The 56,422-nt window shown below is 71.9% G+C and carries 49 protein-coding genes (1 of these 49 running past the window's edge); 27 read left to right on the top strand and 22 right to left on the bottom strand.

Annotated elements, in window-relative coordinates; translation table 11 throughout:
• The 3 genes in view from IE239_RS26650 to IE239_RS26660 are tightly spaced (at most 53 nt apart) and all read right to left on the bottom strand, a layout consistent with a single transcriptional unit that may run on beyond the window.
• Nucleotides 1–1,132 carry the 5' portion of a hypothetical protein gene (locus IE239_RS26650; RefSeq protein WP_190151931.1) on the bottom strand. Its footprint begins 335 nt before the window's first position, so only the first 1,132 of its 1,467 coding nucleotides appear in the window; its start codon is at nucleotides 1,130–1,132; its stop codon lies off the left edge, out of view.
• Nucleotide 1,133: 1 nt separating this feature from the next.
• On the bottom strand, nucleotides 1,134–1,388 hold the full coding sequence (locus IE239_RS26655; RefSeq protein WP_190151983.1) for a MoaD/ThiS family protein: 255 nt from the start codon (nucleotides 1,386–1,388) through the stop codon (nucleotides 1,134–1,136).
• 53 nt (nucleotides 1,389–1,441) lie between these two features.
• Nucleotides 1,442–2,281 (bottom strand): alpha/beta hydrolase family protein, encoded by an 840-nt coding sequence (locus tag IE239_RS26660; protein WP_190151932.1) that lies wholly within the window; start codon nucleotides 2,279–2,281, stop codon nucleotides 1,442–1,444.
• 216 nt (nucleotides 2,282–2,497) lie between these two features.
• On the opposite strand from IE239_RS26660, the gene IE239_RS26665 reads away from it, so the two are divergent.
• From IE239_RS26665 to IE239_RS26695, 7 genes are all read left to right on the top strand, one after another.
• The gene (locus tag IE239_RS26665) at nucleotides 2,498–3,286 is read left to right on the top strand and encodes a winged helix-turn-helix transcriptional regulator (protein WP_190151933.1); all 789 of its coding nucleotides are present in this window, start codon (nucleotides 2,498–2,500) and stop codon (nucleotides 3,284–3,286) included.
• 105 nt (nucleotides 3,287–3,391) lie between these two features.
• Nucleotides 3,392–4,414, top strand: coding sequence for a LacI family DNA-binding transcriptional regulator (locus IE239_RS26670; protein WP_190151934.1), 1,023 nt, complete (start codon nucleotides 3,392–3,394; stop codon nucleotides 4,412–4,414).
• Nucleotides 4,415–4,578: 164 nt separating this feature from the next.
• A complete protein-coding gene (locus IE239_RS26675) occupies nucleotides 4,579–5,754 on the top strand; it encodes a S1C family serine protease (protein ID WP_190151935.1) in 1,176 nt (391 codons plus the stop codon).
• A gap of 30 nt (nucleotides 5,755–5,784) precedes the next feature.
• On the top strand, nucleotides 5,785–5,994 hold the full coding sequence (locus tag IE239_RS26680) for a hypothetical protein (protein WP_190151936.1): 210 nt from the start codon (nucleotides 5,785–5,787) through the stop codon (nucleotides 5,992–5,994).
• Between the two features lie 120 nt (nucleotides 5,995–6,114).
• Nucleotides 6,115–6,852, top strand: a complete 738-nt coding sequence (locus IE239_RS26685) for a response regulator transcription factor (RefSeq protein WP_190151937.1) — start codon at nucleotides 6,115–6,117, stop codon at nucleotides 6,850–6,852.
• Entirely contained in the window at nucleotides 6,849–8,306 is a 1,458-nt protein-coding gene (locus IE239_RS26690; RefSeq protein WP_190151938.1) for a HAMP domain-containing sensor histidine kinase, read from the top strand. The genes IE239_RS26685 and IE239_RS26690 overlap by 4 nt, the downstream gene beginning before the upstream one ends.
• 84 nt (nucleotides 8,307–8,390) lie before the next feature.
• On the top strand, nucleotides 8,391–10,550 hold the full coding sequence (locus tag IE239_RS26695) for a pectinesterase family protein (RefSeq protein WP_190151939.1): 2,160 nt from the start codon (nucleotides 8,391–8,393) through the stop codon (nucleotides 10,548–10,550).
• A gap of 15 nt (nucleotides 10,551–10,565) precedes the next feature.
• Here IE239_RS26695 and IE239_RS26700 read toward each other — a convergent pair whose 3' ends face one another.
• Together IE239_RS26700 and IE239_RS43015 are read right to left on the bottom strand one after the other, a co-directional pair.
• A complete protein-coding gene (locus IE239_RS26700; protein ID WP_190151940.1) occupies nucleotides 10,566–10,949 on the bottom strand; it encodes a hypothetical protein in 384 nt (127 codons plus the stop codon).
• 7 nt (nucleotides 10,950–10,956) lie between these two features.
• Nucleotides 10,957–14,403, bottom strand: a complete 3,447-nt coding sequence (locus tag IE239_RS43015; protein WP_190151941.1) for an ALF repeat-containing protein — start codon at nucleotides 14,401–14,403, stop codon at nucleotides 10,957–10,959.
• Between the two features lie 454 nt (nucleotides 14,404–14,857).
• On the opposite strand from IE239_RS43015, the gene IE239_RS26710 reads away from it, so the two are divergent.
• Complete coding sequence (locus IE239_RS26710; protein ID WP_190151942.1) at nucleotides 14,858–15,385, top strand: hypothetical protein; 528 nt, start codon at nucleotides 14,858–14,860, stop codon at nucleotides 15,383–15,385.
• A 28-nt stretch (nucleotides 15,386–15,413) separates the two neighbouring features.
• Nucleotides 15,414–17,597 carry a trypsin-like serine protease gene (locus IE239_RS26715; protein WP_190151943.1) on the top strand — a complete coding sequence of 728 codons (2,184 nt, stop codon included), beginning with the start codon at nucleotides 15,414–15,416 and terminating at the stop codon, nucleotides 17,595–17,597.
• A 117-nt stretch (nucleotides 17,598–17,714) separates the two neighbouring features.
• On the opposite strand, the gene IE239_RS26720 is transcribed toward IE239_RS26715, so the two are convergent.
• Entirely contained in the window at nucleotides 17,715–19,526 is a 1,812-nt protein-coding gene (locus IE239_RS26720; protein ID WP_190151944.1) for a bifunctional metallophosphatase/5'-nucleotidase, read from the bottom strand.
• Between the two features lie 158 nt (nucleotides 19,527–19,684).
• Here IE239_RS26720 and mshD point away from each other — a divergent pair, with 158 nt between their 5' ends.
• Nucleotides 19,685–20,611, top strand: coding sequence for a mycothiol synthase (gene mshD, locus IE239_RS26725; RefSeq protein WP_190151945.1), 927 nt, complete (start codon nucleotides 19,685–19,687; stop codon nucleotides 20,609–20,611).
• Between the two features lie 323 nt (nucleotides 20,612–20,934).
• On the opposite strand, the gene IE239_RS26730 is transcribed toward mshD, so the two are convergent.
• The 6 genes from IE239_RS26730 to IE239_RS26755 all read right to left on the bottom strand — a co-directional run bounded on the left by IE239_RS26730 (nucleotide 20,935) and on the right by IE239_RS26755 (nucleotide 27,424).
• Entirely contained in the window at nucleotides 20,935–21,627 is a 693-nt protein-coding gene (locus tag IE239_RS26730) for a hypothetical protein (protein ID WP_190151946.1), read from the bottom strand.
• A complete protein-coding gene (locus IE239_RS26735) occupies nucleotides 21,624–23,255 on the bottom strand; it encodes a hypothetical protein (protein ID WP_190151947.1) in 1,632 nt (543 codons plus the stop codon). The genes IE239_RS26730 and IE239_RS26735 overlap by 4 nt, the downstream gene beginning before the upstream one ends.
• 154 nt (nucleotides 23,256–23,409) lie before the next feature.
• Entirely contained in the window at nucleotides 23,410–24,963 is a 1,554-nt protein-coding gene (locus IE239_RS26740) for an ABC transporter permease (protein WP_190151948.1), read from the bottom strand.
• Nucleotides 24,960–25,883 (bottom strand): ABC transporter ATP-binding protein, encoded by a 924-nt coding sequence (locus IE239_RS26745; RefSeq protein ID WP_190151949.1) that lies wholly within the window; start codon nucleotides 25,881–25,883, stop codon nucleotides 24,960–24,962. The genes IE239_RS26740 and IE239_RS26745 overlap by 4 nt, the downstream gene beginning before the upstream one ends.
• An 82-nt stretch (nucleotides 25,884–25,965) precedes the next feature.
• Nucleotides 25,966–26,808, bottom strand: coding sequence for a cupin domain-containing protein (locus IE239_RS26750; protein ID WP_190151950.1), 843 nt, complete (start codon nucleotides 26,806–26,808; stop codon nucleotides 25,966–25,968).
• Between the two features lie 67 nt (nucleotides 26,809–26,875).
• The gene (locus IE239_RS26755) at nucleotides 26,876–27,424 is read right to left on the bottom strand and encodes an RNA polymerase sigma factor (protein WP_190151951.1); all 549 of its coding nucleotides are present in this window, start codon (nucleotides 27,422–27,424) and stop codon (nucleotides 26,876–26,878) included.
• Between the two features lie 600 nt (nucleotides 27,425–28,024).
• On the opposite strand from IE239_RS26755, the gene IE239_RS26760 reads away from it, so the two are divergent.
• From IE239_RS26760 to pstB, 7 genes are all read left to right on the top strand, one after another.
• Nucleotides 28,025–30,256: an RNA degradosome polyphosphate kinase gene (locus tag IE239_RS26760; protein WP_190151952.1), complete on the top strand. Its 2,232-nt coding sequence runs from the start codon at nucleotides 28,025–28,027 to the stop codon at nucleotides 30,254–30,256.
• Nucleotides 30,237–31,574, top strand: coding sequence for a CHAD domain-containing protein (locus IE239_RS26765; RefSeq protein ID WP_229878325.1), 1,338 nt, complete (start codon nucleotides 30,237–30,239; stop codon nucleotides 31,572–31,574). Before IE239_RS26760 ends, IE239_RS26765 begins: the two co-directional genes overlap by 20 nt.
• 7 nt (nucleotides 31,575–31,581) lie before the next feature.
• The gene (locus tag IE239_RS26770) at nucleotides 31,582–32,013 is read left to right on the top strand and encodes an NUDIX hydrolase (protein WP_190151953.1); all 432 of its coding nucleotides are present in this window, start codon (nucleotides 31,582–31,584) and stop codon (nucleotides 32,011–32,013) included.
• A gap of 386 nt (nucleotides 32,014–32,399) precedes the next feature.
• The gene (gene pstS, locus IE239_RS26775) at nucleotides 32,400–33,533 is read left to right on the top strand and encodes a phosphate ABC transporter substrate-binding protein PstS (protein ID WP_190151954.1); all 1,134 of its coding nucleotides are present in this window, start codon (nucleotides 32,400–32,402) and stop codon (nucleotides 33,531–33,533) included.
• A gap of 137 nt (nucleotides 33,534–33,670) precedes the next feature.
• Nucleotides 33,671–34,690, top strand: coding sequence for a phosphate ABC transporter permease subunit PstC (gene pstC, locus IE239_RS26780; protein WP_190151955.1), 1,020 nt, complete (start codon nucleotides 33,671–33,673; stop codon nucleotides 34,688–34,690).
• A complete protein-coding gene (pstA, locus tag IE239_RS26785) occupies nucleotides 34,687–35,742 on the top strand; it encodes a phosphate ABC transporter permease PstA (RefSeq protein ID WP_190151956.1) in 1,056 nt (351 codons plus the stop codon). The genes pstC and pstA overlap by 4 nt, the downstream gene beginning before the upstream one ends.
• 84 nt (nucleotides 35,743–35,826) lie before the next feature.
• Complete coding sequence (pstB, locus tag IE239_RS26790) at nucleotides 35,827–36,603, top strand: phosphate ABC transporter ATP-binding protein PstB (RefSeq protein WP_190151957.1); 777 nt, start codon at nucleotides 35,827–35,829, stop codon at nucleotides 36,601–36,603.
• A gap of 378 nt (nucleotides 36,604–36,981) precedes the next feature.
• On the opposite strand, the gene IE239_RS26795 is transcribed toward pstB, so the two are convergent.
• Nucleotides 36,982–37,980 (bottom strand): inorganic phosphate transporter, encoded by a 999-nt coding sequence (locus IE239_RS26795; protein ID WP_190151958.1) that lies wholly within the window; start codon nucleotides 37,978–37,980, stop codon nucleotides 36,982–36,984.
• 7 nt (nucleotides 37,981–37,987) lie between these two features.
• Complete coding sequence (locus IE239_RS26800) at nucleotides 37,988–38,608, bottom strand: DUF47 domain-containing protein (protein WP_069770624.1); 621 nt, start codon at nucleotides 38,606–38,608, stop codon at nucleotides 37,988–37,990.
• A 215-nt stretch (nucleotides 38,609–38,823) separates the two neighbouring features.
• Here IE239_RS26800 and IE239_RS26805 point away from each other — a divergent pair, with 215 nt between their 5' ends.
• On the top strand, nucleotides 38,824–39,210 hold the full coding sequence (locus tag IE239_RS26805; protein WP_190151959.1) for a metal-sensitive transcriptional regulator: 387 nt from the start codon (nucleotides 38,824–38,826) through the stop codon (nucleotides 39,208–39,210).
• On the opposite strand, the gene IE239_RS26810 is transcribed toward IE239_RS26805, so the two are convergent.
• Complete coding sequence (locus IE239_RS26810; RefSeq protein ID WP_190151960.1) at nucleotides 39,196–39,384, bottom strand: hypothetical protein; 189 nt, start codon at nucleotides 39,382–39,384, stop codon at nucleotides 39,196–39,198. The genes IE239_RS26805 and IE239_RS26810 overlap by 15 nt on opposite strands.
• 218 nt (nucleotides 39,385–39,602) lie before the next feature.
• Nucleotides 39,603–40,511, bottom strand: a complete 909-nt coding sequence (locus IE239_RS26815) for an SCO4651 family lipoprotein (RefSeq protein WP_190151961.1) — start codon at nucleotides 40,509–40,511, stop codon at nucleotides 39,603–39,605.
• A gap of 145 nt (nucleotides 40,512–40,656) precedes the next feature.
• On the opposite strand from IE239_RS26815, the gene IE239_RS26820 reads away from it, so the two are divergent.
• The gene (locus tag IE239_RS26820; protein ID WP_190151962.1) at nucleotides 40,657–40,827 is read left to right on the top strand and encodes a hypothetical protein; all 171 of its coding nucleotides are present in this window, start codon (nucleotides 40,657–40,659) and stop codon (nucleotides 40,825–40,827) included.
• 98 nt (nucleotides 40,828–40,925) lie between these two features.
• The gene (locus IE239_RS26825; RefSeq protein ID WP_190151963.1) at nucleotides 40,926–42,497 is read left to right on the top strand and encodes an FAD-binding oxidoreductase; all 1,572 of its coding nucleotides are present in this window, start codon (nucleotides 40,926–40,928) and stop codon (nucleotides 42,495–42,497) included.
• Nucleotides 42,498–42,644: 147 nt separating this feature from the next.
• Here IE239_RS26825 and IE239_RS26830 read toward each other — a convergent pair whose 3' ends face one another.
• The 3 genes from IE239_RS26830 to IE239_RS26840 all read right to left on the bottom strand — a co-directional run bounded on the left by IE239_RS26830 (nucleotide 42,645) and on the right by IE239_RS26840 (nucleotide 45,546).
• Nucleotides 42,645–43,355 (bottom strand): phosphatase PAP2 family protein, encoded by a 711-nt coding sequence (locus IE239_RS26830; RefSeq protein WP_190151964.1) that lies wholly within the window; start codon nucleotides 43,353–43,355, stop codon nucleotides 42,645–42,647.
• Nucleotides 43,356–43,523: 168 nt separating this feature from the next.
• Entirely contained in the window at nucleotides 43,524–44,531 is a 1,008-nt protein-coding gene (locus IE239_RS26835; RefSeq protein WP_190151965.1) for a C40 family peptidase, read from the bottom strand.
• Between the two features lie 268 nt (nucleotides 44,532–44,799).
• Nucleotides 44,800–45,546, bottom strand: coding sequence for a trypsin-like serine peptidase (locus IE239_RS26840; RefSeq protein WP_190151966.1), 747 nt, complete (start codon nucleotides 45,544–45,546; stop codon nucleotides 44,800–44,802).
• 326 nt (nucleotides 45,547–45,872) lie between these two features.
• On the opposite strand from IE239_RS26840, the gene IE239_RS26845 reads away from it, so the two are divergent.
• Nucleotides 45,873–46,127: a DUF397 domain-containing protein gene (locus tag IE239_RS26845; RefSeq protein ID WP_190151967.1), complete on the top strand. Its 255-nt coding sequence runs from the start codon at nucleotides 45,873–45,875 to the stop codon at nucleotides 46,125–46,127.
• 64 nt (nucleotides 46,128–46,191) lie between these two features.
• On the opposite strand, the gene IE239_RS26850 is transcribed toward IE239_RS26845, so the two are convergent.
• Entirely contained in the window at nucleotides 46,192–46,362 is a 171-nt protein-coding gene (locus tag IE239_RS26850) for a hypothetical protein (RefSeq protein ID WP_057600913.1), read from the bottom strand.
• Nucleotides 46,363–46,525: 163 nt separating this feature from the next.
• The gene (locus IE239_RS26855) at nucleotides 46,526–47,767 is read right to left on the bottom strand and encodes a phospholipase D-like domain-containing protein (RefSeq protein ID WP_229878326.1); all 1,242 of its coding nucleotides are present in this window, start codon (nucleotides 47,765–47,767) and stop codon (nucleotides 46,526–46,528) included.
• Nucleotides 47,768–48,354: 587 nt separating this feature from the next.
• Between IE239_RS26855 and IE239_RS26860 the strand changes: the two genes are divergently transcribed.
• The 6 genes from IE239_RS26860 to IE239_RS26885 all read left to right on the top strand — a co-directional run bounded on the left by IE239_RS26860 (nucleotide 48,355) and on the right by IE239_RS26885 (nucleotide 55,660).
• Nucleotides 48,355–48,663 carry a DUF8827 family protein gene (locus tag IE239_RS26860; RefSeq protein WP_190151986.1) on the top strand — a complete coding sequence of 103 codons (309 nt, stop codon included), beginning with the start codon at nucleotides 48,355–48,357 and terminating at the stop codon, nucleotides 48,661–48,663.
• A gap of 201 nt (nucleotides 48,664–48,864) precedes the next feature.
• Nucleotides 48,865–49,713, top strand: coding sequence for a DUF8175 domain-containg protein (locus IE239_RS26865; RefSeq protein ID WP_190151968.1), 849 nt, complete (start codon nucleotides 48,865–48,867; stop codon nucleotides 49,711–49,713).
• Nucleotides 49,703–51,055, top strand: coding sequence for a hypothetical protein (locus IE239_RS26870; protein WP_190151969.1), 1,353 nt, complete (start codon nucleotides 49,703–49,705; stop codon nucleotides 51,053–51,055). The genes IE239_RS26865 and IE239_RS26870 overlap by 11 nt, the downstream gene beginning before the upstream one ends.
• The gene (locus IE239_RS26875) at nucleotides 51,052–52,611 is read left to right on the top strand and encodes an SCO6880 family protein (protein WP_190151970.1); all 1,560 of its coding nucleotides are present in this window, start codon (nucleotides 51,052–51,054) and stop codon (nucleotides 52,609–52,611) included. The genes IE239_RS26870 and IE239_RS26875 overlap by 4 nt, the downstream gene beginning before the upstream one ends.
• Nucleotides 52,612–52,620: 9 nt before the next feature.
• Nucleotides 52,621–54,051 carry an ATP-binding protein gene (locus IE239_RS26880; RefSeq protein ID WP_190151971.1) on the top strand — a complete coding sequence of 477 codons (1,431 nt, stop codon included), beginning with the start codon at nucleotides 52,621–52,623 and terminating at the stop codon, nucleotides 54,049–54,051.
• Between the two features lie 16 nt (nucleotides 54,052–54,067).
• Nucleotides 54,068–55,660, top strand: coding sequence for a TraM recognition domain-containing protein (locus tag IE239_RS26885; RefSeq protein ID WP_190151972.1), 1,593 nt, complete (start codon nucleotides 54,068–54,070; stop codon nucleotides 55,658–55,660).
• 26 nt (nucleotides 55,661–55,686) lie between these two features.
• On the opposite strand, the gene IE239_RS26890 is transcribed toward IE239_RS26885, so the two are convergent.
• Nucleotides 55,687–56,265 carry a GNAT family N-acetyltransferase gene (locus tag IE239_RS26890; RefSeq protein ID WP_190151973.1) on the bottom strand — a complete coding sequence of 193 codons (579 nt, stop codon included), beginning with the start codon at nucleotides 56,263–56,265 and terminating at the stop codon, nucleotides 55,687–55,689.
• Nucleotides 56,266–56,422 lie beyond the last annotated feature (157 nt).

Genomic DNA, 56,422 nt, shown 5'->3' on the forward strand with positions numbered 1-56,422 from the left:
TGGCCAGCACGGCCAGGGCGGAGGAGGCGACGGTCGCCATCAGCCCGTACATGCGCTCGTCGGGGTCGGCGTGCGAACGCAGCTGCAGGACGAGGCAGAGCAGGACCCAGGCGCCGAGGGTGCCCAGGATCGCGGCGGGCGCGTGTTCCCGGCCTGCCGCGAGGAGGACGGCGTCCGAGACCAGCGCGCCGAGGAAGGCGAGCGCGATGCCCTGCCGGGCCGGCCACATGCCGTTCAGCCGGAACCAGCCCGCCGCCGTGACGGCCTGGAGCGCCACGAGCGGGACGAGGAGGGCGTACGAGCCGATCGCCGCCGTGCCGGACAGCAGCAGGCCGAGGAGCGCGGTGAGCGCGGCGGGCTGCATGCCCGGCTCGATGATCGGCGAGCGCCCCTCCAGACGGGCCCGCTGGGCGTCCGTGACGCGGGCGTTGCCGGCGAGGGTGGCGGGGCCGTAGGTCGGGCCGGCGCCGCCCTGGCCGGAGGCGAGGCCCGGAGCGCCTGTCGAAGCGGCGGCCGTCGCGGGAGCGGCGGGCGCGCGGACCTCCTGGCGCGGGGCCGGGGTCTGCCGGTCGCCGCCCGGGGCCGGGGCCGGGGCGCCGTACGCGGCGTGACCGTGGCCGGGTGCGCCGCCGTGGGCCGGGGTCCCGCCGTACGCGGAGGATCCGCTGTACGCGGCGGAGTCGCCCTGGGGGGGAGTGGCCCCGTACGCGGCGGAGTCGCCGTACGCGAGGTACGGGTTCCCGTACGCGGGGCCGTCGCCGCTCTGAGGCGGCAGGTAGGCGGTCCGGGCCGGGTCGGCCGCGGCGACCGGCCGCTGCACGCCGGTCTCCCAGGTCTGGCCCTGCCACTGCTGGGTGTTCTGCAGGTGGGCGTGCGGGTCGTCGTACCCCTGCTGCTGTCCGGGCCATGCCTGCCGGGCCTGCGGCTCCTGGGCCTGCTGCGGCTGCTGCCGGGCGTGGGGGTCGTACCCCTCGTCCCGGTACCGGTACCCCTCGGCTGCCTGGTAGCCCTCGTGGCCCGGGTTGCCCTCGTGGCCGGGGTAGCCCTCGTGGCCGGGGTAGCCCTGATGGCCGGGGTAGCCCTGATGGGGGCGGTCCCCCTGATAAGAGGCGTCGTACGGCTGGTCGGTCATCTCACCCTCCTGCGAACGGCGGGAGCACCTCGACCGTGCCGCCGTCGGCCAGCCGTACCGTCTCATGTGCGCGGGTGCCCACGGGGTCACCGTCGACGAGGAACGAACATCGCTGCAGGACACGCGCGAGTTCGCCGGGGTGCCGCGCCCGTGCGGCCTCGAGCGCCCCGGCCAGCGTGGCCGCGTCGTGCGGCTCCTCGGCGACTCCGGCCGCGGCCTTCGCGGCCGCCCAGTAGCGCACCGTGACCTTCGCCATCTCGTCCCTCAAGTCAGATCGTCACATCGGATCTCGGTGTCGACAGGGCCAGGCTAGCCCGCCCGTGCGACCGCCCAGTCCCCGATGCGGGCCAGCAGGCCGTCGTCGGCGGCGTGTTCGGCATGGCCCATGCCGTGCTCAAGCCAGAGTTCGCCGTGGCCGGCGGCGGCCTCGGCCAGCATGCGGGGGTGGTCGAGGGGGAAGTAGCCGTCCCGGTCGCCGTGCACGATCAGCAGCGGGGTGGGCGCGATCTTCGGCGCCGACTCGGCCGGGGACGGCGGCACCGGGTCCCAGTCCCGGTGATGGATGCGGGTGCCGAACCCGTAGCGGCCGACCAGCCGGCCCTCCGGGCGGGTGACCATCCAGTGCAGCCGGCGCATGGGAGCGGTGCCGCGGTAGTACCAGCGGGCGGGCGCGCTCACGGAGACCACGGCGTCCACGCTCCGCCCGGGCAGGGCCGCGTGCCGCAGAACCACCGAGCCGCCCATGGAGAACCCGACGGTCACCACGCGCGGGTGCCCGAGCGAGCGCGCCCACTCGACGGCGGCGGCGAGGTCCAGCACCTCGCGGTCGCCGACCGTGGAGCGCCCGCCGGAGCGGCCGTGCCCCCGGAAGGAGAACGTGACCACGGCTCCGTGCCGGGCGAAGGCGGCCGCCACCCGACGCAGATGCGGACGGTCCACGTGCCCCGTGAACCCGTGCGCGATCACGAACATCGGGCGACGCACGGGCGAACCGGAGGCGTCGTATACGACGTGACCCGGTTCGTATACGGAATCGATGGAAATCCCGTCGGCGGTGGTCAGAAACGTCCGCAATGGTGCACACCTGCCCGTCTCGGAATTCGGACGAACGACGGAACGTGCCCCATGACCTGCCGGACCCCTGCTCATGTGGGCTATTCTGCTGGACAGAGGACTCGGGCAGCGCAGCCCCCGGGTCCTTTCGTGCTTTCGGAAGCGTTGTATACGACATGGCGGCCGGGTGGGAAACACCAGGTGACCGTGGGTGTACGGCACCCGGGAACGCGAGCAGTGCCGCACGACTCCCCCACTGCCCCCGAGGCGCGGGAGGGGCCCCCACGCAGGGACCGAGGAGGAACCAGACATATGAGTTCTCTGCTGCTCCTGACCAACGCTCTCCAGCCGTCGACGGAAGTGCTGCCGGCCCTCGGCCTGCTGCTCCACAACGTGCGGGTGGCCCCGGCGGAAGGCCCCGCCCTCGTCGACACCCCCGGCGCCGACGTCATCCTCGTCGACGGCCGCCGCGACCTGCCCCAGGTCCGCAGCCTGTGCCAGCTGCTGCGCTCCACCGGGCCGGGCTGTCCGCTCGTCCTGGTGGTGACCGAGGGCGGTCTCGCGGCCGTCACCGCCGACTGGGGCATCGACGACGTCCTGCTGGACACCGCCGGCCCGGCCGAGGTCGAGGCGCGCCTGCGGCTGGCCATGGGCCGCCAGCAGATCGTGGCCGACGACTCCCCGATGGAGATCCGCAACGGCGATCTGTCGGTGGACGAGGCGACCTACAGCGCGAAGCTGAAGGGACGGGTCCTGGACCTCACCTTCAAGGAGTTCGAGCTCCTGAAATACCTCGCCCAGCACCCGGGCCGGGTGTTCACGCGCGCACAGTTGCTCCAGGAGGTCTGGGGCTACGACTACTTCGGCGGCACCCGCACGGTCGACGTCCACGTACGGCGGCTGCGCGCCAAACTCGGCCCCGAGCACGAGTCGCTGATCGGAACGGTCCGCAACGTCGGTTATCGATTCGTTACCCCCGAGAAGGGGGAGCGCGCCACCGACGAGGCGAAGGCCAGGACGGACCGGTCCGAGCGGGCGAATGCGGAGAATGCGGACAACCCGGCCGCCCGTGACGCCGCCGAGGTCCCGGCGGAGGCGTAGTACCCGCCGGTAGGCCTGCCACCTGCCCGGACAAGGCGTTGCTCGCGCACAGAGAAGGTTCCGTCCGCCCTGCCCAGAGCGGGTCCATCCGCGTAGACTCCGCGCGTGGCAAAGGTGACTCGGGATGATGTGGCGCGGCTGGCGGGAACTTCCACCGCCGTCGTCAGTTACGTCATCAACAACGGACCCCGGCCGGTCGCCCCGGCCACGCGCGAGCGTGTCCTCGCCGCCATCAAGGAGCTGGGGTACCGGCCCGACCGGGTCGCCCAGGCGATGGCGTCCCGGCGCACCGACCTCATAGGCCTGATCATCCCGGACGCACGTCAGCCCTTCTTCGGCGAGATGGCGCACGCGGTCGAGCAGGCCGCCTCCGAGCGCGGAAAGATGGTGCTGGTCGGCAACACCGACTACGTCGCCGAGCGCGAGGTCCACTATCTGCGGGCGTTCCTCGGGATGCGGGTCTCGGGTCTCATCCTCGTCAGCCACGCGCTCAACGACCAGGCGGCCGCCGAGATCGACGCCTGGGACGCCCGGGTGGTCCTGCTGCACGAACGCCCCGAGGCCATCGACGACGTCGCCGTCGTCACCGACGACCTCGGCGGCGCGCAGCTCGCCGTGCGCCACCTCCTGGAGCACGGTCACGCCTACGTGGCCTGTGTCGGCGGCACCGCCGAGACGCCCTCCGTCGGCGACCCCGTCTCCGACCACGTCGAGGGCTGGCGGCGCGCCATGGACGAGGCGGGCATCAGCACCCAGGGCCGTCTCTTCGAAGCGCCCTACAACCGCTACGACGCCTACCGCGTCTCCCTGGGCCTGCTGTCGGGCCCCGACCGGCCGCCGGCCGTGTTCTGCTCCACCGACGACCAGGCGATCGGTCTGCTGCGCGCGGCGCGCGAGCTGCGCATCGACGTGCCCGGCGAGCTGGCCGTCATCGGCTTCGACGACATCAAGGAAGCGGCCCTCGCCGACCCGCCCATGACCACGGTCGCGTCGGACCGCTCGGCGATGGCCCGCGCCGCGGTCGATCTCGTCCTGGACGACGGCGTGCGGGTGGCCGGGTCGCGGCGCGAGCGGCTGAAGGTGTTCCCGTCCCGTCTGGTCGCCCGCCGCTCCTGCGGCTGCGAGTAGCCCCTTCCGCCCACCCCGCGGCGGTCTCCGGCAGCCTTCGTGAGACTTTCCTGAGAGCGGCCGCCCGTCATACGGCCCTGTCCTCATGTCGGGCATACCGGGTTCTGGCGACGTTCTCAGGGAGCACTCAGGGAGCTCTCATGGACGAGCGCCAAGCTTCTCTCATGACCGAGAGCTTCCGCCGCAGCGGCGAGTACGAGAACCCGTACCAGGCCCCGTACGAGGGCGCCCGGCAGCACGCCTCATCCCCCGCGTCCGCCTCTCCCGAGGCCTCCTCCCCGGTCAGCCCGGTGAACCCGGAGTGGCCGCCCCCGCCGGCCCACCGGCCGGCCGCGCAGGCTCCGGTCGGGCCCGCCGCCGTGTGGCAGACCCAGGCCGTCGGCGGCGCGGGCGACGGTGACGGCGGCGGCGGAACCGCTCCGCTCCCCCCGGTGGCCGCCGAGCCCACTCCGCCCGCGCGGAGGAAGCGCGCCCGCGGTCCGTTCGCGCTGCTCGCCGCCGTGGCGGTGGTGGCGGCCGCGATAGGCGGCGGCACGGCCTACGGCATCCAGGAGCTGACCGGCACGAACACGGTGGTCTCCTCGTCCACCACGACCAGCGTGGTGCCGACCGGCAAGACGGGGGACGTGGCCACCATCGCGGCGACGGTCAGCCCGAGCGTCGTCGAGGTCAGCGCCACGCTCAGCAACGGGACGTCCACCGGCTCCGGCGTGATCATCACCGGTGACGGCGAGATCGTCACCAACAACCACGTCGTCTCGGGCGCGAACTCGATCAAGGTGACGACCAGCGACGGCACGTCGTACACCGCGAAGGTCGTCGGCACCGACAGCAAGAAGGACCTCGCGCTGATCAAGGCGGTGAACGCCTCCGGGCTCAAGCCGGCGACCCTGGGCAACTCCGACGGCGTCAAGGTCGGCGACACGGTCGTCGCGATCGGCTCCCCCGAGGGCCTGACCGGCACCGTCACCAGCGGCATAGTCTCCGCCCTGCACCGGGACGTGACCGTCTCCACGGGCGAGAACCAGGGCCAGCAGCAGGGCGGCGGAGGCGGCGACTGGCCGTTCCAGTTCGGCGGCCGGCAGTTCAACGGCGACACCGGCTCGTCCACCACGACCTACAAGGCCCTGCAGACGGACGCCTCCCTGAACCCCGGCAACTCCGGCGGCGCGCTCATCGACGCCGGCGGGAACATCATCGGCATCAACTCCGCGATGTACTCGGCCGCCGCGAACTCGTCCTCCGCCGACGCCGGCAGCGTCGGCCTCGGCTTCGCCATCCCGATCAACACCGTCAAGGCCGACCTCGCCGCGCTGCGGGCCGGCGGCTCCACCGGCTGAACCCGCCACCGACCGAGCAGGGAGTTCGTCATGATCCAGCAGGTTTCGCATCCGGTGACCGGTGCCGGCGCGGCCGGCCTCGCCCTGGCCCTCGACGTGGCGTACGAGCTGCACCGCCCGACCGAGCCGGCCCGCGCGCCCGAGGTCCCGGCCCCGCAGCTGATGGGCCTGCGCACCACGACGGCCCGCCCGCACCGGCGCAAGGTGCCGCTGAACCGGCTCGCGGCGATGCGCGGCTGATCCCGCCGCCCAGTCCCGCCCTGCACGCGGACCACGGGAACCGTGCGACGCTGAACGCACCGGCCGGTTCCGCACGCCCGGCCCCTCCCGTCGTCCCACCACACCCGAGGATCCACGCCCATGAGCCCCGCCGAAGGCGACCGCGAGACCCAGCGCATCCTGATCGTCGACGACGAGCCGGCCGTGCGTGAAGCACTCCGGCGCAGCCTCGCCTTCGAGGGCTACGGCACGGAGGTCGCCGTGGACGGCGCGGACGCGCTCGAGAAGGCCACGGCCTACCGCCCCGACCTGGTGGTGCTGGACATCCAGATGCCGCGCATGGACGGCCTGACGGCGGCCCGCCGCATCCGGGGCGCCGGCGACACCACCCCCATCCTGATGCTCACGGCCCGCGACACGGTCGGCGACCGGGTGACGGGACTGGACGCGGGCGCCGACGACTACCTCGTCAAGCCGTTCGAACTCGACGAGCTCTTCGCCCGGGTGCGGGCCCTGCTGCGGCGCAGCTCCTACGCGGCGGCCGCCGGCGCCGGGGCCCTGGCCGACGACGAGGCCCTGACCTTCGCCGACCTGCGCATGAACCTCGCGACACGGGAGGTGACACGGGGCGGCCGCCCGGTCGAGCTGACCCGCACGGAGTTCACGCTGCTGGAGATGTTCATGGCGCACCCGCGCCAGGTCCTCACCCGCGAGCAGATCCTCAAGGCGGTCTGGGGCTTCGACTTCGAGCCCTCCTCCAACTCGCTGGACGTGTACGTGATGTACCTGCGCCGCAAGACGGAGGCGGGCGGCGAGCCGCGCCTCGTGCACACCGTGCGGGGCGTGGGGTACGTGCTGCGGCAGGGCGGGGCCGAGTGAACAGGGTCCTACGGCGGTTCCGAGCCCTCCCGATCCGGGCCCGGCTGTCGATGCTGGTCGCCGCCGCGGTGGCCTTCGCGGTGGCGGCGGTGTCGGTGACCTGCTGGTTCATCGTGCAGGGGAAGCTGTACGACCAGGTCAACGATGACCTGGAGGAGATGGCGCAGAGGCCCAGCACGGTCAACGCGCTCCTGCAGAGGTGCACGCAGACCCCTCAGGAGACCCCCCAGCCCTTCCCCGGCCGGAACAACTACGTCCAGGCGATCAAGGAGCAGGGCGCTCCCTGCGTCGACCCGACCTCCCCGGGCACGGTCGAGGTCACCGGCTCCGACCACAGCGTGATCAGGAACGCGAAGAGGGGCGAGGCCCTCTTCCGCAACGGCACCGACGAGGACGGCAACGCCGTACGCGTGCTGACCATGTACCTGGGCGTCGACCAGAACGACTCGCAGGGGGTCGCACTGCAGCTCGCGGTCTCCCTCAAGGGGACCCGGTCGACCCTCAACGACCTCGCACTCATCCTGCTCCTGGTGTCCGGTATCGGAGTCGTCGGCGCCGGAGCCGCGGGGCTTGCTGTCGCCCGCGCCGGGCTGCGGCCGCTCGACAAGCTCACCGAGGCCGTCGAGCACGTGGCCCGGACCGAGGACCTGAACGTGCGGATCCCCGTCGAGGAGGACTCCGAGGACGAGGTGGCCCGGCTCTCCCGCTCCTTCAACTCCATGACCGCCTCCCTGGCCAGCTCCCACGAGCTCCAGCAGCAGCTGATCGCGGACGCCGGGCACGAGCTGCGCACCCCGCTGACCTCCCTGCGCACCAACATCGAGCTGCTCACCCGCAGCGAGGAGACGGGACGTCCGATCCCCGCCGCCGACCGCAAGGCGCTGCTCGACTCCGTCAAGGCGCAGATGACCGAACTCGCCTCGCTCATCGGCGACCTCCAGGAACTGTCCCGCTCCGCGGGCCAGCGCGGCGAGCGCGTGCAGGTGGTCTCGCTGGAGGAGGCGGTCGAGTCGGCGCTGCGCCGGGCCAGGCTGCGCGGCCCCGAACTGACCATCACCGCCTCGCTGGAGCCCTGGTACACCCGGGCGGAGCCGGCCGCGCTGGAGCGTGCGGTGGTCAACGTCCTGGACAACGCGGTGAAGTTCAGCCCTGTGGGCGGCACGGTCGACGTGCGGCTCGCGGACGGGACGCTGACCGTCCGCGACCACGGCCCCGGCATCCCCGCCGAGGAACTCCCTTACGTCTTCGACCGGTTCTGGCGTTCCCCCAGCGCACGCGCGCTGCCCGGCTCGGGCCTCGGTCTGTCGATCGTCGCCCGCACCGTGGAACAGGCCGGAGGCCAGGTGGCCCTGGCCCGCGCGGACGGCGGCGGCACGGTGGCGACGATCCGGCTGCCGGGAGCACCCACCCCTCCGCCGGAGGATCCCCCCGTCGGCTCGCCGCAACTCTCCTGAAACTCCTCGGAGTCGGCAACCTTCCCGCGCCGGGCGGCGACCCACCCGCAGTCAAGCCCCCCACCGCACGGAAGGGTTCGCCATATGAGCGAGCATCTCCGCACATCGCCCGAGTCGGAGCGAACGGCCGGGACGGTCAGGCCGGTCAGGCAGACGGCCGGGTCCCCCCACCGTGGAGGAGGGAGGGCGCTGCGGGCCGGCGTCCCCCTCGCCCTGATCGCCGCCTGCGCCCTCGCCCAAGGCTCCCTCGCCCACGGCGCCGACTTCGGCCTCGCCGCCGCGGCGGGACAGGCGCAGGCCGCCGCCGCGACCTCGCCCGCCTGGGCCACCGCCTCCGCCGACGGTTTCGCGTCCGTCGACGCGCTCGGGCAGAACGGCACCTACGGCGGCCGGGACGGCAGGACCGTCACCGTGCGAACCCTCGCCGACCTGGAGAAGTACGCGACGGCCGCCGAGCCGTACGTCATCGTGGTCGCCTCGACGATCACCATGGACCCGGTCGGCAAGGAGATCAAGGTCCGGTCGGACAAGACGATCGTCGGCTCCGGGACCGCCGGGCAGATCGTCGGCGGCGGCTTCTTCCTCGGCCAGGGCGTCCACAACGTGATCATCCGCAACCTGACGATCCGGGACGCGTACCAAGGGGTCTGGAACGACAAGGAACACGACTTCGACGGCATCCAGATGGACGGCGCGCACCACGTCTGGATCGACCACAACGACATCCGGAACATGGCCGACGGGCTCATCGACAGCCGCAAGGACACCACGTACCTGACCGTCTCCTGGAACAAGCTCAGCCAGGACAACAAGGCGTTCGGCATCGGCTGGACCGACAACGTCACCGCCGACCTCACGATCCACCACAACTGGATCCGCGAGACCGAGCAGCGCAACCCCTCCACGGACAACGTCGCCCACGCGCACCTGTACAACAACTTCCTGGAGGACGTGGCGGGGACGTCCATCAAATCGTCCTACGGCGACTACGCGCGCGGCAGGACCAACATGGTCCTGGAGAACTCCTGCTTCCAGGGCATGACCAACCCCGTGATCCGGGACGCCACCGCGACCCTCGTCCAGCGCGGCAACGTCTTCTCCGGCACGAGCGGCAGGAACGAGAGCGGCGGCACGGGCGCGGCCTGGGACCCGAGGACGTACTACGCGTACGCCCTCGACAAGGCGGCTGACGTGCCCGCGCTGCTCAAGTCGGGTGCGGGACCGCGCGGTTCGATCGGCACGACCTCGACGGCAGCCGCGAGGACGACGACCACGGCGCGGGCCGCCGCCGCGACCACGCTCACCGTCGCCAAGGACGGCAGCGGGCAGTACACGACCGTGCAGGCCGCCGTGAACGCCGTCCCGGCGAACAACCCCTCGCGCGTCGTGATCGCCGTCAAGCCCGGCACGTACCGCGAGCTGGTCAAGGTGCCGTCCAACAAGCCGCACGTCACCATCCGGGGCACCGGCGGCAGCCGCAAGGACACCACGATCGTCTACAACAACGCGTCGGGCACCCCCAAGCCCGGCGGCGGCACGTACGGCACCGGCGGCAGCGCCACCGTCGCCGTCGAGGCGGACGACTTCCAGGCCCGCAACCTGACCATCTCCAACGACTTCGACGAGGGGGCCCACCAGGACATCGCCGGCCAGGCGGTCGCCCTGCGGACCGCCTCCGACAAGGTGTTCCTGGACGGCGTCATCGTCAGCGGCGACCAGGACACCCTGCTGGTGGACACCGCGTCCAAGGACAGGCTGGGCCGCGTCTACATGGCCGACTCCCAAGTCATCGGCAACGTCGACTTCATCTTCGGCCGCGCCACCGCGGTGATCGACAGGTCGGTCATCACGCTGAAGAAGCGCTGGAACGGCACCTCGGCCGGGTATGTCACCGCCCCCAGCACCGCCGCCGGCCGCAAGGGCATCCTGATCGCCAACTCCACGGTGAACGGCGACGTGTCCGACCGCAGCTTCTACCTCGGCCGCCCCTGGCACGCCGGCGGCGACGCGAGCCTCGACCCGCAGGCCACGGTCCGCGACACCACCCTGAGCGCCGCGATCAGGACCGCGCCCTGGACCGACATGAGCGGCTTCTCCTGGAAGGACGACCGGTTCGCCGAGTACCGGAACAGGGGCGCGGGGGCCGGCGCCGCGAGCACCGACCGCCCTCAGCTCACCGACGCGCAGGCCGCCGGCCAGGAGGTCGCGGACTGGCTGGGGGACTGGACCCCCAGCGCGTCCTGACGTGATCGGCGTCGGCTACACGCCCGCCGCGTAGCCGACGCCGACCGCGGTCACCATGACCATCGCCGAGCCGATGATCCAGGCCATCGCGCCCTTGCTGGCCTTCGTCGTCGGGTCCTCGACCCACCGGTAGTGGTCCCGGGTGATCGTGGAGCGGACCGGGCCCAGCATGAGGGGCATCATGACCATGACCGCGGCGTAGAGATACAGGGTCGCGGGCAGTGCGTTGTGCTGCACCAGAGCCCGCAGGCCCAGGGTCGCGATGCCGATGACCGGCATCCACACCTGTTTTTTCTTGTACTTCGGTATCTGGATGATCCACTGCATCGCGACGAGGTTGACGACGGTCGCGCCCGCCGCGATGAGGATCCAGACGCTGGTGGACAGCGACAGAAACATGGGCGTCCTAGAAGAGTGAGTCCCAGCCGTCGGATATGGCGTCTCCGATGCCGGACACGGAGTCACCGGCCGCGTCCCAGGCCGTGGTCGCGTAGGTGACGGCGGGGCCCACCATCTCATGACCGATCCGCGTGGCCGTCACGGTGGCGCTCTTCAGGCCCTCCGCACCCCACTCGATCATGTGGGACATGCCCGGCACCTTGATCTTGCCGAGGACGAAGCCGCCGGTGAGGGCGCCTACCGCCAGGCCCGCGACGGAGCCGTAGAACGCGTCGGACGTCCAGCCGTCGGTGAAGCCGGTGATGACGGCCGAGCCGATGCCGGTGACCCAGGAGATGGTGCCGAACACGCCGGCGGCCGCGTCGAAGGGCGGCGGAAGGAGCAGGCAGAGCGCCGCCGCGGTCCCGGAGACGGCACTGACCCCGTTCAGCAGCTGCGCGAACTCCTGCCAGTCCTTCTTGCTGCCCCAGCCGTCGGGGCTGTCGACCTTGTCGCTGTCGCTGCCGGCGGAGGGGTCGACGCCGTTCTGCTTGTTCTGCCTCGCCACCTCCGCCGCCTTGCGCGCGGCCTCGGCGAGCTCCTGCTTGCGCTTGGCGACCGCCGTGGCGCGGGCCTCGCTGGCGGCCTTGGCGGCGGCCGCGGCGTCCTTGCCCGCCGCGTCGGCGGAGGCGCGGGCCGCGTTCGCCGACGCCTGCGCCCGGCTGGCGGACGCGGCGGCCGCGGCGGCGGAGGCCACGGCCTGGTTCGCCGAGTAGTTCGCCTGCCGGGCCGCGGTGCGGGCGGACGCGGCCGCGGTCTTCGCCTTGTCCGCGGAGGCCTGCGCGTCCTTCGCGGACTGCTCGGCGGCGTCGGCGTTCGCGTCGGCCTGGGTGGCGTACTCGCGGGCCTTGTCGGCGGACGCGTTGGCCTTGTCCGCCCACTTCGCCGCCTCCGCGGACGCCTTGCGCGCGTCGGCCGCGGCCTTGGACGCCTGGCAGGCGTCCTTCTGCGCGTCCTGGGCGATCTTCGCGGCGCGCGCGATGGAGGCCCGGACGGCCGCGACGTGCGTGGCGGCGTCGTAGTCGAGCTGCGCCGTGCGGTGGCAGACCGAGTTGACGAAGTCGCGGCGCATCCACGTCGGGCCTTCGAGGGCCACCTGGGCGGCCGCCTTGGTGTAGGGGCCGGCCGTGTTCAGGATGGCGAAGACGGCGACCTCGTCGTCCTGCCTGATGTTCTCGGCGTACGTGCTGAAGAACCCGTGCAGGGCCTGGGGCGAGCCGTCGTCCAGCGCGGCCCGCGCCGCCGCCGAGACCGCCTTGCCGGGCTTGCCGTCGAGGATCCTCAGCACGCGGACGCGGTTGTCCTCGGCGGCGGCCGCCATGATCCCCGTGGTCAGGAACGCGCCCACGGCGGACGTGTCCGCGGCGTCCAGCGCCGTCGCGGCGGCGTCGGCGACGTTCTCGGTGGACACCTTCACCACGGCCAGGAGCGTTTCGCGGTCGTCCTGGTTCTGCGCGATCTGCCGGTCGGCGGCGACCCACGCGAGGACGTCCTCGTCGGCTCCGGCGAGGGCGTGCTCGGCCGCGTCCCGGCTCCAGGTGCCGATCGTGGTGGAGATCAGGTTCAACGCGGCCAGACGGCCGGCGGAGAGGGCCTGCGCCGTGTCCCCGGCCGCATCCGCCTTCTCGGCCTTGGCGATGAGGTCCTTGGTCGCGGTGTCGAGGGCGTCGGACTGGGTGGCGGCCGTGCGGGCCTTCTCCCGGTCCTCCGCCTCCGCGCGGGCCATCTCCCGGGCCTCGGCGAGGGACTGTTCGAGGTCCTGGGCCAGTTTCTGCGCCTCGGAGTCGCGGGCGGCCTTCTCGACGGCCTCGGCGTCCTGGACGGCCTTCACCGCGGCCTCGGCCGCCTTGACCGACTCGGCGGCCCACTTGGTGGCCGTGGCGGCGTACTCGGCCGCCTTGACGGCTCCGTCCGCCGCGGCCTTGGCGGCCTTCGCCGCGTTCTCGGCGTGCGTGGCGGCGGAGTTGGCCGCGTCGCGGGCGGCGGCGGCCGCCTGCGCGGCGATGCCGGCCAGCGACTGCGCGGTGTTCGCGGCGGCGGTGGCGCGGGCCGCCTGCGCGTTGGCCTCGGCGGCGGCCGCCTTGGCGGCGGCGGCCTCGCTCTGAGCGGCGCCCGAAGCGGCGGCGGCGGTGGCGGCGGCCTGGGCCGCGGCGGCGGAGTTGCGGGCCGCGCCGGCGGCGGCGGAACCGGCGGCCGCGGCCTGGTTGGAGGCGGTCGCCGCCGCGTCGGCCGCCTTGGCTGCCGTGCGGGCCTGGCTCGCCGCCTTGTTCGCCCCGTCGGCGGCCAGCCGGGCGGCCTTGGCCTTGGTGGCGTCGTTCGCCGCGGCGACGGCGGCGGAGTAGGCGGCGGACGCGGCCCGTCCGGCCGTCGCCGCCGCCTGGGCCGCCGCGGTGGCCGCGTACGAGGCCCGGCGGGCCGCGGAGTGCGCGGCCGCGGACGCCTGGACCGCGGTGCGGGACGCGGCGGCGGCGCCCTGCGCGGCGGACGCGGCCTTGCGGGCCGCCTTGCCGGACTTGAGGACGTCGTCGCGGGCCGCGTCGGCTTCCGCTGCGGCCTCCTCGGCGGCCTTCCTGGCCTGGGCGGCGGCCTCCTTCGCCTTGGCGGAGGCGGCGACGGCCCGGTCCGAGGTGAGCTGGGCCCGCCTGCCCTCGCGTTCCACGATCGCCACCAGCTGCTCGATGGTGGCGGCCTCCTGGTCCCGGGCGCGCGCGATGTACTGACCGGTGTTCAGGAACCAGTGGATCGCGGACGGGCTGCCGTCGTTCAGAGCGCGCTCGGCGTACTTCTTCACCTCCGGGGAGGCGGTGGCCAGGATCTTGAAGACCTCGGCCTGCTCGTCCTCGCGGCGGGCGGTGATCTGGGTGTTCAGCAGGAAGTCGGTCAGGGCGTCGCCGGTGCCGGTGTCGAGGGCCTTCTGCGCCTCGCGCTGCACGCCGGTGCCGCCGCTGTTCAGAATGGTCAGCGTGGTGACGCGCAGGTCCTCCAGCTCGGCCGTTCTGAAGCCGCCGGACAGGAAGGCGGCGACGGAGTCGTCGCCCGCGGTGAGCGCGGCGGCGGCGTCGCGGGCGATGCCCTTGCCGGAGGCGGGCAGCGCCTTGAGGAGGGCGAAACGGTTGTCCTCGGCGGTGGCGCCCGGCAGATCCGTGGTCAGGAAGCGGTCGACGTCGGCGGCGGAGCCGGTCAGCGCCGCGGCCGCGGCGCTCTTGACGGACCGTCCGCCGATCTTCCACGCGGTGACGACCCTCGCGCGGTCCGTGTCCGGGAGGTGCGAGAGCCTCGGCAGGTCCGCGGAGCCCGTTGAGCCCGCGGCGGCGGCCAGCGCCCGGGAGGGCGCCGCGAGAGAGACCGCGGTGGCCGCGGTGGCGGCTCCGGCGACGGTGAGAAGCCGGCGCCTGCTCCAGTACGTGGTTTCCAAGAATCCCCCATGGATATGCACCCGGGCCTGCGCCCGGGTCAGGGGCGGGCCGCCGGGTGTCGTCGGCTGAAGCTGTGCGAAGCCTGCCGGCGCGGCGCGGGCCGGTCGGCCCGGGCTCACACGGCGGCTGCTGCCGCACCTGGCTGCTGCCGTACCTGGCTGTTGCAGGGGCGAACTTATGTGATTGCCACACAAGTTGACCAGGCATCAGTTACAACGAGAAGGAATGACAAAGACCACACCGCGATATGTCCGTCTTGGCATGGAATTCCGCGATCAAATCAGTGGCGCTCCCCCCGCACGGCTGTTTGAATGCACCGGCTTCCAGGGCCGCCTGACCCGCGGTCAGCTCTCGGGCGTCCCGCGCGCCCTCAGGCGGTACACGGAATCGCTCCACCGTTCCCCGAAGGGAACGCAAAGAGCACGCAAGGTAACTCTCATCAGGGGGACAACCATGAAACACGCACGGCGGATCATCGCCACCGGTGCGGTCGCCGCGGCCTGCGCCGGCGCGGTCGTCTTCGCGTCGGCTTCCGGCGCCTCCCACCACCCGGCTGCCGGCCCCGCCTCCGCCGGCCACGCGGCCCCGGTCGTCGACGGCGCACCCGGATACGCGGTCGAGGACTTCGCCTACCCGGGCGCCGACGCCATCAAGGCGCAGCGGGGCATCACGCTCAAGCGCGGCGACGGCCACATCACGCTCGCCGACTGCGCCTCGGGCACCGGCCTGATGGAGGTGTACTCGCGCAAGAGCGAGAAGATCTGCTTCCGCGCCACCGGCCTCTCCGGCTACCTCAGCCTGGAGATCCCCTCCGTCTACGGCGTCAAGGGCGAAGCCGACCACGAGGCCGCCGTTCAGCTCACCACCGACGGAGCCACGCAGAACCTCGACGTCGGCAAGGGCGAGTGGAAGGCGGCCGGCGAGGCCGCCGATCCGGACGGACGGGACTTCGTCCTGGTCGAGATACGTACCAGCAAGTAACACCGAGACGGGGAAGACGACCACCATCATGACCACAACCGGCAAGCGATCCACCGCGCTCGCAGCCCTCGTGACCGCCGCCGTCATCGGCGCTCCGCTCCTCTCCGCGCATGCCGTCTCCGGCAAGCCCGAGACCGACACCAGCCACGCCTACACCGCCCGCCTCGACATCGGCGACGGCGCCAAGGCGTGCTCCGCGGTCCTGATCGCCCCCCAGTGGCTCGCCACCGCCGCGTCCTGCTTCGCGGACAAGCCGGCCGAATCGGTCAGGATTCCCGCCGGGGCGCCGAAGCTGAAGACCACGGCGACCGTCGGACGCACCGACCTGACCACCGCCGCGGGCGTCGTCCGCGAAGTGGTGCAGCTCGTCCCGCGCGACGACCGCGACCTGGTCCTGGCCCGGCTGTCCGCGCCCGTCGCCGGCATCGCCCTGCCGGGCATCGCCACCGCCGCGCCGGCCAAGGACTCCGCCGTGTCGGTCAGCGGCTACGGACGCACCAAGGACGAGTGGGCCCCGCTCAAGCTCCACGGCGACAGCTTCCAGGTCGACCAGGTCGGCGCCACCGACCTCACCGTCCACGGCGCCTCCGGCGCGGCGATCTGCGCCGGCGACTCGGGCGCGCCCGTGGTCTCCTCCGCCGGCCTGCTCGGCGTCGCGTCCCGCTCCGACCAGGGCGGCTGCTTCGGCACCGACGCGGCGCAGACCTCCACCAGCGGTGTCGTCAGCCGGACCGACGACATCGCCGCCTGGATCAGGTCCACCACCGAGTCGGCCCCGTTCGCCGACTTCAACGGCGACGGCGTCGAGGACACGGCCGTCGGCGACCCCAAGGCCGTCATCGGCGGCGACGCCGAGGCCGGGGCGGTCCACGTCGTCTACGGCGGCGGCAAGGGCGCCGCCGAACTGGACCAGGACCAGGCCGTCGTGCCCGGCGGCGCGGAGGCCGGCGACCGCTTCGGCTACGCCCTGGCCACCGTCGACTACGACAAGGACGGCTACACCGACCTCGCCGTCTCCACCCCGTACGAGGACGGGGGCACCGTCGCCGACGTCGGCATGGTCTCCGTGATCTACGGCTCCCCCGACGGCCTGGGCAAGGGGCGCGCCTCCGACAACTACGCCCAGGGCGAGGGCAACGGCGGTCTGAAGGGGGCGTCCGCGGAGAAGGGCGACACGCTCGGCTACTCCCTGGCCGCCGGCATCACCCGCGACGACGAGCCCTACATCGTGATCGGCGACCCGGGCGAGGACGTCGGCTCCGTCGCCGACGCGGGCTCCGTGGTGTACGTGCACGGCGGCACCAACGTGTACCTCTCCCAGGACGGCGGGCTGCCGGGCTCCCCCGAGGCCGGCGACCGGGTGGGCACCGCCGTCGCGGCCGACATGACCAACATCGTGGTCGGCATACCGGGCGAGGACATCGGCGACAAGGAAGACGCGGGCGGCCTCGCCGTGCTGACCCACAACCTGGGCCTGAACGGCAAGCCGATCGTGCGCGCGGGCATCGACCAGGACCTCGACAAGATCTCCGGCGGTGCGGAGAAGGGCGACCAGATGGGCAACTCCGTCGCCATCGTCCCCAAGGGCACGAGCGACGACTCGATCATCGCCGTGGGCGCCCCGGGCGAGTCGATCGTCCCGTCCGGCACCACCACGAACGTGGCGAACGCCGGCACCGTCTTCGTCCTCGACTTCCCCGCCAAGAGCGACTGGAAGCAGCAGACGGTGATCAACCAGGACCAGGCGAACGTGGCCGGCGGCGTCGAGACCGGCGACCGCTTCGGCGAGAGCCTCGCCGCCGTCAACCTCGCCCCCGGCAAGGCCGCACCGGGCTGGGCCGACCTGCAGCTCGCGGTGGGCGTTCCCGGCGAGTCCCAGGGCACGGTGGCCGGCGCGGGCTCCGTGCAGACCTTCTCCCTGGTGGGCGCGCCCGGCGACCACGACGACGTGCTCTACGCCGGCTACAACAAGGTGCCGGGCACGCCGGGCGCCAACCAGCACATGGGCCAGTACCTCGCCGCGTCCCCGGACCATGTCTCCCTCGGCATGCCGAACGGCCCGCAGGCCGGCGGATCGGTCTACCAGGTGTCGTGGAACAACGTGGTCTCGCACGCGAGCAGCGCCGACGCGGACGAGAACGTCACGGTGCTGCGGCCGGGCGCGGGCGGCATCCCCGCGGGCGGCAAGGCGTTCGGCTGGGTCATCCGGTGACCCGCTGACCCGCACGGCCCGGCGTGCGGCTCCCGCGGGACCCGCCCGCCGGGCGGGTGGTGACACGACAGGCGGCCGCGTCGGTGACGCGGCCGCCTCGTCGCCCCCCAGGGGGTGTCACTGCGTGATCGTGATCCGGTTCGCCGTCGGCGGGGCCAGCGGGCCCGAAGCCGAGGAGTTGGCCGTCAGGTACTGCTCCAGGGCGGTCAGGTCGTCGTCGCCGACCAGGTCGTTCGTGCCCAGGCCCAGCGTGGGGAAGCCGTCGCCGCCGCCCGCGAGGAAGCTGTTGGTCGAGACGCGGTAGGTGGCGGCCGGGTCGATCGCCGCGCCGTCGAGCCTGATGGAGTCCGTGACGACGCGGTCGGCGCCGCTCTTCGTCAGGTCCAGCGTGTACGTCAGGTTGGCGGACGGCTGCAGGATCTTCGGCGCGCTCGTGTTCGTCCCGCTCACCTGCTCCTTGAGGACCTGGATCAGCTGGGCGCCGGTGAAGTCCTGGAGGTTCACGGTGTTGGAGAAGGGCTGGACGGTGAAGCCCTCGGCGTAGGTGACCACGCCGTCGCCCTCGGCGCCCTTGGCCGCGTAGGTGAGGCCGGCCCGTACGCCGCCCGGGTTCATCAGCGCGAGGTCCGTCTGCGGGTCGAGCTTCCTGCCGTACCAGAGCTGGGCGTCCGCGATCAGGTCGCCCATCGGGGACTCGGTGCCCGTGTTGGGGACGTCCGCGGAGACGTAGCCGATCGCCCGGTTGCCGACCGGGGCCGCCAGGGTGTTCCACCTGCCGATCAGCTCGGTCATGTCGGGCGCCTTGGCGACGGTCCGGGTGACCACGTGGTTCGCCGCCTTGACCGCCGTGCGCGCGATGTCGCCGGTGTAGCGGTCGTACGTCAGCGTGGTGTCCGTGTAGAGACGGCCGAAGGACGCGGCCGAGGTGACCGTGCGCGGCTTGCCCGACGGGTCCGGGATCGTGCACGCGTACGCGGCGTGCGTGTGGCCCGTCACCAGCGCGTCCACCGCGGGCGTGACGTTCTTCGCGATGTCGACGATCGGGCCGGAGATGCCGGCGCCCGCGCCCGGGGAGTCACAGTTGTAGTTGTACGCCCCCGAGGCCGGCAGACCGCCCTCGTGGATCAGCGCCACGATCGACTTCACGCCCTGCTTCTGGAGCACCTTGGCGTACTTGTTGATCGTCTCGACCTCGTCCTTGAACTTCAGGCCCTTGACGCCCTCGGCGGAGACGACGCCCGGGGTGTTCTCCAGCGTCACGCCGATGAAGCCGATGCGGACGTCCCTCTTCTTCCAGACCCAGTACGGCTTCAGGATCGGCCGGTCGGTCTTCTCGTTCAGGACGTTCGCCGCCAGGTACGGGAAGTCGGCGCCCTGGAACTTCTTGTCCGTGTAGCAGCCGGCCGTCGGATGGCAGCCGCCGTTCTGCAGCCGGCCCAGTTCCTTCGCGCCCTCGTCGAACTCGTGGTTGCCGACCGAGGTGACGTCCAGGTCGAGCTTGTTCAGCGCCTCGATGGTGGGCTCGTCGTGGAACAGGCCCGAGATCAGCGGAGAGGCGCCGACCATGTCGCCGCCGGCCGCGGTGATGGAGTACTTGTTGCCCTTGCGGGCCTCACGCAGGTGCGTGGCAAGGTACTCCACACCGCCCGCGTCGATCGTCTTCGTCGTGCCGTCCGGCTGGAGTTCCGTGACGCGGCCCGAGGAACCCGACGGCGGTTCGAGGTTGCCGTGCAGGTCGTTGAAGGACAGCAGCTGCACGTCCTGGTAGCGGCTCGGCAACGGCTTGCCGTGCCCGCCCTCGTGGGCGTCCGCCGGAAGCGCGGCGGCCAGGGCGCCGGCGGTGGCGAGAACCGCGGAGGCCGCGACGAGACGGTACGAACGGCGTCTGCCGCGTCCGTCGGTCCGGTGCGGCTGGGAAGTGGCTGGCATGCGCCCCCCTGTTTGTCGGCTGGGACCGGTGGCTCCGGTCGGGCGCAGCCTAGAGTCAACGCGCGTAGCGCGACAGGGGGTTCGTGGTTACATCCTGGTTTACCTTTGCCATCCTCCTTGCCCCCTCTTTGCCGCGTCCGCCCCTTACCCTCGTACGCATGACCAGCGACGACATCGCACGGATCCCCGGCTCCCGATCCATCGAGACCTACGCCGAACTCACCCCCGCCCAGGCCGAGGCCGTCCTCGCACTGCTCGCGGAGGCCGCCCGGACGGACGGCCAGCAGGCGGTCTCCGAACAAGGCCGGCTGCAGCTGCGCGGAGGCCCCCGCGACGGCGTCTGTCATCTGGTCCTCACCCTCGACGGTGAACTCGTCGGATACGCCCAGCTGGAGGACACCGACCCGGTCGAGGCGCCGGCCGCCGAACTGGTCGTCCACCCCTCCCACCGCGGACACGGACACGGCCGGGCGCTCGGCTCGGCGCTGCTCGCCGCCTCCGGCAAGCGGCTCCGCGTGTGGGCCCACGGCGGCCACTCCGCCGCCCGGCACCTCGCCCAGGTCCTCGGGCTGACCCTGTTCCGCGAACTGCGCCAGATGCGACGCCCGTTGACCGGCCTCGAACTGCCCGAGCCGGTGCTGCCCGCGGGCGTCAGCGTGCGTACCTTCGTACCCGGCCGGGACGATTCCGCGTGGCTCTCCGTCAACGCGGCCTCCTTCGCCCACCACCCCGAACAGGGCTCCCTCACCCAGCGCGACCTGGACGACCGTATGGCCCAGCCCTGGTTCGACCCGGCCGGCTTCTTCCTCGCCCACCGCGGCGAGCAGCTCGTCGGCTTCCACTGGACGAAGGTCCACGCCGAGGAGCAGCTCGGCGAGGTGTACGTGCTCGGCGTGGCCCCCGGCGCCCAGGGGGGCGGCCTCGGCAAGGCCCTCACCACGATCGGCCTGCGCCATCTCGCGGCACAGGAACTGCCCACGGCGATGCTGTACGTCGACGCCGACAACAAGGCGGCGGTGTCGGTGTACGAACGGCTGGGCTTCACCACGCACGAAACGGACCTGATGTACCGCTCGGAGACGTGACCAGAGAGCCGCGCGTGACCAGAGTGCCGTGCGTGACCCGGGAGCGGGGCACGACCCGGGACCGGGACACGACCCGAGAACGGGACACGACCCGGGAGCCGGCCGAGCCGTCCCGGAGAGGGCTCGGCCCCACTCGCCCGGACGAGCCTCACGCCGGCGTCGCCATGGCACCGCCCCGCCCGAGGGCGGGCGAGGCGGCGCCGGTCGCCCTCCCGTCTCCGCTCGAGCCCCCGCTCGCATCGCCGCCCACCGCGAAGAGCAGGCAGCCGACGACGCGAGGGCCGCGAGAACGCACCCGGCGATGACGGCCTTCCTGCCCACGGTCATCGACCTTCTCCTGCGGTTCGGAGGTCGCGTGCGCCGGTCGCGGCGGCCGACGGTTCCCTGATCAGGACGACCACCGCCGAGGCGGCCACTCCCAGCAGTACGGCCCACACCGCGCGCGAGGAGCCCCAGGCCCTCGACAGGGGCGGCGCGAACGGCTGCAGCCCCTCGGGCAGCGGAGCCAGCGCGGCGAGGACGACGAGGAGAAGGGCGCCCGGCGTCGCCAGGGCCCCGCCGCCGCTGCCTGCGGTGAGGCGCAGCCCCAGCGCGGCGAGGGCCAGCACGACGGCGAGCAGCCCCGCCGCCTCCAGCGTCAGACCGGCCCACGGCAGCAGCCCGCGTTCCTCCGGCCCGACCGCCCGAGCGCCCAGGACCAGCACACCGAGCCAGCCCGCACCCGCCGACACCACGGCGACGCCGGTGCGCAGAGCGCGCGGCAGCCAGCGCGGCACCGGCGTCACCTCGGTCGTGGCGGCCGCGGAGTCGTCCAGCACGAACGCCGCGCCCACGGCGAGCAGCACCGCTCCCGCACGGATCAGCAGGACCGCGTCGGAGAGCCGCAGACCGCCCGAGACGGCGGTTGCAGCGCCCACCAGCAGCCACCCCGCCACCGCCGCCGCCAGCAGTGGCGTCATACGGCAGGAACGCAGCACGTACGGCACGAGCAGCGGCCACAGCCGTCCGGGCCTCATCGGCACGCGCTTTCGGCGGAGGCGTCACGGGCCGGGGCGCGCACCCCGAGCAGCCGCGCGGCACGGGCTGTCGTGGTGCCCGGTGCGCTCAGCTCGGCCCAGGACGCCTTCACCCTGGCGCCGATCCGGTCGGCGGGCTGCGCGAGCAGATCCCGTGAGAGCCGCACTTCCGCCGCGTCGAAGTCGACCCCGGTGGCGGACATCAGCACCAGCACGGTCAGCCCGCTGGTGGTGCGGGACTCCAGATCGCGCAGCGCGGCGCCCGATCCCGCGGTCGCCTGGCCGGCGAGCCACAGCGTCAGGACGGCCCGGGAACCGCAGACGGTGTCCACCCGGGGCGAGTCCGGCACCGACCCGGTCACGGCCCGGTAGGCGAACAGCACCGAGAACTCGGCCACCGCGTCGCTCTCGGTGTCCTGGCCGGCGCTGCCCGCACTCCAGGCCGTGCCGACGGGCACCGCCGCGGGCGTGCCCGCTCTGCGGTCGTCGGCGTCCCACGCCGCGTACGGCAGCGGCACGGAACCGCCCGTCTCCACACCGGCCCGGAAGATCCGCTGCCGGACCGCGTACGGCGCCCGCGCGACGTCGTCCGGGGCCCGGGCGAGGACGCCCCGCACCACGGCGTCCCACTGCTCGGCGCGGCGGGTGAACTCGGGGAACGCGCAGTACGTCACGTTCAGCCGCCTCTCGCACTTCTGCCGCGCGGCGGGATGCTCGGTGGCGGCGGCGCGGGCGCGCTCGACCGCGCCGGACGCCGGCCGCGTCTGCAGCGTCCCGCCGAGCAGCGCGAGCGCGGCGGCAGCGACGGACGCCCCTCGCAGTGCCCCCGTGCCGCGGCACGGCCCCTCCGGCACGCTGTCCGCCCTGCCGCACAGCAGGGCGCCGCAGGCGCCGGCCGCGGCCAGCGCCGTGAGCCACAGCAGATGCGCGCCGGCCGGCCGGCCGAGCAGCTCCGACGGCAGGGGCTGCGCGGACTCGTTCTCGGTGGCGACGACGCCGAGCCAGCGCCAGCGGGCGGTGTTCTGCACGGCGGCGAGGAACGTGAACACCGCCGGCAGCGCAAGCACCAGGGAGGCGGCGGCGGGCGACGAGCTCAGCCGCGCGGTCAGCACGCCGAGGATCCCGGCGAGCAGCACCACCGCGGGGCCCGTCGCCACCTCCGCCCACCGCACGGCGCCCACCGCGTCCGGCTCGACCGCGAGGCAGCCGATCCGCGCGCACACCAGCAGCGCCGACACGACGACGGCGGGCGCCACGGCCAGCAGATGAGCTGCGGTGCGGGCCCGGAAGCCCAGGCCCTCGACCGCGAACAGCGGCTCCACACCGTGCCGACGGCTGCGCAGCGCGCCGGAGTTCGCGGCGAGCAGCACTCCCGCGGCCGGCAGCAGCAGCGGGATCTGGACGAGGCGGGAGCTGTCCTGCAGCACCGGGTAGCGATGGGCGTCGTGCCCGCCTGTCTGGGCGTAACCCCACAACAGGAGGTAGGCGGCGAACCCGCCGAGCACGGCCGGGTGGCGCAGCAGCCGCACGGCCTCGGCGCGGGCCAGGGCCAGCACCCCGGCGCGCACCGGGCCTCGGGCGAGGGACCCTGCTGCGGGGCCGCTGCGGATGTCGTCGAGGGCGGTCACATGGCCTCCCGACCGGCCGTCGGCTCGTCCGGGAGGAGCAGTTCGAGGCCGGCGACGAGCGCGGCGGCCGGCTCCGCCCGCTGCCCCATGTCTCCCGACGGCTGCTCGATCTCTCTGAGCGGTCCCCCCGGGCTCCTCCTCGGCTCCGCTTCCCCTACTCCTCGCACTTCACCGCCTCCTCGGGCGCCTTGACACCCAGGAGTGCCGCGGCCTGTGCGGTCGTCGTGCTCGCGGACGTCAGCTGCGCCCAGTGAGCCTTGACACGGGCCGTCATCACGGCACGAGGACGCTCCAGAAGCTCACGGATCACCGTCGTCTGCGGGCCCGTCAGGCTCAGTCCGTTCGTCGGGGCCAGCACCTCGTCCGGGCCGCTGACGCTGTCCCCCAGCCGCATGTTCCGGAAGGTGGCCATCGGGGTGGGGTCCGTGCTCAGGACCAGCCACATGACGGTCACCGGGCGTGCGTCGTCGCACGTCTCCTGCGTCGTCATGTCCTCCGAGCCCCCGACCAGGACCGTGGCGGCTCCCACCGCGAACTCGGGGACGCGGTTGCCGCCCCAGCGCGTGCCGACGGTGACCTCGCCCGGCGTGGTCGAGGGGTCGAGAGCACCGTCGACCTCCACTTGGTCGCCGATGTAGATCCTCTGGCGGACCGTCAGACCTGCCTGGGCCGCGGTACCGCCGGCGGCGGACTGGACACGGTCGACGACCTCGGCCCAGTCGGACCGCACACCGCTCCACTCGTCGAACGAGCAGTACGTCGAGCGGCCGTGCCGCGCGCACGACTGGACCTTCTGCGGAGTGTCGAACGCCGTCCTGCGGGCTGCTTCCAGCCCCTTCGTGTCACACGAGAGCTGGCCGGCCGCGCCGGCCGCGGTGACCGCGAGGCCGAGGACGGCAGCCGCCTTGACGGCCCGGGTACGGCCCCCGGACCGCAGCAGCGCCACGCAGACCAGCACCGCGCACACGCCCGCCGCGTACACGGCGTGCCAGCCGGCGGGGCGGCCGAGCAGATCGCTGGGGACCGGGTCGCCGCCGCTCCGGGCGACGAAGAGGACCGGCGAGAGCCAGCCCTGCCGGCTGCCCTCGTCCTCCGCCGCGGAGGCGACGACGAAAAGGAGGTAGAGGGGGATCGTGGCCAGTATGGGAACGAAGGAGGAGGGCAGCAGAGTGGCCAGCAGCACCCCCATGACACCGGCCAGCAGCACGGTCAGGGGGCCGACGGCCAGCTCTCCCACGGAACCGTGGCCGATCGCCCCCGGCTTCAGCGCCTCCAGGCCGAACTCGCCCGCGACGACGAGCGCGGTGAGCGCCGCGTACGGGATCACGGACAGCACATGGGCGAGGATGCGCCGCCACGGCTCCATCGCCAGGACGTCGAACTGCCGCACCGTGTTGCTCTTCCGGGAACGCAGCGCGGCCGCGTTGCAGCAGATGAACACCGCGACGGCGAACAGCAGAGGTTCCGTCTGGGTCTGCCGGTCGACCGTGTTGAGGACGGGGTAGTCGTCCATGCCGTCCCGTCCCATGAGCCGCAGGGCGACGTAGCCGAGGTAGAGGGCGAAGGTGAGCAGGACCGGGACCTGCAGAAGCAGCTCGCGGGCCTCGAAGCGGGCGAGGGCGAGGACGGCTCGAGCGCGGTGGCGCTCGCGCGGGGGCTCGGCGAGCGCGGGCGTCGGCTCGGTGATCGTCGAAGTCGCCGTGCTCATGCCCCCACCGCCGCGTCGTCGCCGTCGAGGACGAGCAGATAGCCGTCCTCCAGGGTGGGTTCGACGAGATCGGCCCCCTTCGGCGGGTCGCCGACGTTGCGGAAGGCGCCCATGCCGGTGCGCCAGCCGGCCAGCGCGTTCGGATCGCGTTCGGCGCTGCTCCAGACCCGGCCCGCCGCGCGGGCGGTCAGCTCGGCAGGGGCGCCCTCGAAGCGGACACGGCCGCGGGCCAGCACCACGACACGGTGGCAGAGCATCGCCACGTCCTCCGTCTGGTGGGTGGACAGCAGCACCGTGCGGCCTTCGCCCGCCTGGGCGATCAACTCACGGAAGCGCATGCGCTGTTCGGGGTCGAGGCCGACGGTCGGCTCGTCCAGCACGAGGAAGCCGGGGTCACCGACGAGGGCGGCGGCCAGGGCGACGCGCTGGCGCATGCCGCCGGACAGCCGCTTGAGACGCTTGCCGCGCACTTCGGAAAGGTCGACGGCCTCCAGCACGCGCCGCACCTCACCCAGCCGGGCGGTGCGGTCGGTCAGCTCCTTCAGGATCGCCACGTAGTCGACGAAGTCGAAGGCCGTGAAGTCCGGATGGAACCCGGGGTTCTGCGGCAGATAGCCGAGGGTGCGGCGCAGCGCGAGGCGCCCGGAGGGGGTGCCGGGATCATGGCCGAGGGCCGTGAACCGCCCGCCGTCGGGCGGGACGGCGGTGGCCAGCACCCGCAGCAGGGTCGTCTTCCCCGCGCCGTTGGGACCGAGCAGGCCGGTGACGCCGTGGCTCAGCCTCAGTGAGACCCCGTCCAGGGCCCTGGTCCCGCCGAAGCGCAGGGACAGGTCGGTGGCCGTCACGGTGGCGGGGCCCGAGGCCCCCCGCCCGCCGTGGCCGGGGACGGGTCCGGAAGCGGATGCGGATGCGGTGGTCATGTGCGGCTCCTGGAAGTCCGGTCGGCGGTCGGGGCGGGCTCGGGGGCCGGCTCGGGGGAGGGCTCGGGGCGGGGACGCCGGGTCATACGGCGCCCCCGTCACGGAAGCCGCCCAGAGGGCGCGCGTCGAAGCGGTCCCGGCCCTGGTAGAGCAGCAGTGCGGCGACGGCCGCCACCCCCGCCGCGGCCGCCTGGCCCGCCGCCGTGAAGGGAGCGAGCGTTTCGTGCGTCCGCGTCTGGAGCTCGCCCACGGCCAGCAGTGCCAGCCATCCCCCGCCGACGAGGGAGGGCGCGAGGACCGAACCGAGCCGGGTGCTCAGCGCGAGCCCCGTCCCGGTCAGGGCGAGTGCCGGCAGCAGCCAGGCCACGGCAAGCAGCCCGTACCCCGGAAGGGCCAGCGTCGCGGCGCCGTTGCACACCAGCCCGGCGGTGAGCACCGCCACCGTGCGGATCATGAGCAGCCGGAATCCGTGCAACGGGGCGACGACCGCCATCTCGTACGTAGGGTCGAGGGACGGGCCGTAGGACAGGGCGACCCCGGCGAGCGGGAGCAGCGGGGCCAGTGCGAGGAACAGCATCGGCTGTCCCACCATGCGCACCGCCAGGACCGTCATGACCAGCAGGAACAGCACCGACAGCAGCCAGGAGCGGCGCAGTACCGGCGTGGCCGCGAGCAGCCGTGCGGTGTGGTCGGCCACGCCGAGCCGCACCAGCAGCCGCTCGACCGTGCTCGGCCGCGGCGCGTCCAGTTCGGCGTCCAGCCGTTCCCAGGCAGCGTCCAGCGCGACCGGGTCGGCTGTCTCGGCGAGCCGCGCCCGGCACGGGGCGCACCCGGTGAGATGGGCGTCGGCGGACCACAGCAGGGGTGGCGCCAGCTCACCCTGCGCGTAGAGACGCAGGTCGTCCTCCGACACATGCCACGTCATGCCATGACCTCTCTCGACTGCTCGTCACCCGCGCGGGCGCGCAGGCCTGCTCCGCACACGTACCGCCTCATGCCAGCGCCTCCCGCAGTTGCCTGCGGGCCCGCAGGGCCCGCGTCTTGACCGTGCCGGGCGGGATGCCGAGCAGAACGGCCGCCTCCCGAGTGGTGAGCCCGTCGATGACGGTGGCCTGCAGAACGGCCCGCAGTTCCGGCGAGAGTCGGGTGAGGGCCCCGGCGAGGTCCCCGTGCTCAACCCCCGCGAGCACGCGTTCCTCCGCCGAGGCCTCGTCGCGGTGGCGCAACCGGGCCAGCGTCTGACGCAGCCGCCCGCGCGCCCCGTCACCGCGCAGAGCGTCGACCAGACGACGGGCGGCGATGCGCCACAGCCAGCCGGCCGCGTCGGAAGCGCCCTGCTCACGGTGGCGGGCGGTCCCGCGCCACACGGCGAGAAACGTCTCCTGGACGACGTCGTCGACTATCCCGGCGTCCGCGCACCGACTGCGCATGCGCGCGGTCAGCCACGGGGCGTACCGCCGATACAGCTCCTCGAAGGCGTGACGGTCCCGGTCTGCCGCGATGGCCCGCAGCAGTTCCCCGTCGCTTCTCGTTTCGCTCACATCTCCTCATCGGACGAGCCCCGCCGATCGGTTCACGGTTCGCCCCACGATCTTTTCGGACCCGTCCCCACTGCTTGCACGCCCTTCCCCCGCCTGTCCACACGCCGCTCCCCCGCGCCCTGCTCGCACGCCGTACCCCGCGCCCCGCCCGCCCTTCGACGCCCCGCCCTTCGAGCCCCAAGGCCCCGGCCGTCTCGAGCCCGTCGGCCATCTCGAGCCCTCCGGTGTCCCAGGAGCCCACAGCCCGCACCGCCTGACGTCCAGCGGCCCGCCGCCCCCGCCGCCCGACGTCCAGCGGCCCCACGTGACGTACTACAGGCCCGGCCTCCTGCGCGAGACACTCCCTCTGCCCGGGCCCCGACCCACCCGACCCCCGCGAGCCGCCCCCCGATATCCCGCACGCCATGTCTCCGTAACCGTCGGTTAAGACGACCTTGCGAGGCTCGGCGAATGAAGCCCGCCGTGCCCGAGCCTTCGCCGCCTCCCGAGGGAATCCAGCCGGGAAACCAGCAGGGAATCCAGCCCCACGGAAGCTCCGCCGCGATCCCGCCCGCACGTTCCGACGCGCCTGTCTCGCTCTTCGCGCGGAAGAATGGGTACATGAGCCAGTCAGACACCCAGGCCGAGGTCCAGCACGCGCAGCCCTCCGTGGGCTCCATAGCCGCGCACCGCCCGCACACCGTGGCTGCCGTCGTCTCCGATCTGGAGCCCGACATCGACGCCGACCTCGACACCTACGAGGAGGCGCCCTACGACGGCCCTCAGCTGCCGCAGGGTCGTTTCCTCGACCGGGAACGCAGCTGGCTCGCGTTCAACGAGCGCGTCCTGGAACTCGCCGAGGACCCGAACACGCCCCTGCTGGAGCGGGCCAACTTCCTCGCGATCTTCGCCAGCAACCTGGACGAGTTCTTCATGGTGCGGGTGGCCGGCCTGAAGCGCCGCATCGCCACCGGCGTCGCCACCCGCTCCGCCTCCGGCCTCCAGCCGCGCGAGGTGCTGGAGATGATCTGGGCCCGCTCGCGCGAGCTCATGGCCCGCCACGCCGCGACCTACCACGAGGACATCGCCCCCGCGCTCGCCGAGGAGGGCATCCACCTGGTCCGGTGGAGCGAGCTCACGGAGAAGGAACAGGCGCGTCTGTTCACCCTCTTCCGGCACCAGATCTTCCCGGTCCTGACCCCGCTGGCCGTCGACCCCGCGCACCCCTTCCCGTACATCTCGGGTCTCTCGCTGAACCTCGCGGTCGTGGTGCGCAACCCGGTCAGCGGCCACAAGCACTTCGCGCGCGTCAAGGTGCCGCCGCTGCTGTCCCGCTTCCTGGAGAGCTCACCCGGCCGTTACGTCCCCATCGAGGACGTCATCGGCGCCCACCTCGAGGAACTCTTCCCGGGCATGGAGGTGCTGGAGCACCACGCCTTCCGGCTCACCCGCAACGAGGACCTCGAGGTCGAGGAGGACGACGCCGAGAACCTCCTCCAGGCCCTGGAGAAGGAGCTCATGCGGCGCCGCTTCGGGCCGCCGGTGCGCCTTGAGGTCGAGGAGTCCATCGACCGCGAGGTCCTCGACCTGCTGGTGCGCGAGCTGAAGGTCAGCGAGGCCGAGGTCTACCCGCTGCCCGGCCCGCTCGACCTCACCGGCCTCTTCCGCATCCACGGTCTCGACCGGCCCGAGCTGAAGTACAAGAAGTTCATCGCCGGCACCCACCGCGACCTCGCCGAGGTCGAGTCGGCGTCCCCGCCGGACATCTTCGCGGCGCTGCGCAGCCGGGACGTCCTGCTGCACCACCCGTACGACTCCTTCTCGACGTCCGTGCAGGCGTTCCTGGAGCAGGCGGCCGGCGACCCGGACGTCCTCGCCATCAAGCAGACCCTGTACCGCACCTCGGGTGACTCGCCGATAGTCGACGCGCTCATCGAGGCCGCCGAGTCCGGCAAGCAGGTCCTCGTCCTGGTCGAGATCAAGGCCCGCTTCGACGAGCACGCCAACATCAAGTGGGCGCGCAAGCTGGAGGAGGCCGGCTGCCACGTCGTCTACGGCCTCGTCGGCCTGAAGACGCACTGCAAGCTGTCGCTGGTGGTCCGCCAGGAAGGCGACACGCTGCGGCGCTACTGCCACGTCGGCACCGGCAACTACCACCCGAAGACGGCCCGTCTCTACGAGGACCTCGGTCTGCTCACCGCCGACCCGCAGGTCGGCGCGGACCTCTCCGACCTCTTCAACCGGCTCTCCGGCTACTCCCGCCGCGAGACGTACCGCCGTCTCCTGGTCGCCCCCAAGTCGCTGCGCGACGGCCTGATCTCGCGCGTCGACAAGGAGATCCAGCATCACCGCGCGGGACGGCCGGCGCATGTCCGCATCAAGGTGAACTCGATCGTCGACGAGGCCCTCATCGACTCCCTCTACCGGGCCTCGCAGGCGGGCGTGCCGGTCGACGTGTGGGTGCGCGGGATCTGCGCGGTGCGTCCGGGCGTCCCCGGGCTGTCGGACAACATCCGGGTCCGCTCCATACTCGGCCGCTTCCTGGAGCACTCCCGGGTCTTCGGCTTCGGCAACGGCGGGGAGCCCGAGGTGTGGATCGGCAGCGCCGACATGATGCACCGCAACCTCGACCGGCGTATCGAGGCCCTGGTCAGGGTCACCGACCCGGGCCACCGGGCGTCCTTGAACCGGCTGCTGGAGACCGGCATGTCCGACGGCACCGCCTCATGGCACCTCGGCCCGGACGGCGAATGGACCCGGCACTCGACCGACGCGGACGGCGGCCCCCTGCGCAACGTCCAGGAGATGCTCATAGACGCCCGGAGGCGCCGGCGTGGCACAGCGACACCATGACCTGACCGGCCCCGCGGCCGGGCCCGCGGCGACGGGGGACGCCCTCGCGGGCTACCTCCGTGCCCAGGCCACGGAGTTCCTCCGCGCGCTGCGCCTGCACCGGGAGTCGGGGGGCGCCGCGTCGCACGGCTCGTCGCCCGCGGGCGGCCCCGCGGGCCGGGCGCATCCACGCGCGGGGGAAGCCGGCACGGCGGGCGGCCCGCCCCAGGACCGGGTGGACGCGGTGCGCGCCCTGCGCCGCTCGGCCCGCCGCATCAGCGGCAGCCTGCACACGTTCCGCCCCCTCCTCGACCCCGAGTGGTCGGAGGAGATGCGGCCCGAACTGGCCTGGCTGTCGGGCACGTTGGCGCTGGAGCACGCGTACGGGGCCCGACTGGAGCGACTGCTGCTCGCACTGAACCGGCTGTCGGGTTCGACGCCCACGCCGTCTCCCGCGCAGACGCCGGTCCCCGGGACGCCCACGGCCACGCCGAAGCCGCTACCGGCCCAGGCCCACGCCCGATCCCAGGCCCAGGCCCAGACGCAGCCGCACACACAGGCACAGCAGCAGGTACACCAGCAGACGCAGGTACACGTACGCGTACAGGCACAGACGCAGGCACAGACGCAGGCGAGCGGCGCGGCCGGTCAGGCGCTGGGGGGCGGCCGTGCCGGCGCCCAGCCCGCCGCCCCGGACCGCGGCAACCTCACCGTGGGCGCCGCGAAGGCGGGCGCCCTCCTGGACCGTCAGCTCACCCTCGCCCGCACCCGGGCCCACTCCACCGCGCTGCAGGCCCTCGGCTCCTCCCGCTTCCACGCCGTCGCCGACAAGGTCGCCGTCCTCGCCAGCGAGGTCCCTCTCACGCCCGCCGCCCTCACCGCCGACCTGCGCCCCCTGGCACGGGCCGCGGAGGAACGGCTCACCGACGCGGTCACCGCACTTCCGCTGATCACCGCGGGCAGCCCGTACAACGCGGAGGCCCTGATCCACGGCCTCTCCCCGGACCCGGCGCCGCATCCGCAGGACGCGCCCTGGCACCAGGTCCGCCTCCTCCTGCGGCTGCACCGGTACGCCTGTGAGGTCGTCCACGACAGCGGCGCCCCCCTGGACGCCCGGCTGCTCACCGCGGGCCAGGCCCTCGACCGGCACCGCGACGCCTCGGAGGCGGCGGCCGCCGCGGCTCAGGCGGCCCGCACCCCGCGTATCGCGCCCGCGACGGCGTACGCGCTCGGCGTGCTCCACGCCGACCAGCGCCACGAGGTGGAGGCGGCCCGGTACGCGTTCCAGCGGTCGTGGCAGAAGCAGACCATCGGCACACCCTGGCCGGACGGGCGGTGAGAACCGGATGAGCACGGCGAGAGACCCCGACGACGCCGTCGTCCAGGCGGCCGGCTGTGTGCTGTGGCGCCGTTCCCCGGCGGACGCCACTCTGGAGGTGTGTCTCGTGCACCGCCCCAAATACGACGACTGGTCGCACCCCAAGGGCAAACTGAAACGCGGCGAGGACCCGCTCGCGGCCGCCTTGCGCGAGGTCGAGGAGGAGACGGGCCACCGAGCCGTCCCCGGCGTCCGCCTGCCGACCGCCGAGTACGAGGCGAACGGCCGCCCCAAGGAGGTCCGCTACTGGGCCGCCGAGGCCGTGTCCGGCGCTTTCGCCCCGAACGACGAGGTCGACCGCCTCCTCTGGCTGCCCCCGCCGGCCGCCCGCGACCGGCTCACACAGCCGAGGGACCGCTTTCTCCTGGACGCCCTGCTGCACGTCCTGCACCTGGCCTGACAGGTACCGAGGGGACCGCGACCGGCCCCCTGCGACCCCGCCCCTCCCCCGGCCCATTCCCGCTGCGCCCTGCACGAAGGCTCTCGGCTCCCGCCGCGACGGAGGCCGGATCCCGTCCGGAGCACCGCGGCCCCTCCCCTGGACGGGCCTCGACCGGAAACCACCCCGTGTCCTCGACGTGAGCGTTCCGTGACCTAACCACAACGTCCCCAGGGGTTCACCCGCCGTTCATTCACGCCCGTAAGCGCCTTCACCTGATCTGCCTAATTTCGGCCTTACGCGGTGCGGCTCGCGACCAAGCGGGACGTGTCCGTACCAAACAGACTTCGCACACTCCGCACGCCGCCGGATTTCAGGACGGCGGCTCCTGGAAGGACCTCCCCCAAGTGAAGCTTCAGCGCATGAACCGGCGGGCTCTCTCCCTCGGTGCTCTCGCCGTCTCCGGCGCCCTGGCCCTCACGGCGTGCGGCTCCGACGACACCGGCTCCGGCAAGAGCGGCGGCAGCAGCTCCTCCGCCACCGCGGCCGCCGGGTCCATCAAGTGTGACGACGCCAAGGGCCAGCTCCTCGCCGACGGCTCCTCCGCGCAGAAGAACGCGATCGACGCCTGGGTGAAGAACTTCACCCAGGCCTGCTCCGGCGTCCAGGTCAACTACAAGGGTTCCGGCTCGGGCGCCGGCGTCACCGCGTTCACGCAGGGCCAGGTCGCCTTCGCCGGCTCGGACTCCGCGCTGAAGCCCGACGCCGTCGCCGCCTCCAAGTCGGTCTGCAAGGGTGGTCAGGGCATCGACCTGCCGATGGTGGCCGGTCCGATCGCCGTCGCCTACAACGTCTCCGGCGTGGACAACCTGGTGCTCGACGCCTCCACGATCGCCAAGATCTTCGACGGCAAGATCACCAACTGGAACGACGCCGCGATCGCCAAGCTCAACCCCGGCGCGAAGCTTCCCGACCTGAAGATCCAGCCGTACCACCGCTCCGACGAGTCGGGCACGACGGACAACTTCACCAAGTACCTGATCGCCGCCGCCCCGAGCGACTGGAAGTACTCCGGCGGCAAGGCCTGGCAGGCCAAGGGCGGTCAGGCCGCGGCCGGCTCCTCCGGTGTCGCCCAGGGCGTCAAGCAGACCAACGGCGCGATCGGCTACATGGAGCTGTCCTACGCCAAGGACGGTCTGGGCACGGTCGCCGTCAACACGGGCGCCTCGGCCCCGGTCAAGCCCTCCTCCGACGGCGCCACCAAGGCCGTCGCCGCCGCGAAGGTCGTCGGCACCGGCAGCGACCTGTCCCTGAAGCTGGACTACAACACCAAGGCCGACGGCGCCTACCCGCTCACCCTGGTCACGTACGAGATCGCCTGCGACAAGGGCAACAAGGCAGACACCCTGCCCGCCACCAAGGCGTTCCTGCGCTACATCGCCAGCACGGAGGGCCAGGGCATCCTCTCGGGCATCGACTACGCGCCGATCCCCGACTCCATCATCTCCAAGGTCCGCACCACCATCGAGGGCCTGAGCTGATCTGAAGGGTGCGGTCCGGCCGGGGGAACCCGGTCCGGACCGCACCCGTCCGGTGCACCGCCGCCAGGGGCCACTCGCGATCCGGCCCCACCCGAGCCGCCCACACCCGCCGGCGGCTCCGCAGACCGGAGATCCCCATGGACATATCGACGCAGCAGACAGACACGGACGACACCTCACCTCCCACGCCCCCGCCGCCTCCGTCGGCCGAGGAGAAGCGTGCGGCCCGCGGCGCCACCCGGCCCGGCGACCGGATCTTCCTCGGTCTCTCCCGCGGCTCGGGCATCTTCCTGCTGGTGATCATGGCCGCGATCGCGGTCTTCCTCACCTACCGGGCCTACCTGGCCATCAGCAAGGACGAAGCGAACTTCCTCACCGCGTTCGAGTGGAACACCAGCCTCCTGCCGCCGAAGTTCGGCATCGCGGTGCTGGCGTTCGGCACGGTGGTCTCGTCGATCATCGCCATGGTCATCGCGGTCCCGATCGCCGTGGCCATCGCCCTGTTCATCACGCACTACGCCCCGCGCCGGATGAGCGGCCCCGTCTCGTACGTGATCGACCTGCTCGCCGCCGTGCCGTCCATCGTGTACGGCCTCTGGGGCGCCCTGGTCCTCGTACCGCACATGGACGGCCTGTTCGGCTGGCTGAACGACTACCTGGGCTGGACCGGCGTCTTCTCCTGGGACCAGGGCGCCCCGCGCTCGATGCTCACGGTGGGCATCCTGCTGGCCGTGATGATCCTGCCGGTGATCACCAACGTCAGCCGCGAGGTCTTCCGTCAGGTCCCGCAGATGCACGAGGAGGCGGCCCTGGCGCTGGGCGCCACCCGCTGGGAGGTCATCCGCATGTCGGTGCTCCCCTTCGGCCGCTCCGGCGTGATCTCGGCCTCGATGCTCGGCCTGGGCCGCGCCCTCGGCGAGACGATGGCGGTCGCCACCGTGCTCTCCCCCGACTTCGACATCCACGCCAGCCTGCTGAATCCCGGCGGCGGCACCTTCGCCCAGAACATCGCCAGCAAGTTCAACGAGGCGACGGAGTTCGGCCGTGACGCGCTCATCGCCTCCGGTCTGGTCCTGTTCGTCATCACCCTGCTGGTCAACGGCGCGGCGCGCATGATCATCGCCCGTCGCAAGGAGTACTCGGGGGCCAACGCATGAGCCACGCAAGCGCAGTAGCCGACAAGACCCCCAGCACGCTCCGCGGCGCGAGCCTCCCCAAGTGGTTCCCCTGGGCCCTCGCCGCCGGCTCGCTCGCCCTCGCGGCCGTCATCGGCGTCGCCGGCGGCCTGGACAGCAAGGTCCAGTGGGGCCTGATCGCCGGCATCCTCTTCGTCCTCGGCACCTACGGCATCGCCGCGAAGGTGGAGGGCAGCCGCCAGGCCAAGGACAGGATCGCGACCAGCCTGGTCTGGGTGGCGTTCCTGCTGGCCGTGGTCCCGCTCGTCTCGCTCCTGTGGACGACGGTCGCGCGGGGCGTGAAGGTCCTCGACGTCTACTTCCTCACCCACTCGATGGGCGTCGTCGCGGACAGCGAGCCGGGCGGCGGCATCTACCACGCCATCCTCGGCAGCCTGGAGCAGGTCGGCCTGGCCACCGTGATCGGCGCCCCGATCGGCATCCTGACGGCGATCTACCTGGTGGAGTACGGCCGCGGCAACCTGGCCAAGGCGGTCACGTTCTTCGTGGACGTGATGACCGGCATCCCCTCCATCGTGGCCGGTCTGTTCATCCTCAGCCTGATGCTGATGCTGGACATGCAGCCGTTCGGCTTCGCGGGCTCGCTGGCGCTGGCGATCCTGATGATGCCGGTCGTCGTACGCTCGACCGAGGAAATGCTGAAGCTCGTCCCGAACGAGCTGCGCGAGGCGTCGCTCGCCCTGGGAGTCCCCAAGTGGCGCACGATCCTGAAGGTGGTGGTCCCGACGTCGATCGGCGGCATCATCACGGGCGTGATGCTGGCGATCGCCCGCATCGCCGGTGAGACGGCCCCGGTCCTGCTCCTGGTCTTCGGCAACCCGTTCATCAACGCGAACCCCTTCGAGGGCGCGCAGGCGTCGCTGCCGCTGTACATCTACCAGCAGTACGCGCAGAGCGCGGGTTCGACGGCGGCCTACGACCGCGCCTGGGCGGCGTCGCTCACGCTGATCGCCTTCGTGATGATCCTGAACCTGCTGGCTCGGGGCCTCGCCCGCTGGAAGGCCCCACGTTGACACTGTGCGGCCACCGCCGCGTGGCCGGGTCGCTGAAGCGGCCACAGCGACTGATCCACACGACCGGGAAGTGAAGTAGAAGACATGGCCAAGCGAATCGACGTAAGCGGACTGACCGCCTACTACGGATCACACAAGGCGATCGAGGACATCTCGATGACGGTCGAGCCGCGCTCGGTGACGGCGTTCATCGGCCCCTCCGGTTGCGGCAAGTCGACGTTCCTGCGCACCCTGAACCGGATGCACGAGGTGACCTCCGGCGGTCGCGTCGAGGGCAAGGTCCTCCTGGACGACGAGGACCTCTACGGCGCGGGCGTGGACCCGGTGTCCGTCCGCCGCGAGGTCGGCATGGTCTTCCAGCGTCCGAACCCCTTCCCCACGATGTCGATCTTCGACAACGTGGCGGCGGGCCTCCGCCTGAACGGCAGCTACAAGAAGTCCGAGCTCGCGGACGTCGTCGAGAAGTCCCTCAAGGGCGCGAACCTCTGGAACGAGGTCAAGGACCGCCTGAACAAGCCCGGCTCGGGCCTGTCGGGCGGCCAGCAGCAGCGTCTGTGCATCGCGCGGGCGATCGCGGTGGAGCCGAAGGTCCTGCTGATGGACGAGCCCTGCTCGGCCCTCGACCCGATCTCCACCCTCGCCATCGAGGACCTGATCGGCGAGCTGAAGGAACGCTTCACGATCGTCATCGTGACGCACAACATGCAGCAGGCCGCCCGCGTCTCGGACCGCACGGCGTTCTTCAACCTGGCCGCGGTCGGCCAGCCCGGCCGGCTGATCGAACTCGACGACACGGAACGCATCTTCTCCAACCCGTCGGTCCAGGCCACGGAGGACTACATCTCCGGCCGCTTCGGCTGACCCGAAACCCCTCGCGGTGCTGCATGGCGGTGCCACCGCGAGGCCGCATGAGCCCGCCCCCTGACTCTTGGGGGGCGGGCTCACGGCGTCCGGGGGCGGGCGGGAACCGCCCCGGGCAGGAAAAGCGCAGCACAGCGCCGCGCCCGGGAGTCAGGGGACCGACGGCCACCGACGGGGCGGGGACAGGGGGTGCAGGGGACGAAGTCCCTGGCCAGGACCGGAGCGGAGCACCGGGACGCCCGTCACCCCGCCACCCACCGGGTCGAGCGGGCGGGTGCGCGGGCGTGTGGACGGGCGGGCGGGTGCGCGGGCGTGTGGACGGGCGGGCGGGTGCGTGGGCGTGTGGGCCTGTGGGCCTGTGGGCGGGCCAGAGCCGCCCTACAGAAAGGCCAGGTCCACGACCCAGAACGCGCACGCAGCCACCAACGCGGCCGCCGGCATGGTGATGAACCACCCCAGAACGATGTTCTTGGCGACCCCCCACCGCACGGCGTTGACCCGCTTGGTCGCCCCGACGCCCATGATCGCCGAGGTGATCACATGCGTCGTGGAGATGGGCGCCTTGAACAGGAAAGCCGTCGTGAACATGATCGACGCCCCCGTCGTCTCCGCGGCGAACCCCTGCGGCGGATCGAGCTCGATGATCTTCCGCCCGAGCGTCCGCATGATGCGCCACCCACCCGCGTACGTCCCCAGTGACAGCATCACCGCGCAAGCGATCTTCACCCACACCGGGATCGGATCGTCCGCCCCCTGCACATCGCCGATGACCAGCGCCATCACCACGATGCCCATCGTCTTCTGAGCGTCCTGCAGACCGTGCCCCAGCGCCATACCCGCGGCGGAGACGGTCTGGGCTATCCGGAATCCGCGCTTCGCCTTGTGCGGGTTGGACCGCCGGAACAGCCACAGGATCGCCGTCATCACGAGATAACCGACGAGGAGCCCCACCAGCGGCGAGAGGAACATCGGAATGACGACCTTGTCGAGCACGCCGGACCAGATCACGGCCGTGCCGCCCGCGAGCGCGGCCCCCACCATCCCGCCGAACAACGCGTGCGACGACGACGAGGGCAGCCCGAAGTACCAGGTGACGAGGTTCCAGACGATCGCCCCGATCAACGCGGCGAACAGGATCCCCATCCCCTTGGACCCGGAGGGAGTCTCGATCAGCCCCTTGCTGACCGTATGCGCGACGCCGCTCCCCAGGAACGCGCCGGCGAGGTTCATCACCGCGGCCATCGCCAGCGCCGCACGCGGCGTCAGCGCGCGGGTGGAGACGGAGGTGGCGATGGCGTTCGCCGAGTCGTGGAAGCCGTTGGTGTAGGTGAATCCGAGCGCGACGCCGATGGTCACGACCAGAGCAAAGGTGTCCATGAAAGGTTCAGGACTCCTTGACCGCGATGGTCTCCACCGTGTTGGCCACGTGCTCGAAGGCGTCGGCGGCCTCCTCCAGCACATCCACGATCTGCTTCAGCTTGAGCACCTCGATGGCCTCGTACTTGCCGTTGAAGAGATGCGCGAGCAGCTTGCGGTGGATCTGGTCTGCCTGGTTCTCCAGCCGGTTGACCTCGATCCAGTACTCGGTGAGGTTCTGCATGGTGCGCAGGTTCGGCATGGCCTCGGCCGTCAGCTCCGCCGCCCGTGCCAGCACCTCGATCTGCTGCTCGACGCCCTTGGGCAGTTCCTCCACGTTGTAGAGGACGACCAGGTCGACGGCCTCCTCCATGAAGTCCATGATGTCGTCGAGGGAGGACGCGAGGTTGTAGATGTCCTCACGGTCGAAGGGCGTGATGAACGAGGAGTTCAGCTGGTGGAAGATCGCGTGCGTGGCGTCGTCACCTGCGTGTTCCGCGGCCCGCATACGCTCTGCGATCTCGGCCCGGGCGGAGGTGTCCGCCCCGAGGAGTTCCATCAGGAGTTTCGAGCCCGTGACGATGTTGTCCGCGGACGCGGCGAACATGTCGTAGAAGCTCGTCTCCCTGGGGGTCAGACGAAAGCGCACGTGGGGTCCTCAAGATGCATCGGTTTCGGTCAGGCTGATGCTAGGCGCATCATCCGGCCACGACTAATGGGCCGTCCACCAGTGTCGCCCATCGCGCACGAAGACCGGCAGGGGGGCGACCACCGCAGTGCGGCCGGGGGCCGGCCGCCCGCCAAAGTTCGGTAGGATATACCCAGTAGGGGTATATGTCTGGAGCTGGAGCGCTGGAGGACACGATGACGACCACCGAGACCGGCGCGGAAGCCCCCTCCACCCCCGGGGCGGACCGCGCCCCCGATCCCGCCGCCGTGGCCGAAACCGACCGGCCCGCCGCCGCGACGGTCCACGGCTACCACGACCAGAAGGCCGAACACCTCAAGCGCCTGCGCCGCATCGAGGGCCAGATCCGCGGCCTGCAGCGCATGGTGGACGAGGACACCTACTGCATCGACATACTCACCCAGGTGTCGGCGTCCACCAAGGCCCTGCAGTCCTTCGCCCTGCAACTCCTGGAGGAGCACCTGCGCCACTGCGTCGCCGACGCGGCGCTCAGGGGCGGCGACGAGATCGACGCGAAGGTGGAAGAGGCGACGAAGGCGATCGCCCGGCTACTGCGCACCTGAGCCGCCGGACCCGTCCGGCTCCTCGCCCACCCGCAGCACCAGGTCGATGCTCTCCATGCTGAGCCGTTCCCCGCCGGCCGCCGAGGCCGCGATGATCAGCTCCCCGCACAGTTCGATCTCGGCGAGGGCCACGTGGTCCTGAACTGCCGCACCGCCGCCCGGAGCCACGCGCATCACCTCGTCCCTGCCGTCACCGGCTTCCTAGAGTAGGGAGCGCTGCACACCCCGCGCATGGCACGGACGGGCTAGTCCTTGTGTCCTCCGTGGCCGAAATCATCTTCTCGAAGCGGATCGAAACGAATCGAAGCCGATCGAGACACATCGAAATATGTCTCAACAGGTCAAAACATGTCACAAACGGTTGACGACGATCGAATCCGCCCGGCGTGCGTTCAGTCCTCGGCGATCCGGCCCGCGTAGATGTCGCCGGCCGCCGGCAGCCGCACGTCGACGGGCGCGCCGAAGTCGTACAGCAGCGTCGTGGAGGCGACCTCGACGGCCTCGTTCCGCCGCCCTCCCGACCCGCCGTGTCCGTGCCGCGCGTCCCGTCCGGTCTGCCCGGCCCGCCCGTCGTCCGCTCCCCGCCCGTTCACGAAGCTGAACCGGTGCCGGACCTTGCGGATGCGCCCCTCGTCGTCCAGATACACGTCGAACGGCACCCGGGCCGTGGCGAACCCCTTCGCCGCCGCCCGCAGCGAGTCCCGTCCGGCCGCCGACGCCTCCCGCGCGGCCACCGTCAGGTCGGCGGTCCCGCGATAGTGCCGCACCGCCGTCCCGGCCACCTCGGTCCTCCCGACGTACGTCGCCGTCCGCGTGCCCCGCAGCACCTCGGCGGCGGCGAACGGATCGGTGGCCCCGCCGGTCACCAGATTCCCGTCGGACAGCGTCGACGTCTCCACCCGCACCCACTTGTCGGCCGGCACGCCCGCACCCCGGTTCTTCATGAACAGGGCCCCGGGCGCGAGGAGTTCGGTGATCGGCCGGTGCTCGCTGGCCCCGGCCGGATCCTGCGGCAGCACCACCTTCAGCTCCCCCAGCTGCCGGCGGTAGTCGTACACCCCCTGGCCCCGGATGGTCACCCGCGTCCCCCCGGTGGCCATCTCCATCGACGTACGGGTCTTCGACGTGCCCGCCGCGACGAGCGCGTCCGCGGCCCGGTGCAGGATCTCGACGGGGTCGCCGGCCCGGCCGTCCTCGGCGACGCGCTCCGTCCAGGCACACCCGGCGGCGCACACACAAACCCCCGCCACGATCCCCGAGAGGACCGCGGCGCCCCTCTGCCTGCGCTGGCGCTCCGTCATGGCCTGTCTACCCCCAGCCGGTAAGTCCGTCACGGGCCTGCTGCCGTACCGGCTAACGACGGCCGAGGGCCGCCCGTCACGCAGGCCCGCACGCCTGCGACCGCCGAATGGGGGTCCTTCGCCGAAAGTGGGTACCGTTCTTCCTGTGACGCAGCAGGAGGGCTCGGCCCCTTCCCGCCCCGCCGGGGAACACAGCACCACGACCGTCGAACAGGGCAGGTTCTGCCTGGCCCGCTGCACCTGCGGCTGGCGCGGCCCGGCCCGCAGGGCGAGAAGCCTCGCGAGATCGGACGCGGAGGCCCACGCCCGCGGCTGACGTCACCGTTCCGTCACCGCTGGAGCCGTCAGGAACCAGCGGTTCCCCGGCCCCGTCTCGCTCGGTGAAGCCGACGGGCCCAGGGAAGGCGCAAGGACATGGAACGTCGAAGGTTCATCGCGGGCGGCACGGCCGCCATCGCGGCGGCGGCGACCGCGTGCAAGGCCACCGGCGGCAGCGCGAGCGCCGCTGCCCCCGCCGCGGGCGGCGCCGGTTCCACGGGGGACACCGAAGCGGCGCTGACGACGACCAGCGTCGCCGCCCCCGCCACCTGGACGGCGCTGGCCCGCGACCTGGACGGCACCCTGGTCCGTCCCGGCGAGGCGTCCTGGGCGGCGGCCCGTCAGCTCTACAACACCCGCTTCGACAGCCTCAGGCCGGCGGCCGTGGCGTATGTCGCCCACACCGACGACATCCGCACCGTCATGGCGTACGCCCGAGCCCACCACACCAAGGTCGCGATCCGCAACGGCGGCCACTCCTACGGCGGTTGGTCCTCGGGCGACGGCCGGCTGATCATCGACGTCTCCCGGCTGAACCGGGTCCGGGCGAGCGGCGGCACCGCCGTGGTCGGCGCGGGGGCCAAGCTGATCGACGTCTACCGGGCGCTCGCCGCCAAGGGCGTCACGATCCCGGCGGGGTCCTGTCCGACGGTCGGCGTCTCCGGCCTGGTGCTGGGCGGCGGCCACGGGGTCGTCTCCCGCGCCTACGGTCTGACCTGCGACAGCCTCACCCGGGCCACGATCGTCACCGCCGACGGCAAACAGCTCACCGCCGACGCGACGACGAACAAGGACCTGTTCTGGGCCCTGCGCGGAGCCGGCAACGGCAACTTCGGCGTCGTCACGGAACTGCAGTTCAAGACCCATCCGGCGCCCCAGGCCGTGACGGGCTATCTCACCTGGCCCTGGTCGAGGGCGGCCGCGGTGGTGAAGGCCTGGCAGGAGTGGGGGCCGTCCCAGCCCGACGAGATCTGGTCCTCCCTGCACGTGGCGAACGCGCCGGGCGGCACGCCCACCATCTCGGTCGCCGCGTTCTGCATCGGCACGTACGGCCAGCTCCAGAACGCGGTGGACCGGCTCGCGGACCGGGTGGGCGCGCCCGCGGCGAGCGTCTCCCTCCGCCGCCGTACGTACGAGCAGGCGATGGAGGCCTACGCCGGCTGCTCGTCCTTCTCCACGGACGCCCAGTGCCATCTGCCGGGTTCCACGCCCGGCCGTTCCCCGCAGGGCAAGCTCGTCCGCGAGACGTACGCGGCCCGCTCCGACTTCTTCGACGTCTCCCTGTCGGCGGCGGGCATCCAGGCCCTGCTGAAGCAGATCAAGTCGGTCCAGGGCGGCTCGGGCAGCATCGCCCTGACGGCGCTGGGCGGCGCGGTGAACCGGGTCTCCCCCACGGCCACGGCGTTCGTCCACCGCCGCTCGCGCATGCTGGCGCAGTACATCGCCTCATGGCGGGCGGGCACGACGGGAACGGCGGCGCAGTCCTGGCTGAACACGGCCCACAAGGCGATGGCCCCGTACGCGTCCGGCGCCGCCTACCAGAACTACGCGGACCCGACGCTGACGAACTGGCGCAAGGCGTACTACGGCGCGGCGCTCCCGCGCCTGACCCAGCTGAAGAAGCAGTACGACCCCAATGGCTTCTTCACCTACCCTCAGGCGCTCTGAAGCCTCCCCGGGCCGGCGGTCGCCCTCCAGCCCGGTGGACGCCTCCAGCCCGGCTGACGCCCCTTCACCGGCCCACCCGTCCAGGCCGCGCGGCTGACGCCGCTTCAGGCCCGCTGAACGATCGGGACGTTGCGAGGGGCCCGGCCGCTAGGCGGCGAGGTCCCTTTCCTCTGCGGCGGGTTCGGGGAGCGGGCCGGCGACCGTCCCGTCCCGCTCTCCCGCCCGGGCGGCCCGGCCGCGCACGAGCCATCCGGCCCGCGGGGACCGGTCGACGGCCTTGAGCACGGGGGTGAGCAGCATGGAGGCGATGGGCGACAGCAACAGGGTCACCGCGGTCCCGAGCGCGAACCCGCCGACCACGTCGGTCGGGTAGTGCACGCCCATGAACACCCGGCAGAACCCTTCCAGCAGGGCGATCCCTATCCCGACGAGCCCGAACTTCCGGTTGACGACGAACAGTCCGACGGCCATGGCCATGGTGAGGGTGGCGTGATCGCTCACGAAGGAGTAGTCCGTCTTGCCGGAGACGAGCACCTCCAGACCCTGGTGGTCCCGGAAGGGCCGCGGCCGCTCCACGAATCCGCGTATGGGCACGTTCACCAGCACGGCGATGCCGGCGGCGAGCGGCGCCCACACCAGGGCGGCGACGGAGGACGCCGCCTCCTCGGCCCCGCCGGGCCGCCGCCGCACGCCCCACCAGCACCAGACGATCAGCAGCGCCATGACGAGCAGCAGCCCGTACTCGCCCACGAACTCGACCACCCGGTCGAGCCAGTGCGGCGCCTGCTTGGCCAGCCCGTTGATGTCATAGAGGAGGTCGACGTCGGGGTTCGACCCGGATTCGGCGAGTCCAGCCATGGTGCTGCGGCCCCTTCGTCGTGTTGTGCTCGGCACGCCTCACACGCGCCCGCTCCAACAGGAACGCACGGCCCCGGTTCATACGTTCCACTCTCCACTGAATGATCACTCAGACGTTATCGAAGAGAAACAGATCGCCGCAGCTCAGAGCCGGGGCGACGGCCCGCTTCACACCGTCGTCGGGAGCGCTTTCGCGCCATCTTCGGTGACCCGGGTGGCACCGAAGTACTCGGCCGTGTCGACCGGATCGAACCGGATGACGGCGCCCGTGTACGGCGCGTCGATCATGTAGCCGCCGCCGACGTAGATCCCCACGTGGTGGATGGCCCGCGAGTTGCCGGGGTCGGTGGAGAAGAACACCAGGTCCCCCGGCAGCAACTCGCTGCGCTTGGGGTGCGGTCCGGCGTTGTACTGGTCGTTGGCCACCCGGGGCAGGGTGATCCCGACGCTCTCGTAGGCCGCCTTGGTCAACCCGGAGCAGTCGAAGCGTCCTCCCTGGTCCGCGGTGCCGTTACCGCCCCACAGATAGGGCGTCCCGAGCTTCTTCTGAGCGAAGTAGATGGCTCCGGCGGCCTGCTTCGAGGGATCCACCCGGGTCACGGGCGCGGCGAAGGACTCCTCCAGCGTCGTGATCGTCTTCACGTAGTTCTGGGTCTCCTTGTACGGCGGGACCCCTCCGTACTTGATGACCGCGTCCGGCCCCGCGTTGTACGCCGCGAGCATGTTGTGCGTGCTGTTCCCGGGCACGGTCTTCACGTAGGACGCGAGCTGGCAGTCGTACGACGCGGCCGAGGGGATCGCGTCGTTCGGGTCCCAGACGTCGCGGTCGCCGTCCCCGTCCCCGTCGACGCCGTGCGTGGCCCAGGTGCCCGGGATGAACTGCGCTATCCCCTGCGCGGCGGCAGCGCTCTGCGCCCTCGGGTTGAATCCGCTCTCCTGGTAGAGCTGGGCGGCCAGCAGCGCGGGGTTGAGGGCGGGGCAGAGATTGCCCCACTTCGCCACGAGGGTCCGGTAGGCGGAGGGCACGGCGCCCTTGGCCAGCTGCCTGGTCGCTCCGCTCACCTCGTTGGCGAGGTTCCCGCCGATGACGTACACCCCGATGACGAGCGCCATCATGAAGGCGGCTCCGGCGCTGACGACAGCGGTCACCACGATCCACGTCCTACGCACCGTCAACCGCCCCTCGCCGCCCGGGAGTCCGCCCCGGACAGTGTAGAGGCGGCCCCGTCACCACGGGGTGATCACACCACGGCGGAAAACCGCCATATGACGACCGGCTTCCCGAAGAACGCGACCACGAGAGCGAAAGCGAGAGGGAGAGCGAGAGGGACCGCCGGCGGTTGCGCCGGCGCGGGCGCGGGCCGACGGGCGTGCGCGGGCCGACGGGCGTGCGCGGGCCGACGGGTACGGGCGCCCCTGGGGATCGGCGGCCTGGACGTCGTGCCTAGCGCTCGGCCGTCGCGTCGCGGTACAGCTCTGCGGCCTCCGCGCCCAGGACGACGCTGTACGACACGTCGGCCGTGGCCCCGCCCTGCTCGTGACCGCCCAGGACGCCCACGACCTCGCCGTCGCCGTTGACCCACGGGCTGCCGCTCGTGCCGCCGGTGAGGCCGGGGCAGGCTATGCGCTGCTGGGCGGAGTTGTGCGGGGTGGGCCGGTTCGTGCAGCGGACCGGCTCCTCGGCCTCGTCCGGGTACCCGGTGAGGGTCACGGGTGTGGCCCCGGTGGCGGTGCCGGTGGCGAACCGGTTGGCGCCGACGACGTCCTCGACGCCCTTGGCGTCCAGCTCGTCCAGGGTGGCGAACGCCACGTCGCTGTCCTCGTCCTGGTCCTTCGCCCACCCGTCGGGCAGGAAGACCCGGTCGATCTTCCAGACCCCGTAGGGGGCCCGCCCGTCCCGGTATCCGGGGACGAAGGCGAAGTCCCCGGCCTGCTCGAGGCAGTGCGCCGCCGTGGCGATGAGGTTGTGATGCGGGCTGCGCACGACGGTCGCGGTGCAGAAGTGCTCGCCGAAGAATCTGCCGGCCTCGGCGTCCTCGACGGTGAACAGCGCGCCGACCTGAGCGGTCTGGGGGGTCGCCACCGCGACGGCCGTCACCCCCAGGGGGCCGGGCCCGCCGTCGGCGGCCGCCTCGGAGGCGGAGGTGACGGCCAGCATGAAGACCGCACCGAGCAGGGCGTTTCGATTCATCAGGTTCACTGTGTCCCACGAAGGTGAGAGAAAGGTCAGTTACCACTTTCGACGCTACCCGCACTCCGCCCGCACAACCTTCCCGATCCCGGACGCGCGTACGAGCGTCGGCACGGGTGGCCGGCAGGGGTCCCGGGGCGGATGCGGGGGCACGCGGGCGCCCCGGTCCGGCCGGTCGGCGATTCGGCCATTGGAGTGAGTCCGTCGACGTCGTCCGGGACCTCCTTGATGTACTTCTGTGGAGGAAGACCCACCGCCCGCCCCTGACCCCCCACCCGGCCCCACCCGCCTCACACCCCTCTCTCATCCCCTCAAGGACACCCACCGTGACCGACATGCCCTCCGACCTCGTGTGGACCCGAGCAGCTCCCCCGGACGCGACGGGGCCCGGCCCCTGGATCGAGATCGCCTTCGGCGAGGGGGACGACGGTGAGGCACCCGTCTATCTGCGGGGCACCAACGCCCCGGAAACCGTCGTCACGACGAACCGCCGTAAGTGGGACGCATTCGTCCTGGGCGTGCAGGCCGGCGAATTCGACCATTTCGTGGAAGGCGTGCTGGAAAGCGGCCCGGGCGAATGAGCGGCTGAAAGGCGAAGAGCCCCGTCGACGATCGTCGACGGGGCTCTTCTCACCGGCTCTCCGTCTACCAGCGGTACCAACGGCCCTTGCGGCCACCGTGTCCGGCGGGGCGGACCACGAAGCCCACCAGCCACACCGCCAGGACGATGACGGCGATCCACCACAACGCCTTGAGGGCGAAGCCGGCACCGAACAGAATCAGAGCGAGAAGCAGAACAAGAAGCAGGGGAACCATGATTATCAACCTCCGCAAAGTCAGGTGCCCCACGAAATCCCCTTCACGCCTACAGATTTTCGACTCATGTACGCGGGATTCCGGGGTAATACATGACCCCCGCATCGGGGGAATCTTCGCGGAACCCTCAGGGAAGCCCGGAGAGGAGCCCTGACGGGAACCCTCAGAGGAATCGGCGGATCGGCAGGACGGCGCTCTCCCGCGCCCGCTGCAGCACGGAGCGCCGCCTCCAGCGCCCTTCCCGGATCAGCTCCGCGGCTTTCACGTCGTCGTCGAAGTGTCCGTCCAGGGTCGCGGTGAACTCCTGGTCCAGCACGGCCAGCATGATCTCCTCGTCATGGTCGAGGGACCGGCGGTTGAAGTTCGTCGAGCCCACCAGCGCGGCCACTCCGTCGACCGTGATGACCTTGGCGTGCATCATCGTCGGCTGGTACTGGTAGATCTTCACACCGCAGGCGGTGAGGTCCTCGTAGTAGTGCTGGCCGGCCAGCTGGCAGACCCGTTTGTCGGTGTGCGGGCCGGGCAGCAGGATCTCCACCTCCACGCCCCGCCGGGCGGTGGCGCACAGGAGTTCGATGAAGAAGGCGTCCGGCGAGAAGTAGGCGGTCGCCAGGCGGAAGCGCTCCTCGGCGGACTCCAGCATGACCCGGATCAGGGTCTGCATGTCCTGCCAGCCGAAACTGGCCGAGCCGCGCACCACCTGCACGACCGCGTCGCCCTGCGGACGGTGCGGGACGAACCGGTCGCAGTCGTCGAAGAGTTCGTCGTGGCACTCCGCCCAGTTCTGCGCGAACGCGGCGGCGACGCCGTCCACGGCCGGCCCGCGGACCTCGACGTGCGTGTCGCGCCACTCCTTCTCGTTGCGGGCGTCGCCGCACCACTCCTCGGCGATGCCGACCCCGCCGGTGAAGGCCGTCTGCTCGTCCACGACCAGGACCTTGCGGTGGCAGCGGTGGTTCTGCTTGAACGGCGACAGGGTCAGGGGTCTGCGGAACCAGGCCACCTGCACGCCGGCCTCCTCCATCTCCTCCAGCAGCTCCTTCTCGATCAGCCTGCTGCCGAACCCGTCCAGCAGCAGCCGCACCCGGACGCCCGCGCCGGCCCGGTCCGCGAGCGCCCGCGCGAACTCCCGGGCGACGTCTCCCCGCCAGTACACGAACGTCATCATGTCCACGGTGTGCTCGGCGGCCCGGATGGCCGCGAGCATCGCCGGAAAGATCTCGTCCCCGTTGCGCAGCGCCGTGAGCGAGTTGCCCTCGGTCGCCGCGACGCCGATCAACCGCTCGAGCCGGCGACGTATGCGCGCGGCTCGCTCGGAGAAACCCGCCCCCGGCGCGGGGGCAACGACGCCGGGGGCGATGGCGCCGGAGGCAATGGGCTCGGTCAGGTCCTGCGTACTGGTCATGGGTTCACCGGCCGGCGCACAGAGGGGACAGGACGACCGCGTGGCCCGGTCCGGCGCGGGACGCGGCGAGCGGACTTCACTCCGCCCTCACCTCGTACCCGCTCGGACGAGGCCCACCGCACGCACCCCTCACCGAATGGTTCAGCCGGACCGCCGCAGTTTCGAGAAGACGAGCGGAGCGGCTCCACCACCGTCTCCCTGCCGCGACCGCCGCGCGCCGGCTGACTCTGCATCACGTCCGTCACACAGCGCAGCCGCGGCGGGACGTGGGCGCCCCTCGCCGTGCGGACCGTGGGATCTTCGTCATGAGAACATCGAAACGTACGCTCACCCGACCAGCCGTCAGAAACGGCCCCGGGCCGTGAAGTGGGCTGACGACGGAACCGCACCACAGGTTCCGCAGCTGCCTCATTGCCCGGCGTTACCCGCCGTGATACACAGAGTGACCATACGAGCCAATCGTACGAATCCGGTCCGTCAATGGCGTCAAGTCGACATACGACGGCGACTTTGTCGGCGAGAATGAGACGTGACCTCTGCACACCGGCAGAGGACTGCGGAACTACCCACCAGGGGCGGTGACTTACATGCTGTTTGCGGCCGACAAAGGCGACATCAACACCATCATCGGCGGGATCGCTCCGGACTGGGGGCCCTTCGGCAGCCTGGGCAACGAGGCCAAGGTGTTGATCGAGGTCGTGATGGCGGTCGCCATCCTCCTCTGCCTCGGCATCGCCATCTGGGGCGCGGCGAAGCAACGTATCGGCGCGACTGCCTTGCGGGACACCTTCAGTGCGGAACAGGGCAAGGGCCTGATCATCGCCGGCCTGACGGGCGTCTTCATCATCGGCTCCCTGGGAACGCTGTTCACGATCGTGTACGGCATGGCCGTGTAGCCGCGTCCCCCTCGCACCACCCCCGTCCCGCCGGGCGCGCCCGGCCCGCCACCCCCACCCACCTGTCGTGCCCACCGGCTGAGGTTGCGTTTCCCTGATGTCCCTGATGTCGAGTCACCACACCGCGCCCGCGCGGGAACCAGCACGGCTACCGTCGTACTACCACGCGTTCCGGCACGGCAACGAGGGGGCATACGCGGCATGACTCCCGGCGACGAACACGACTACGGCCCACCCGCGCGCACCGAAGAGGGGCGCGGTTACGGCGGCACCCGTCTGCGCCTGCCCGAGAACGACCCCTACGGCGACACCCGCAGAGGCGGCCGCTCGTCGTCACGGAGTCTGGTCACCGTGGTCGGCGTCGTCGTCCTGCTGATCGCGGCGATCGCCTTCGCGAACCGTGGAGGAGGCGATTCCGGTTCGACCTCGACCGGCGGAGGCAAAGCCGCCGAGCCGACCGCGACCAGCACGAAGGCCACCGGAACGAAGCCCGTGCAGACGAAGACCGGAGGCATCCCCTCGGGGTTCGCACACACCCAGCAGGGGGCAGAGTCGGCAGCCGCCAACTTCGCGGCGGCGCTGGGCTCGACCGGCATGTTCCACAAGGACAGCCGGCACGACCTCGTCGACACCGTCTACACCGCCGCCACGGCGGCCAAGCTGAAGACAGCGATGGACGGGGCGTACTCGGCCGACTTCCTCGCGAAGATGGGCCTCGACGCCGACGGCAACGCACCTGCGGGCAACACCTTCGTCTCCCGCGTCGTCCCCATCGGCACCACGGCCCAGTCGTACCGCGACAGCACCGCCAAGGTCGCCGTCTGGTACCTGGGCCTGATCGGCATGTCCGGGACCACCTCGACCGACCCGGTCACCTCGTCGTGGAAGACCTGGACCTTCGACCTCCGGTGGACCGGCGGCGACTGGAAGATCGTCCGCGACACCCAGCAGGACGGCCCGGCCCCGGTTCCCGGCGACGACCCCGCCGCCACCTCCGACGTGATCAGCAAGGCCATCCAGGAGTACGGAGGGTTCACGTATGCCCGGTAAGCCGCACCGTCTGCTCCGGCTCGCCGGAATCATGACGGCCCTTCAGGCCTCGGCCGTCCTGCTGGCCACCCGGGCCTTCGCGGCCCCCTCACCCGACCCCACACCCTCAGCGACGCCGTCCCCGTCCCCGTCCGACAGCCTGGACTGCAGCCTCATCCCCGGCGAAGCCAAGAAGTACTGCGAGAGGGGCAACGCGGGCTCGGGCACCACCACCAACCCCGGAGTCTCCGACACCCTCGACCCTCTCTCCTCGCTCGCCAAAGGCTGCGCCGACGCCGCTTCCTGGACCGTCGACAAGCTCAGCGCCGCCGTGAAGGACACGGCCAACGTGGACTTCACCAACGAGAAGTTCCTCCAGCAGTACGCCGTCGTCTTCGCGGCCTCCACCGTCCTGACGCTCCTGCTGTGGCTGCTGGCCGTAGCCAAGCGGGCGGTGCGCGGAGTCCCCCTCACCACCGCCATCGGCGAAGCCGTCGGCTTCCTCTGGCTGACCGTCCTGGCCTCCGCCTTCACCCCCCTGATCCTCTACACCGTCGTCTCCGCCACGGACGGCATCACCGACGTCCTCGCCAAGACCACCGGCAACCAGACCGACACGTTCTTCGGCACCTTCTCCGCCGCCCTCGCCAAGGGCGAGAACATCGGCGGCGGCCCGATCATGCTGATCGTGGTGTCCCTCGTGTCGATCCTCGCCGCCGGAGTGCTCTGGCTGGAGCTCGTCATCCGGGCCGCCCTGCTCTACGTGGGCGCCCTGCTCGGCACCGTCGTCTACGCGGGCCTGGTCGACAAGAACCTGTGGAGCCACGTCCGCCGCTGGGCCGGCATCATGATCGCCGTCATCCTGGTCAAACCGGTGATCGTGATAGTCCTGGGGCTGGCCGGGGCGCTGTCCGCCGGCGACGGACCGAACGCCTTCTCCGCCGTCGTCTCCGGTCTCGCCATCATCCTGCTCGCCATCTTCGCCAGCGCGATGATCTACCGCTTCGTCCCCGGCTTCGGCGACGAGATCGCCAACGGCCGCAACAACCGCATCATGCAGGGGGCCGAGGGCAAGGCCGCGGCCGTCATCAGCTCCCCGGCGACCCTCGTCGCCCAGGGCATCAAGACCCACAGCACCCGTGCGGACAACAACGGCGGCGGCCAGTCCGGATCCTCCGGAGCCCGCCCCTCCAACCCCGCCAGCGGCGGGGTGGCCGCACACAGCTCGCGCGCCTCGAACGGAGGCGGCGGATCCGTCCCCACCGCCGCGCCCCCGCCCCGCGCGGGCAACACGGTCAACACCCCGCACGCCGGCAACACCCGCAACAGCAGTACCAACCGCACGGGAGGTGAAGGGCGTTGACGACCGATTCCCACGTGTCCCACGCGATCACGCCCCGCCGTACATATCTGATCGGCCGCGCCAGGCCCAACGCGATCGTCGGCCGCAACCGCGAGTCCGGCGAGATCGCGCTCATCGTCCTCGGCGCGTTCCTCGGCATGATGTGCGGCCTCCTCGTCCCCGTCCTCGCCCTGCGCATCGTCCTGCTGAGCGGCTTCCCGATGCTCGCCGTGGCCGCCGTCTACGTGCCGTACAAGCGCCGCACGTTCTACAAGTGGTTCGAGATCAACCGCAGCTACAAGCGCACCCTGCGCCGGGGCACCACGTACCGCTCGTCCGCCGTCGAGGCCGGCACCCGGCTCGACGGCCAGGAGGTCGAGATCGGACCGCCCCCGGGCATCGGCGGCATCAGCTGGCTGGCCGCGCCCTTCGGACCGGACGAGATCGCCGTCCTCCTGCACGCCGACCGCCGCACGGTGACGGCGGCGATCGAGATCGAGGGCCCGGGCGTCGGCCTGCGCGACAGCGAGGACCAGGAGGCCCTCGTCGACCGCTTCGGCACCCTCCTCAAGCACGTGGCCAACGGCGACGGCTTCGTCACCCGCCTGCAGATCCTCGCGCGCACCCTCCCCGCCGACCCCGACGCCCACGCCAAGGACGTCGCCGTGCGCGGAGACGAGAGGTCCCCCGACTGGCTGGCCCGCTCCTACGACCAGCTCCAGTCCATGGTGTCCACGAGCAGCGAGCAGCACCGCGCCTACCTCGTCGCCTGTATGCACTACACCCGCGAGCTGGCCGCCGAGGCTCACGCCATGGCCCGCGCCGCCCGCCCCCAGGCCGGCCGCAGGCTCGACCGCGACGCCGGCCTGGCCGTCGTCATGGCCCGTGAGCTCACCGACATCTGCTCCCGCCTGCAGGAGGCGGACATCCGCGTCCGCCAGCCTCTGGGCCAGGGACGGCTGTCCTCCCTCGTCCACTCCATGTACGACCCGGACCATCCGATCGACCACATCCAGGCGATGACCAAGCGCAACGCCTGGCCGGCCGAACTGGACGCCATGGAGCCGACGTATCTCCAGGCGAAGACCCGCGAGTCGACCACCCGGGCCCCCTGGTGCCACGCCACGGCCTGGGTGAAGGAGTGGCCGATGACCCCGGTGGGCGTCAACTTCCTGGCCCCCCTGCTGGTCCACACCCCGGACGTCATCCGCACGGTCGCCGTCACCATGGACCTCGAACCCACCGAGGTCGCCATCGAACGCATGCTGACGGAGAAGACGAACGACGAGGCGGAGGCCAGCCGCGCCGCCAAGATGAACCGCACCGTCGACCCCCGCGACGTGGCCGCCCACTCCCGCCTCGACCAGCGCGGCGAGGACCTGGCGTCCGGTGCGGCCGGGGTGAACCTGGTCGGCTACATCACCGTCTCCTCCCGCAGTCCCGAGGCACTCGCCCGCGACAAGCGGACGATCAGGGCGTCCGCCGGCAAGTCGTACCTGAAGCTGGAGTGGTGCGACCGCGAGCACCACCGCGCGTTCGTGAACACCCTCCCGTTCGCCACCGGAATCCGAAGGTAGGGGCTTCACATGCGGGACCCGATGTCCGTCCTCACCGACGCCTTCACGTCCTTCCTGTTCGGCAAGGTGGAGACGACCCGCCTTCCGGTCCGCACCTCCACCGGCCAGGCCCAGGCGGTCTACCTCCCCACGGCCGCCCCCGGCCTCGGCGACTCCGGCGTCATCATCGGCCGCGAGGTCTACTCCGGGAAGGGCTACATCTACGACCCCTTCCAGCTGTACGGCCAGCAGCTCCCGGCCCCGCACTGGCTCGTCCTCGGCGAGTCGGGCAACGGCAAGTCGGCGCTGGAGAAGACCTACGTCCTGCGCCAGCTCCGCTTCCGCGACCGCCAGGTCGTCGTCCTGGACGCGCAGGGCGAGGACGGCGTCGGCGAATGGAACCTCATCGCGCAGGCGCTGGGAATAACTCCCATCCGTCTCGACCCGATGGCCGCACTCGACCACGGCATCCGCCTCAACCCCCTGGACCCGTCGATCACGACGACGGGCCAGCTCGCGCTGCTGCGCACCATCATCGAGGTGGCGATGGGCCACGGCCTCGACGAGCGCTCCGGCTTCGCGCTCAAGGTCGCCCACGCCTACGTCAACGAGACGATCGTCGAACGCCAGCCGGTGCTCACCGACATCGTCGAGCAACTGCGCCACCCCGAACCGGAGTCGGCGGAGGCGATGAACGTCGCCATAGACGACGTACGGGCCTGGGGCCTGGACGTGGCGCTGGTCCTGGACCGCCTGGTCGACGGCGACCTGCGCGGCATGTTCGACGGCCCCACCACGGTCGGCATCGACCTGGACGCCCCGCTCATCGTGTTCGACCTGTCCCACATCGACCGCAACTCGATCGCCATGCCGATCCTGATGGCCATCGTCGGGGTCTGGCTGGAGCACACCTGGATCCGCCCCGACCGGATCAAGCGCATCTTCCTCGTCGAAGAGGCCTGGCACATCATCAACAGCCCGTTCGTCGCCCAGCTCTTCCAGCGCCTGCTGAAGTTCGGCCGTCGGCTCGGCCTGTCCTTCGTGGCCGTCGTGCACCACCTGTCCGACGTGGTGGACGGAGCGGCCGCGAAGGAGGCGGCCGCCATCCTGAAGATGGCCTCGACGCGCACGATCTACGCCCAGAAGGCGGACGAGGCGAGAGCGACGGGCCGGGTGCTCGGCCTGCCGAGGTGGGCGGTGGAGATCATCCCGAGCCTCACCCCGGGCATCGCCGTCTGGGACGTCAACGGCAATGTGCAGGTGGTGAAACACCTGGTCACCGAGACGGAACGGCCTCTCGTCTTCACCGACCGCGCCATGACCGAATCCTCCGCCGACCGCGCCATGTCCGACGACGACGCCCTGCTCGCCGCCGAACTGGAACAGGAACGCCGGGCGGCGGCCTTCATGGAACAGCACCTCGCCGACCTGGACGGCTCGTCCGAGTCGACGGTGGCGTAGGCGGGCGGGGGTGGCCATGAGACCGGGTGACGAACGGCGCCACGACGGCCAGGGAGGAATCCCCGACGGCCTGCTGGTCGGTATCCTCGCCTTCCTGCTCGGCATGACGCTGCTGGTCTGGACGGCGACCGGGCTGGCCGCCCTGTTCGCGCACGGCTCCTGGCCCGCGGGCGTCTCCTTCACCCGCACCCCGCAGGCCATGCGCCGCCTCGCCGCACAGCCCCACGACATCCCCGGAGCCTGGCCGGACGCCGAAGCACCGGACCTGTCGGGCTACGGCCTGTTCTGGGGCCTGTTCATCGGCGAGCTGATGATCCTCTTCGTCGTGACGGTGTTCGCGATGGGAACCCTGGCCCGCTGGAAGGCGGTGCGGGCCAGGAGACGCGCGGAGGCCCCGCCGGCGGCCCGGGAACAGGCACCCCCGCCCCACCACGAGGTGCCGGCCCAGCGAGCCGAGACCGGCCCGCCTACACCCCCGGCGACGGAAGCCCTCCCGGTCCGGTCCTCCCCTCAGCCCACCGCCCCGGCCGCCCACCAGCCCTCCCCGCCGCTCTCTCCGGTGCCGGTGACACTGCCGGTGCCGGTGCCGGGTGAACACAGTCAGTCCACGGGGGCGCCCTCTCCCGTACCGAAACTGGGCGAACGGCCGGCCGGCCGGGAGGCGAGCCGCATCGAGAGCGGAGTGCACTACGCCCCTGCGGACATCCGCCACACCACCGCCGCCCGGGCCGTGCGCGACGCGGAGGGACCCGTCCTCGTCCTCACCTCGAACCCCGCTCTCTGGCAGGACACCAAGGACGCCCGGGCCAAGCTGGGACCGGTCCATCTCTACGACCCCGCCCACCGTTGCGACACCCCCGCCCGCATCCACTGGTCCCCCACCGCGGGCTGCGAGGACAAGACCACCGCGATGGCGAGAGCGACCGCTCTGCTGGCCCCCGTCCGTCCCACCGCGCGTCTGGACCAGACGGTCGCCGAGACCGCCGAGACCCTCCTGCGCTGCTACCTCCACGCCGCGGCCGTCGACGGACGCACGATCCGGCACGTCCACCGCTGGTCCCAGGGCACCGGCATCCAGGAAGCGGTCCGCACCCTCCGCACCAACCCCAAGGCGGCCCCGGGCTCGGCCGGCGAACTCGAAGCCGCCCTCACCGCGCACCCCGAACGCCGGGACATCGCGCAGGAACTGACCTCCCGGGCTCTCTCGGCCCTGTCCACCATCAACATCCGCGAGGCATGCACTCCCAACCGAAGTGACGCCCTCGCCTTGGATTCCTTCGTGGACGAAGGGGGAACGCTCTATGTGGTCGGCGAATCCCTCGAGGACCCCAGGACGAGCCCCGGCGCGATGCCCCTCCTCACGGCCCTCGTCTCCCACGTGGTCGAGCGCGGCCGGCGCATGGCCGAACGGTCATCCTCCGGTCGCCTCGACCCACCAATGACCCTGGTCCTCGACGACGTCGCGGCCGTGGCCCCGATCCCCCAGCTCCCGGAGCTGCTGTCCGCCGGGCGGGACCGCGGCCTGCCCACTCTGGCCCTGCTCCGCTCCCGCGAACAGGCCAGAACCCGCTGGCCGCACGACGAACTCCCGGTACAGCAAGGCGGGTGACGGCTCCCGCGCCAGACCGCCGTCACTCAGACATCGCCGGCCCGACTGCTTCCACCCTCACCCAGTGCCCGGCCCGGCCGCTCGACCGCCATCTCGATCTCCCGCCGCTCCTCGAAAGCGACGCCGGTGGGCGAGAAGCCCAGCCTCCGGTAACACGCGAGGGCCCGCCCGTTGTCCTGGTGCACCACGAGCCGCACCCGCTCGGCACCCCACGACCACGCCCACGCGAGCGCCGCGTCGAAGAGCGCCTCGATCGCCCCGGCCCCCCGATGCTCCGCGCGCACGAACACCCCGACGACGCCACCCTGCAGCCGCTCCACGGCCGCCCCGGCCCAGTCGACGCTGCCCGCCGCCTCGACCAGCACGGTGACGGTCCCGGCCCACGCCCCGTCCGCCGTCTCGGCGACGAACTGCCGGGCGCCGGTCGCCCCTTCGTCCCCGCCGGCGGCCCTCTCCAGCCAGAAGTCGTCCGGCCGGGCGACCGCTTCGTCATACGTCTCGTAGAAGGCGAGATCGGCGACCGGATCCCGCAGCGCCAGCAGCCTCAGCGCCTTCACCGAGGCCCACTCGTCCGCCCGAACCGCTCGAACCACATACGTGTACATGCAAAACACCGTAGTGCCCGGAGGACGGCCCGCCCACCTCTTTTACATCGAGGCATAACGCAGAAAACCCCCGCACCGGAGGTGCGGGGGTTTCCCATAAAATTTGTTCGGCGGTGTCCTACTCTCCCACAGGGTCCCCCCTGCAGTACCATCGGCG

Origin of the sequence: Streptomyces humidus (assembly GCF_014649655.1) — a bacterium.
GTDB classification, from domain to species: domain Bacteria; phylum Actinomycetota; class Actinomycetes; order Streptomycetales; family Streptomycetaceae; genus Streptomyces; species Streptomyces humidus.

Excerpts from the sequence above, each read along its gene's own strand:
- IE239_RS26655 (WP_190151983.1), bottom strand. The coding sequence starts at position 1,388 with ATGGCGAAGGTCACGGTGCGCTACTGGGCGGCCGCGAAGGCCGCGGCC.
- IE239_RS26660 (WP_190151932.1), bottom strand. The coding sequence starts at position 2,281 with ATGAGCAGGGGTCCGGCAGGTCATGGGGCACGTTCCGTCGTTCGTCCG.
- IE239_RS26665 (WP_190151933.1), top strand. The coding sequence starts at position 2,498 with ATGAGTTCTCTGCTGCTCCTGACCAACGCTCTCCAGCCGTCGACGGAA.
- IE239_RS26675 (WP_190151935.1), top strand. The coding sequence starts at position 4,579 with ATGACCGAGAGCTTCCGCCGCAGCGGCGAGTACGAGAACCCGTACCAG.
- IE239_RS26680 (WP_190151936.1), top strand. The coding sequence starts at position 5,785 with ATGATCCAGCAGGTTTCGCATCCGGTGACCGGTGCCGGCGCGGCCGGC.
- IE239_RS26685 (WP_190151937.1), top strand. The coding sequence starts at position 6,115 with ATGAGCCCCGCCGAAGGCGACCGCGAGACCCAGCGCATCCTGATCGTC.
- IE239_RS26695 (WP_190151939.1), top strand. The coding sequence starts at position 8,391 with ATGAGCGAGCATCTCCGCACATCGCCCGAGTCGGAGCGAACGGCCGGG.
- IE239_RS26700 (WP_190151940.1), bottom strand. The coding sequence starts at position 10,949 with ATGTTTCTGTCGCTGTCCACCAGCGTCTGGATCCTCATCGCGGCGGGC.
- IE239_RS26710 (WP_190151942.1), top strand. The coding sequence starts at position 14,858 with ATGAAACACGCACGGCGGATCATCGCCACCGGTGCGGTCGCCGCGGCC.
- IE239_RS26715 (WP_190151943.1), top strand. The coding sequence starts at position 15,414 with ATGACCACAACCGGCAAGCGATCCACCGCGCTCGCAGCCCTCGTGACC.
- IE239_RS26720 (WP_190151944.1), bottom strand. The coding sequence starts at position 19,526 with ATGCCAGCCACTTCCCAGCCGCACCGGACCGACGGACGCGGCAGACGC.
- mshD (WP_190151945.1), top strand. The coding sequence starts at position 19,685 with ATGACCAGCGACGACATCGCACGGATCCCCGGCTCCCGATCCATCGAG.
- IE239_RS26730 (WP_190151946.1), bottom strand. The coding sequence starts at position 21,627 with ATGAGGCCCGGACGGCTGTGGCCGCTGCTCGTGCCGTACGTGCTGCGT.
- IE239_RS26740 (WP_190151948.1), bottom strand. The coding sequence starts at position 24,963 with ATGAGCACGGCGACTTCGACGATCACCGAGCCGACGCCCGCGCTCGCC.
- IE239_RS26745 (WP_190151949.1), bottom strand. The coding sequence starts at position 25,883 with ATGACCACCGCATCCGCATCCGCTTCCGGACCCGTCCCCGGCCACGGC.
- IE239_RS26750 (WP_190151950.1), bottom strand. The coding sequence starts at position 26,808 with ATGACGTGGCATGTGTCGGAGGACGACCTGCGTCTCTACGCGCAGGGT.
- IE239_RS26760 (WP_190151952.1), top strand. The coding sequence starts at position 28,025 with ATGAGCCAGTCAGACACCCAGGCCGAGGTCCAGCACGCGCAGCCCTCC.
- IE239_RS26770 (WP_190151953.1), top strand. The coding sequence starts at position 31,582 with ATGAGCACGGCGAGAGACCCCGACGACGCCGTCGTCCAGGCGGCCGGC.
- pstC (WP_190151955.1), top strand. The coding sequence starts at position 33,671 with ATGGACATATCGACGCAGCAGACAGACACGGACGACACCTCACCTCCC.
- pstA (WP_190151956.1), top strand. The coding sequence starts at position 34,687 with ATGAGCCACGCAAGCGCAGTAGCCGACAAGACCCCCAGCACGCTCCGC.
- pstB (WP_190151957.1), top strand. The coding sequence starts at position 35,827 with ATGGCCAAGCGAATCGACGTAAGCGGACTGACCGCCTACTACGGATCA.
- IE239_RS26795 (WP_190151958.1), bottom strand. The coding sequence starts at position 37,980 with ATGGACACCTTTGCTCTGGTCGTGACCATCGGCGTCGCGCTCGGATTC.
- IE239_RS26805 (WP_190151959.1), top strand. The coding sequence starts at position 38,824 with ATGACGACCACCGAGACCGGCGCGGAAGCCCCCTCCACCCCCGGGGCG.
- IE239_RS26810 (WP_190151960.1), bottom strand. The coding sequence starts at position 39,384 with ATGCGCGTGGCTCCGGGCGGCGGTGCGGCAGTTCAGGACCACGTGGCC.
- IE239_RS26815 (WP_190151961.1), bottom strand. The coding sequence starts at position 40,511 with ATGACGGAGCGCCAGCGCAGGCAGAGGGGCGCCGCGGTCCTCTCGGGG.
- IE239_RS26825 (WP_190151963.1), top strand. The coding sequence starts at position 40,926 with ATGGAACGTCGAAGGTTCATCGCGGGCGGCACGGCCGCCATCGCGGCG.
- IE239_RS26830 (WP_190151964.1), bottom strand. The coding sequence starts at position 43,355 with ATGGCTGGACTCGCCGAATCCGGGTCGAACCCCGACGTCGACCTCCTC.
- IE239_RS26840 (WP_190151966.1), bottom strand. The coding sequence starts at position 45,546 with ATGAATCGAAACGCCCTGCTCGGTGCGGTCTTCATGCTGGCCGTCACC.
- IE239_RS26850 (WP_057600913.1), bottom strand. The coding sequence starts at position 46,362 with ATGGTTCCCCTGCTTCTTGTTCTGCTTCTCGCTCTGATTCTGTTCGGT.
- IE239_RS26855 (WP_229878326.1), bottom strand. The coding sequence starts at position 47,767 with ATGACCAGTACGCAGGACCTGACCGAGCCCATTGCCTCCGGCGCCATC.
- IE239_RS26860 (WP_190151986.1), top strand. The coding sequence starts at position 48,355 with ATGCTGTTTGCGGCCGACAAAGGCGACATCAACACCATCATCGGCGGG.
- IE239_RS26865 (WP_190151968.1), top strand. The coding sequence starts at position 48,865 with ATGACTCCCGGCGACGAACACGACTACGGCCCACCCGCGCGCACCGAA.
- IE239_RS26870 (WP_190151969.1), top strand. The coding sequence starts at position 49,703 with ATGCCCGGTAAGCCGCACCGTCTGCTCCGGCTCGCCGGAATCATGACG.
- IE239_RS26880 (WP_190151971.1), top strand. The coding sequence starts at position 52,621 with ATGCGGGACCCGATGTCCGTCCTCACCGACGCCTTCACGTCCTTCCTG.
- IE239_RS26885 (WP_190151972.1), top strand. The coding sequence starts at position 54,068 with ATGAGACCGGGTGACGAACGGCGCCACGACGGCCAGGGAGGAATCCCC.
- IE239_RS26890 (WP_190151973.1), bottom strand. The coding sequence starts at position 56,265 with ATGTACACGTATGTGGTTCGAGCGGTTCGGGCGGACGAGTGGGCCTCG.